Origin of the sequence: Bradyrhizobium sp., from assembly GCF_030654605.1 — a bacterium.
Classification (GTDB): Bacteria; Pseudomonadota; Alphaproteobacteria; order Rhizobiales; family Xanthobacteraceae; genus Bradyrhizobium.
In genome coordinates this window covers 1-55378 of record NZ_JAURXB010000282.1, presented here as the reverse complement: position 1 = coordinate 55378, position 55378 = coordinate 1, and the positions used below count along the sequence as shown (strand labels likewise).

Sequence of the window (55378 nt, the reverse complement as noted above, 5' to 3'; positions counted from 1 at the left end):
TTCGCGGTGGCACCGGCGACGAACGAGATGGTGCCCTGCACCAGCGTCAGCAACGAGGCGTTATTCGATCCGGCCGGGTTATAGATCATCTCGTTCAGCACCATCCTCGCATTGGAGGAGAGACCGAACACGGTGCCGTCGATGAAGGTGATGCCCAGCGCGGAATCGGATCCGGCCTGGACGACGTCGCCCTTGTGGACGTTGTCGCCCACGTTCAGGCTGATGGAAACGCCGTTGCGAGTAGCGGTCGCGCTGCCGGTGAGCTTGGTGACCTGGCCGATGACCTTTTCCGGCGCGATATTGCCGCCGGCCTGCGCGTAGTCGACCTGACCGGCGAGCGCCTCGACGGTCTTGCCGGACAGGTTTGCACCATCGGGGGAGGCCAGGGTGGCCCGGTTCTCGCCGCGGAAGTACTCGCGCGCCACGAATTCCTGGCCGTCTTTCGACAGCACCAGATCCAGGCCCGAGCGCTTGTAGTCGCCGGAAAACAGCAGATGGGCGTCCGGAACGACAATCGTGTCCGGCCCGAGGGTATTGCTTCGAGGATGGACATCGACGGAATAGGACTCGCCCGCCCCGGAGAACGCACCCAGGCCGCTGAACAATCCTGAATCGAATTTTTCGACGTAATTCAAATGGCCATCGCAAAGGTTAATAAGATCATGCCGTCAATATCGCAGCAAAGGAGTATTCTAGCACACGTAATGCAATGTTAACATTACCAAAAAAGAGGCGGTAATGCGGTAAGCACGCCGGAATTTACCCCATGTCTATGGTGTTGCGCCCGGAATGCTCGCAAAAGTCGCGAGCGGTGAGAAAAGCGGAGCGGAGCCAAGCATCAAGCATAATGAATGCCGGCCGCCGCCGGCGTGACGCCGGCCGGATCCGCCAATATCGTGCAGGAGGACCGCGGCGGCGAAGTCTGCAAGATAAATGTAAGTATACGCCGCAAATCCGGTGAGTCGGCGCCCACAACCGGCGCCGAACGGCATATCCGTTACCCCGCAGTAACAAGGTCAGCGTACACCGACAGCAACGCGAGTCAGGCCAGCGACACCAGCCGCGGGCGGTCGTCCTCGCATCGCGTTCGCTCAAGCGCCTGGCTGACCATCGATCGGAGATACGCATGAAAATTCTGGGTTACATCTACCGGGTGGTCTCCAATTTCGCGTTCCTGGCGCTGGTCTATTACAGCCTGAATTTCAAGGATTTGCAGTATCAGCATCGCGCCACCCTGGCGTTTCTGGTGTTGGTCTATGCCTCGATGCGCGCGGCCTCGGCGCTGCGTTCGTTCGGCTTCTTCCAGAAGATCGAGCGGCTCGAAATCGAGGCGCGCCGCCTCGCCGGGGTGGCCGGGGAGGCTGGAGCCGCCGCCGCGCGCAGGCACGTCGTCAGCGAGGTGGCGACACTCCGCCGCGACGGCGAGATCAAGTCCTATATCGACCTGTTCTTTCTCGCCATGGTCGTGCTGCTGTGCATCGCCAAGATCGTAACCTGAGCCGTCAAACGCTTCTTTTCTTGACCTGGACCAAACGCTTCAGCGCTCGCCGTGCGGGCTGCGCCGCATGCCTGCCGGCGGGGCCGGCTGCGTGAGACGCATTTGCCCGTCCGATCCGCGCGATCCGGGCTTTTCCGCCGGCCGCCCGCCGGGAGGCGCTGGTTTCCGCCGGCACCTGCATTGCGCCGTGCTTCGCATGGATCCTGGCATGCCCGGCTGAAGCCGCTGTTTCCGCTCGCCGCGAGGGCAGCGCGGTGAGGGCCCGGGCGGCCAGCCGCGGTCGGCCGCTGAACTCGAAAACGCTTTGCCCCGGCACCGGCAGGGCGTTGACGGCATCGAGCAGCGGCCGCGGCAATTGCCGGGGCCAGGGCGCGTGTTGCGGCAGCGGAGCGGCGCCTGTGGTTCGCCTGGCGCGATCGGACGGCGTCAGCCATTCGTCATTCCAGTATGAATCGGACAGCCAGGGGCCGGGCAGCATCGGGCTCCCGGCAAAGACGAAATTGGGAATTTTGGGCCAGTGCGAGGCCGCCACGTTTTCCGGGAGCGGACGCGACCGCCATTGCCGGGGGTCGGTTGATGTCGCGGCCAGTTCGGTCGTGGCCGGCACCACATGGACGATGCGGTAGCCACGCGCCTTCATCTCCTGCAGGATTTTCGGCAAGGCAGCGACCGTCCGGGCCTGGATATCGTGCAGCAGCAGGATGCCTTTGCCCTTGGCTTCCAGCCGTTGCATCGCGAGTTCGTAGACTCGTGCGGAGGACACGGGGCGCCAGTCGTCAGCCGGAAAATCGGCGCTCCAGACCTGGGCGCCCTTCGAGGCGGCATGTTGCTCGATCGCTTCGGAGCGTGCGAGGCCGGGCACGCGAAAGAACGGGGCCGGCGCGCTGCCGTCGCCCAGCGCCGCGGTCACCGACGCGATGCCCTGGTCGATTTCCTGCTGGACGCGTTCGGCAGGCAAATGGTGCATTCCGCTTGGATGATTCTGGCTGTGGGTGGCGACGGTGTGGCCGGCGTCGCGCACCTTGCGCACGCCTTCCGGATTGGCCTGGGCCTGGCGGCCGACCAGGAAGAAGGTCGCCTTCACGCATTGGGAGGCCAGGATTTCCAGAATCCGGTTGCTGTACTTCGGCAGCGGCCCGTCATCGAAGGTCAGCACCACCTCGCCATCCGCCAGCGGCAGCGTTTCGGCATATTGCATGGCGCCGATGCGGGGATGCTCGCGGGGGTCGACCACCAGGGTTCTGGAGGTGCCGAGCGCATCGGGATGGCCGGGACAACCGGCAGCCAGCGCTACCGGTGCGGTCATGACGCCGAATAGCCCCAGGCCAACGGCGATCCGGCGCCGGACTCCAAACAATACATTACCAGTCATGCAACACCGTATTCCCATTTACCCGAATAATTACCGCCACGCCGTGAACGGGGGCTTAATTGCCTTAATTGCCTTAATTGCCCGACTTTCGCAGATGATGCCAGTCTAGGGGACGCGGGCTATGCCGGCGCCGCGCGGCGCCGGCGCCAGATGGACCACACGATAGTGATTATCCCTGAGGTAGCGCAGGAAGGCCGGCAGCATGGCCGCGGTCTGCGCCTTGGGATCGTGCAGCAGGATGATGCCCTTGCCGGCAAGCTTGAGCCGGTCGGTCAGCAGCTTCAATTGTGCCTGAGGGGTCTTGGGCTCCCAGTCGCTGGCCCACAGGTCGGCGCCGAAAACCGCAATGCCCCGGGACTGCAGCCGATCGAGCAGGTGAGGCGTGCTTTCAAAGTAGGGAAACCGGAAAAACGGCGTGCCCGGGGTCGTGGTTGCGACCCCGTGAAGCGCCAATTCGTCCGCAGCAATGCCCTTGTCGATCTCGGCCTCTGCGGCCGCCGGCTTCAGGTATTTGAGGTTGGGATGCGCAAAGCTGTGATGGCCGATGGTATGGCCTTCGGCGGCCATCCGCCGAACCAGCGCCGGATGCGCCGATGCGTTCCGGCCGATCAGGAAGAACGTCGCGCGCACGCATTCCTGCGCCAGCGCCGCCAGCACCCGCGATGTCGTGGCCGGCCACGGGCCGTCGTCGAAGGTCAGCACGACCTCGTGATCTCCAAGCGGCAGGGTCTGCGGAAAGCTCTTCAGGCCCACGCGCGGCGTGGCGGCGGGATCGACGCCAAGAATGCGTGAAGTTCCGAGCGCTCCGGCGCGCGGACAGTCCGCCGCCTGCGCCGCCGCGGTCCACGCGACCGAAGCGACGAGGGCGGTTCGGAGCAATTTGATCACTTCCAAAGTCATTGGCGTCCGGGCGGATTTGTCATTGCGCTAGGTGTTGCCGATTGGCTAATGCGTCAAGCGAAAACTCAGACAAGTTCATCAACCCTGTCAAACGGCGAGGCGCGCTATGGCCGAAGCTACGGACGTTGCGAAGGCCGCCGATGCGTCGCTGCTCGACCGTCACCCGATGCGCGACGAGAATGGCGGGATTCGTCATGAGTTTGTCGGGGAAATAACGCGCGCGGTTCAAGCCGATGATGCCGCTTTTTTGCGCGCCATCGTCGGCGAACTGCATGAAGCCGACCTCGGCGACCTGATCGAGGCGCTCGAACCCGATGACCGCGTCAGCCTTGTCGAGTTGACCGGCGCCGATTTCGATTTCTCGGCGCTCAACGAGGTCGACGACTCCGTCCGCGAGGAAATCCTCGAGGAACTCGAACCGGAGACGGTGGCGGAGGGCGTTCGCGAACTGGAATCCGACGACGCCGTCGAATTGCTCGAAGGCCTCGACGAGAAGGACCAGGAAGAGATCCTCGAAAAACTGCCGCCGTCGGAGCGCGACGCGCTCGAGCGCAGCCTGGATTATCCGGAAAATTCCGCCGGCCGGCGCATGCAGACCGAGTTCATCGCGGTGCCGCCGGACTGGACCGTGGGGCAGGCGATAGACTACATGCGCGATACGCCCGATCTGCCCGACCGGTTCTATGAAATCTACGCGGTCGACGGCGCGCAGCACTGGCAGGGCGCGGTGTCGCTGGACGCACTTCTGCGCTCGCGCCGCCCGGTGCCGCTGGCCGACCTGATCGACGAAGACCGCCGCCGCGTTTCTGTCATGGACGATCAGGAGGAAGTGGCGCGGCTGTTCGGCAAGTACAATCTGGTGGCGGCGCCCGTCGTCGATACCGGGAACCGGCTGGTCGGCGTCATCACCATCGACGACGTGGTCGACGTGATCGAGGAAGAGGCCGACGAGGACCTGAAGGCGCTGGGTGGCGTCACCTCGGGCGAAGAATTGTCCGACAATGTCTGGACCATCGCCAAGGGCCGCTTCAACTGGTTGCTGGTCAATCTCGCCACCGCCTTTCTGGCGTCTTCGGTGCTCGGCCTGTTCGAGGGCCAGCTCGAACAGATGGTGGCGCTGGCGGTGCTGGCGCCGATCGTCGCCAGCCAGGGCGGCAATGCCGCGACCCAGACCATGACGGTGGCGGTGCGCGCGCTGGCGACCCGCGAACTCGGGTCCCACAACGCCCACCGCGTGGTCCTGCGCGAGGGCCTGGTCGGTCTCGTCAACGGCCTCGCCTTTGCCGTGATTACCGGTGTTGCCGCGGTGGCGTGGTTCAAGATGCCGGGGCTTGGCGTCGTGATCGGCCTTGCCATGCTGTGCAACCTGATTGCCGGCGCACTCGGCGGCATTCTGATTCCGATGGTGCTGGAGCGGGTGCGGGCCGATCCGGCGGTGGCGTCGGGCACCTTCGTCACCACCATCACCGACGTGGTCGGGTTCTTCTCGTTTCTCGGCATCGCCACGCTGTGGTTCGGGCTGAAATAAGCCGGTCCCAGCCGGTGCATTATCGTTAATCAAGGTTTAACGCGCATCGCCGACACTTGCCGGCCTGGAGTCGGACATGCAGCGCTTGCGGTTGAAGGCGGACGGACGGATCGTCGAACTGCGGGACGGGCAGGAGTTTCCGCTCGTACCGGCAACGCCCGCCGCGCCGGCTGAGGCGGCAGCACCTCCGGCGGTACGCGACCTGCGACGGCGCGCGCGGCTGACGCAGCTTGAATTCGCCGCCCGGCTGGGCGTGCCGGTCGAGACCATCCGAAACTGGGAGCAGGGCAAGCGGATGCCGCGCGGACCGGCGAGGGCGCTGCTCGCCGTCATCGCCCACGCGCCGGAGACTGTGTTTGCCGCCTTAGCCCGGGCCTAACCAAGATCTGGTTCGAACGCCCGTCCCAACCGGAACCCGCCGCGTCGATGTTGGCAGCGCGCTCCACACGGAACATAATGGGCTTCGATTGGCTTGAGTAAACGCGATGCAATTTTTCGAAGCCAACGGCGCCAGCATCCCCGCGATCGGGCTCGGCACCTGGGAACTGCGCGGGCGAGGCTGCGCGCGTCTGGTCGAGCAGGCGCTGCGGCTCGGTTATCGCCATATCGACACCGCGCAGGTCTATGAGAACGAGCGCGAGGTCGGCGAGGGCCTGCGCGCGTCCAGGGTCCGGCGCGACGACGTGTTCGTGACCACCAAGGTCTGGACCACCCATTTCGGTCCGAACGATCTGGAACGGTCCACCAAGGAGAGCCTGACGAAGCTGCGGCTTTTCGAGGTCGACCTGTTGCTGCTGCACTGGCCCAATCCGCAGGTGCCGCTGTCGGAGACGCTGGGCGCGCTGGCGCATGTCAAGAAGCTCGGCATGGCCAGGCATATCGGCGTATCGAACTTCACCGTCGCCTTGATCGACGAGGCCGTTGCCGCATGCCCGGAGCCCCTGGTCTGCAATCAGGTCGAATATCATCCCTATCTCGATCAGACCAAGGTGAAGGACGCCTGCGCGCGTCACGGCATGGCCGTCGTCGCCTATAGTCCGGTTGCCAGGGGCCGCATCAGGGGCGACGAGACCCTGACCAGGATCGGGCAGGCGCATGGCAAGACCGTTGCGCAGATTTGTCTGCGCTGGCTGGTGCAGCAGAATGTCGCCGCGATCCCGCGGACCTCGAAAATCGAGCGTCTGTCGGAAAACATCGATATCTTCGACTTCGTGCTGTCCGAAGAGGAAATGGGCGAGATCTCCGCAATGGGCAGCGCCCAGGGCCGGCTGACCGATTACGCCTTCGCGCCGAAATGGGATTGAGGCGGTTGCGGCAATCGCTATTCTGGCGCGCGAGACGTTCGCTTGGGCTAATCGGCAGGTTGATCCAATCAGGTGGAACCAGGTCAGGCCATACGCGCGGGCATTGCCGCATCGGCGATTGCGCATCTGTCGGTGCTGATCCTGGTGCTGCTGTTCAGCGAGGTGCATCCGTTCGGTTCGGCGACCGCCGATACCGTGGCGGTCAATATCGTGACGCCGGAAGAAGTCGCGGAGAAGAAGCCGGAGCCCGCCATGGCGCCGGAGATCAAGCCGACCTTCGATCTTCCCGCGCCACTCCCGCCTTCGAGTTCACCCGCACCGGCGCCAGCACACGCATCCGCACCAGCGCCGGCGCCAGCCTCGCGGGCGGCGGCACAAAAGGCACCGCCACCGCCCGCGGGCCAGAAAACGGCGGCGACGCAGCCGCCGTCGGCGCAGCCACCATCGACGCCGCCGCTGCCCGCCTACGCTGCTCCCCAGCCTGATCTGTCCATCAAGTACAATGTGATGCTTGGGCTGCCCCCGGCCATGTCCCCGGATCTGCCGCCCGCGAGATCAGGCGACCGGCCCGGCGAACCCTTCGATGGTCCCGCGTCGACATCGGCGGACATCGCGTCCGGCCTCGTTGCGGAATTTCGGCGTCATCTCAGGACATGTTTGAAATTGCCGCCATCGATCGCGCCGTCTGACAGGCTCAAGATCAAGTTGCGGGTTTTCATGGACCTCGAAGCCAGGCTCGCGGCCGAGCCGGTCCTGATCGAGGCCAGCGCGTCGCCCAAGGGGCCGGCCCTGATGCAAGCGGCAATGGCCGCATTGCAAGCCTGCCAGCCCTACGCGATGTTGCCGGCGGACCGGTACGGCGAATGGAAGGTGCTCGACCTCAGCTTCACGCCGCAGGATTTCGCGGGCTAGCTCCCCATCGCCCGCCACGCGTTGGAGGCGAATTGCCGGCGCCAGGTGACGATCACCACCGCCGCGGTGGTGAAGAACAGCACCCAGGGGCTGACGAACCAGCCGAGATAGCCGAGTGCAAAGAAGAACGCGCGCTGGCCGCGGTTGAAATGCCGGCCCGCGGCCTCGAACAGTCTCGTGGTGCGGATCACGTGGGCTTCCGCTTCCGCCGTGTCGCGTTGCTCCACCGGCGGCATCGCGCCGAGCAGGATCGAGACATAGTTGAACAACCGGTACGACCAGGCGAATTTGAAAAACGCGTAGACGAAAATCAGGATCAGCCCGACGCATTTGATCTCCCACAGCGCCGGCGAGGGCGTGAGGTCGATCGGCAAGGCCCCGAGCACGGCCAGCGCCTCGTTGGTCGCCCGCAGCAGCGCCAGCGCGCCGCCGACCGCGATCAGGCTGGTGGAGGCGAAAAATGCCGTACCGTTCTGCAGCGCGCCCATGATCTGCATGTCGACCATGCGGGCCTCGCGGTCGAGCATGCGCCGGACCCAGACCTCGCGGTAGACATTCATGCGGGCCGACAGGCTGTCGCGTCCGTAGGCGGTGTGCTCCAGCGTGAGGGCATACACCGTCCATTCCAGGACGAAGAAGCCGACAGCCAGAATATCGACCCAATAAGCAGCCATGTCTCATCCCCCGGATGGCTGCGAAGGCTGCCACGCATGATCCATCGCGGCAACCAGCACGATGGCGGATCGGCCGGTTGAACCGTCGCCGAGCGCTGTGGCAAGGTGACGTCTCAATAAGACCTGCCAACAAGACCTGCCAACAAGACTTGCCAACAAGACCTGCCAACAACAGGATTGCTTCGAGATGGCTTTGAAACTGGTGATCGGCAACAAGAACTATTCCTCGTGGTCGATGCGGCCCTGGCTGGCGCTACGCGCGAGCAATATCCCGTTCGAAGAGATTTTCATTCCGCTCTATACCAACGATGCGGCCGACAAGGACCGGCTCCTGAGTTTCTCGCGTTCCGGCAAGGTGCCGGCGCTAATCGACGGCGACATCACGATCTGGGATTCGCTGGCGATCATCGAATATCTGGCCGAACGGTTTCCGGAAGCCAGGCTGTGGCCCGAAGATCGCGCGCGCCGCGCGCATGCCCGCTCGATTTCGGCGGAGATGCATTCGGGTTTCATGGCGCTGCGCAACGAATGCGGCATGAACCTGCATCGTCCGGTCCGCGCCGTCGAACTGTCGGCCGACGCCCGCGCCAATGTCGCGCGGATTGAGGAGATCTGGATCGAATGCCGCGAACGCCGGGCAACGTCAGGGCCGTTTCTGTTCGGGGCCTTCGGCGCCGCGGACGCGATGTTTGCGCCTGTCGTGCACCGGTTTCGCACCTATGCGATCCCGGTGGCGCCGCAGGCGGCGGCCTATATGGAGACGATGATGGCATTGCCTGCCTTCGCGGAATGGACCCGCGCAGGCCTCGCCGAAACCCTCGTGATCGAGAAATTCGAGACGGTGTGAAGTTCCGGGTTTCGAAACTGGTGCGCCCGCCGGGATGGCAGGTTCCCGGGCGCGGTCGGGACCGTACCATAGCGGCTTCGGCAGGCAGTCGCGCAGATTAGTCCAGACCCGGCAAACTGGCAACTATCCTCCTGAAAAACCTGAAAAATATGCGCATTTGCCATGCCCAGATGTGGCTGGTTAATTCGGCCGGCCCTGTGCTATCTTGCCACAGTGTATTCAGTCGGCCGATGCCAGCGGGACCGGGGGCATGGCCGACGTTATTGCGTGATGGGAGAGGGCGTTGAAGCACAAATTCACCGTTGGAGAGACCGTCTATTTCACTGCCAGCAACGTTGCCCGTCCGGCCGCCAGCGGCACCTATGAGGTGATCCGGCTGCTCCCGACCGATGGCGATGACTACCAGTACCGGATCAAGAGTTCGACCGAGGCTTTCGAACGGGTGGCCAAGGAAAGCCAGCTCGACATCTCCTGAGAGAAGTCGCGTGCGTCATGGCCGGGTCGAGCCGTTCTCGCTCCGCTCGCCGTCAAAACGCCCCGTTCGCGGAAATATTCTGCGCAAGTTGAGTGCGTGAGGGATCAGCATTCAGCTTTCGCTGAATGCGCCTGCTGCTGCGTTGAGGGACACCGCGCATGAACTGGGACTGGGCTTCGTCGCTGGATCAATTCTGGCGTTCGCCAACCTTTCCGATGTGGCTGACACTGGCCGCGGCCGGATTTTTCGGACTCATCGTGCTCATCATGGTGTTGCGCGCCGAGAAATCGGTCGCCAACGGCATGCTGGCGGTCATCACGCTGCTGGCGATCGGCGTCACAAGCGCGGCGACCCTTCGCGCGTTCGGTCCGGACAGCCGCAGTGCGTCCGGCGAAACCCGGCCTCCGTCGTTGACCGCGGCGCTCCCGGCCTTGTCGTGTATCGACGATCTGGCCGGCGAAACCGTGCTGACGGCCTGCGAGAAGGCGCTGTTCGGTTCTGCCGAAGTCACCGCCGCGGCGCTGTCCTATGCGGCGGCCCAGATCACGCGGCTAACGGCCTTCGGCGACGCCGCGACCGCCAACCTGACACCCGAGCTGCTGGCGCTGCGCCGGGCGGTCGAGCGTGACCGCTACGGGTTGATGGCCTATGTGCTGCTGGCGCGCGACCGTTGCACGCAGTCGGATTGTGCGGTGTTTCGGTCGCTGACAAATCGCCAGCAACTGGTGTCCAACATGGATGAGCGGGTCTATGATGGCCTGGTGATGCGATACTCTGCGTCATGGAACGCACCGCCGCCGATGGCGGCAGCAGCACCGGTGGCGGCGCTGGCGCCAACGATGCCCACCGGCAAGCCCACCAATGCCGAATTTCCGTCCGCAGCCTCGACCCCGCCGGTCAACATCATGACACCCGAGCCGGGCCCGGCGCCGTCCGCGCCGCTTCCGTTAGCGCGCCCGACAACGACGATCACGGCGACGGCGCCGGCAGCACCAGCCGCTGCCAAAAAGCAGCCCGCGCCGAAATCCTCGCGCGCTGCTCCGGTTCAACTTGCGCCGGCCGCGGCGGCCCCCGCGGCCGACGACGAGTGATGCTTCCAAAATCCGCCGACGGGCGCTAAACGTCACGGCATGCCGCTTCATCTCCTCAAGCTCTGTGTCGGTTGCGAGTCCATCAAGGAACTCAAGGGCTGGATCGCCGAGCGCATGGCGACGGCCAGGAAAAAGGGCCTGCCGCTTCATCATGTTCACGTCACGCGGATGGTGCCGAAACGCGGCGACGAAATTGTCGCGGGCGGCTCGCTCTACTGGGTGATCAAAGGTGAAATCGCGGCGCGGGAAAAAATCATCGCGATCGAGCCGTTCCGCGACAAGGACGGCATCGGACGATGCCGCCTGGTGATGCAGCCCAAGGTGATCGCGGTATCGCCGCGACCGATGCGGCCGTTCCAGGGCTGGCGCTATTTCACGCCGGACGTGGCACCGCCTGATCTCGGCAAGGCCGCCGCCAGCGTCGCGGCGATGCCGGAGCCGCTGCGCCGCGAATTGCGCGATCTCGGGCTGCTTTAAACCCCGAGATTATCGATCAGCCGCGTCTTGCCGAGCCTGGCGGCGACCAGAATGCGGACCGGGCCATTCTTCACCGAAGCGATCGGCGCCAGCGTCACAGCATGCCGGGCTTCGAAATAGTCGAGGATGAAACCGGCGTTGGTAATCAGTTCGCGGCCGACGGCCATCGCGGCTTCAACATCGTCGCCGGCGCGCAGGCGTTTGGCGCTTTCCTTCATGGCGCGGTACAGCACCGGCGCCACTTGCCGTTCCCCCGGCGTGAGGTAGACGTTGCGCGAGGACATCGCGAGGCCGTCGCGCTCGCGCACGGTCCGCGATCCCATCACCTTGACGCCGAGGTCGAGATCGCCGGCCATTTGCGCCACCACCCGCAGCTGCTGGAAATCCTTTTCGCCGAAGATCGCGAAATCCGGCCTGACTTGCGTGAACAATTTGCCGACGACGGTGGCGACGCCGCCGAAGAAGTGCGGCCGGAAACGGTCTTCCAGCCCCGCGACGGCCGGTCCCTCCGGCACGATCCGGGTGGCGAAGCCCTCCGGGTACATGACCTTGACGTCCGGGTTCCAGATCAGGTCGACATCCTCGGCGGCGAGCCGCGCTACATCGGCCTTCCAGGTACGCGGGTACGAACCGAAATCTTCCGTCGGTGCGAATTGCGTGGGGTTCACGAAGATCGAGACGATGACTTTTTTGGCGCGGCGTTTCGCCAGCCGGACCAGCGACACATGTCCGTCATGGAGCGCTCCCATGGTTGGCACCAGCGCGATGGTGGCTTTTCTGGCGCGAAGGCCGTCGAGGGCGCGACGCAATGCAGGGACCGTGCGGACGATCATGGGGCTTCGCGACATCTGGGCTCGATCAGTCGGGGTCGGGGAGGCCGGAGCTTCCGACGAGGCGGCGGGAGGCAGATCATATCAAGGCGGAGGCTTCATCGCCAAGCGCTACGCCTGCCGCATGAGGTCGGACCGCCTAAAAGATATCCACCAAACGTGCGCTCGATCACAGACGCGTTCGATCCCGGCGTGAGATTCATGATTAAGGCAGACAGCCAACGATTTCGGGGTGTTATCGCGCATTTCACTTGACCGCGGTCGCGCGGAATTTGAAGATATCCACAGGGGCTGAAGCATGTTGGTGCAGACTAGTCAGGGGCAATCGGGCTCGGCGCATGTGGTGGTGCTGGGCAACGAGAAGGGCGGATCGGGAAAATCCACCACCGCCCTGCACATCGCTGTCGCCCTGATGAAAGCCGGCCAGCGCGTCGCCACCATCGATCTGGATTGCCGCCAGCAAAGCTTCACCCGCTACATCGGCAACCGCAGCGCATGGGCGCGTCGCACCGGCCTCGATCTCGAGATCCCGGTGCATCGATGCATCAAGCTCGGCGAGACCATGCAGATCGCCGACAATGAGACGTCCGAATTCCAGCAGTTCATGGATGCCGTCAGCGCGGTCGAGCGCTCCTTCGATTTTATCGTGATCGATACTCCGGGGTCGGACAGCTATCTGATGCGCCTCGCGCACTCGATGGCCGACACGCTGGTAACGCCGATCAATGACAGCTTCCTCGACTTCGACGTGCTGGGGACCGTCGACCCCGCCACTTATTCCGTGACCGGCGAGAGCCACTATGCGGAGATGGTGCGGGACACCAGACGCAAGCGCCGCCAGCTCGACGGCGCCACCACCGACTGGATCGTGGTCCGCAACCGGTTGTCGATGCTGGGATCGCGCAACAAGCAACTCGTCGCCGATGGTCTCAAGGAGTTGTCGTTCCGGCTCGGCTTCCGCTCGATCGACGGCTTTGCCGAACGCGTGGTGTATCGCGAGTTCTTTCCGCGCGGGCTGACCGCGCTCGACGACCTCGACGAGGCGACGCTCGGCACCCGGCCGAGTCTCGGCCATGTGACGGCGCGCGAGGAGGTGACGAGCCTGCTGCGGCAGTTGAAGCTGCCGCTGGATGAACGCGGCCGTCGCCGCGCCGCCAACCGGGCCGAATGGTTCACCCAGGTCGACAAGCCGCTCGAAGTCCACGACATCCTCGGCGCCTGAACCGCCTGCGGTGCTTAGTTACCGGTATTCTGGCGCTCGGCACCTTGCACGGCGCCGCCGCGATAGCTCGCCGGGGCGGAACCTATTGCCCCTCGGTCCGTTTTTTTTACTGGACCTTTACCGAAGACCTGAACCTGACGTTGAGTTGTGACGTCCGACAGTGTGGGAACGCGCTGTGGGTTCCCGACTGTGCATCTGCACAAAAAGAGGTTGCAACGCACAACGATCAGGCGGCGAATTCACAACATTTAGTCTTCCTGTCAACTCGCCGTGACATATATCATGGACAGGGGAACGCAGAGTCCCCAACATTGGAACACGGCCCGAAAGGGTGCGCCGAGGACGAACATGAAACGTGGAATTCTCGTTTTGCTTTCGCTTAGCGTTCTGGTTGCGGTCGGTTACTTCACCGCAAGCAAATGGGCTATCCGTCATGAGACGGTGATGTTCATCGATGCTTCGCGCGGCAACCGCCCTGTCCCGGTCCATGTCGCCATCCGGCGCGACAAGGAAATGCAGGCCGATGCCGGCATGATCAAGCTGCCGGTGGCGGTTCTCAACCACGGCAATACCGTCAAGAACACCGAGTATTCATTCCTGGCCAACGTGTTTGCCGCGCGCGGCTATATCGCGCTCAGCCCCCAGCATGATCTGCCGGGCGATCCACCGATGGTGACCAAGCCCGGCGAACTCTATGTCGGCCGCCTGCCGCAGATGCAGCGCGGCGTCGATAATATTCATTTTGCCCTCGGGGAGATGAAGAAGCTCCAGCCCAACGCCGACTACGCCAAGGTGACCATGGTGGGACATTCGCTGGGCGGCGATATCTCGATGCTTTTCGCCAAGGAGCATCCCGACCATATCAAGAAGGTCGTGACGCTCGACAATCTGCGCGTGCCGTTCATTACCGAAGGCAAGTTCAAGATCCTGTCGTTCCGCTCCAAGGATACGCAGTTCAAGCCGGATCCCGGGGTCGTTCCCGATGCCGAGCAGTGCGAGAAATCGGATATCACGGTCGTGAATACCGATATGCAGCACAACGACATGCGCGATACCGGTCCGGACACGGCGAAGGCCTCGATCCAGACCATGCTCGACAAGTTCCTGAACGATACCGATAGCGCGCTCGCGCCGGTCGACAACAAAGCGCCGAAGATCATCGACAAGGGCTCGGTGAAGGGACCGGTCTCGGCGTTGAGTCCGCCCGCGTCGAAATCGCCGCGCCCCGTGGCGAATTGATTGTTGCTGGAATCGAGACGACTTGGTCCGCCGTGACCTTTTGCGAACGGGCAGGCCGCGGGCATTGACCGCTTGCCAGTCGCGACCCACATAGAGCTCGCTGCAATTTGCGAGTGCTGATGTCCGGCGAACCCACCAAACCGAAACCGCCAAGCGAAATATCCGGAGCGCAAAAGGCTGCATCCGGCAAACCGCTGCCGGAAGCGAGGCCGTCCGCTTCGGACGAGATCGCCGCATTCGTCGCCAAAGCCCGCGCGATGTCGCCGCATGCGGCCGGAGCCCGGGGCAGGATGGTGTTCGCGCTCGATGCCACCATGAGCCGGCAGCCGACCTGGGACATGGCCTGCGCGCTGCAGGCCGACATGTTTCGCGAGGCTGCAGCGCTCGGCAGTCTCGACATTCGCCTCGTCTATTATCGCGGCCTCGGTGAATGCCGGGCCTCGGGATGGATTTCCGACAGTGCGCAACTGGCCAAATTGATGGGCAAGATCGACTGCCGCGGCGGCAACACCCAGATCGGCAAGGTGCTGTCGGAAGCGCGGCGGGAGGCGGTGGCTTCGGGGGTGCGCGCGGTGGTGTTCGTCGGCGACGCCATGGAAGAGGCGATCGACGATCTCTGCGTCAAGGCCGGCGAGCTCGGCCTGCTCAAGGTGCCGGTATTCATGTTCCAGGAAGGACACGACGACGTCGCTGAACGCGGGTTTCGCGAGATTGCGCGCCTCACCGGCGGCGCTTGGTGCCGTTTCGATCCGGGGGCCGCTGCCCAGTTGCGCGAGCTGTTGCGCGCGGCGGCGGCCTACGCCGCGGGCGGGCGCGAGGCGCTGCTGCGGCTGTCGAAAACCGGCAGCGGTGCCGCCAAATTGCTCGGCCAGATGAAGTGAGCGCGCTCCTCTGCTCCGAAAGGGGAAGGGCGGGTGACCGCATGCTTTTTGTTCCCGACCCCACTATACTGAAATCATGGCAACCCTGATCGCCGGCGTCGTCGCCGTTATCCTGCTCTACTCGCTGCTGCAGATGTTTCGCGCGGCCAATCCCGTCATTCTGGCCCGCGCCATCAAGATCGGCGGCGGCGTCGTGGCGCTTGCGGTTGCGGCCTTTACCGGCCTCAGGGGGGAGCTTGCGGTGGCCATCCCGCTCGGCATCTTCGGCGCGGGGCTGCTCGGCTGGTCGCCGTTCGGATCGTCGGGCTTCAGCAATATCGGCGGATTGTTCGGCGGCGGCGCCAGGCGCTCCGCGGGACAGACCTCGAAGGTCCGCTCGCAGTTTCTCGACATGACGCTGGATCACGACAGCGGCCAGCTCTCGGGCCAGATCGTGGCCGGGCCCTATGCCGGTCATGATCTCGGCGAATTCGATCTGCCGCAACTGACGGCGATGATATCCGGCTTCGACGCTGAAAGCGTGGCGCTATTTGAAAGCTATCTGGACCGCAGGTTTCCCGCCTGGCGTCAGGACGCGCAGGGAGACGCGGCAAGGGGGCAGGGCCGCGCGCCGTCGGGCGGCAAAATGTCGGACGAGGAGGCCTATCAGATCCTTGGCCTGCAGCCGGGGGCGAGCCACGACGAGATCGGGCGCGCGCACCGCGCGCTCATGAAGAAACTGCATCCCGATCAAGGGGGGTCGACGTACCTCGCCGCCCGCGTGAACCAGGCCAAGGATACTTTGCTTCGCACGCATTTAAGCTAACTCCGGCAACGCCACACAACGCTACAATCCGCGAGTTGCTTCCGTTCTTCTCTGCTTGATGCCCCGTGGCCGCCCGCCGTTGTCCGGCGTGGTCGATCCTTCGTCACACAGTATTAACTGCAAAATCTTGACGAGAAGTTTTCAGGGTGCGGATTTGCGGGGGTGATACGAAAATGCCGGCGCGTGGCGCCGGCATTCCGAACTTAAATTGGCGAGTGAGTCTTTTGGGGATCAGTTCCGAACGGTGATGCAGGAAATGTCGGAGCGCTTCAGGGTCTTGCACACCGCCTCGGCCTGATCGCGGTCGAGGCCGGCGAAGCGGGCCCGGTACAGCTTCCGCTCGCCCTTGGCGACTACCGGCTCGGTGAACGGCTCGGCCTTGGCGAGCAGGCCCTTGGCCTGGCCGCGGGCGGCTTCGATGCGCGCCCGTGCCTCGCTTTCGCTTTCGAGGGCGCCGACCTGAATGATCCAGCCGGTGTGGGCGCTCGCGGGCTTGATGGCGCCGTTCTGCTGAACGGTCTGCGGCGGGGCCCGGGGCGCCGGCTCCGCATAGGCCATCGCCTGCGTGGCGGGGGCGGGCGGGATGTTCGAGGCCGGCAAGACGCCGAGGATTCCGTTACCGGTGCCATGGTTGGCTGGCTGCGGCGGCATTTCTGTTCTGAAGATCTGGTTCTTGGCGGCTTGAGTCTTGGGGAAGTCGGATCTGGCGACGTTGCTTTCAGCCTTGTCGGCTTCAGCTTTGGCCACCACTGCGCCGGATGTCTCCGGCACGTCGCGCGGCGGCGCGATCGCATGGGTGATCGTTGTGGCCGGCTGGTCCGGAGCGGCCGAGGCCAGCTTGATCTGTCCGGCCTTGACCTGAACCGTCTTCACCCGGACCGGCTTCATCGGTTCGGACGAGCCGGGGATGGCGGCGAGCTGCTGGGTTTGAATGACGCCCGATGTCAGCGGCGCCGGCTCGGTCCTGGCGTGCTGCGGCACGGCTGCGGCCCTGGCCTGCGGCGGCACGGCCGCGGTGGCGGCAGCGAGCACGGATGGCTTGGCGATCGAACGCGTTGTCTGCGCGGCTGCGCCCGGCTCCTGTGCGGCGGAGGCGACCTGAATGGCGCCCTGGGCCTGAACCGTCTGCGTCGGCCGCGCGGCAGCTGCGACATCGGCATTGGCTTCCGAAACGCTGCGCTCGGCGATCGCGGCGACAGTGCGATTGGTGGCGCCCTTGGCCAGATTTTCCGCAAGCAGGTTGCGCATGATGGCATCGCGCGAACCGCCGCTGCGGCCTCCGAGCACGACGCCGACCAGGTGGCGGTTGCCGCGGCGCATCGAGGTCACGAGATTGAAGCCGGAGGCGCGGGTGTAGCCGGTCTTGATGCCGTCGACGCCTTCGACGTTGCCGAGCAGGCGGTTGTGATTGCGGATCGCGTGGCCACGATAGACGAAGCTCGAGGTGGCGAAGTAGCGGTAATAGCGCGGGAAGCGTTCCTGGATCGCACGGCCGAGCGTGGCCTGATCGCGCGCGGTGGTCACCTGTTCGCTGTTGGGCAGGCCGTTGGCATTGCGATACACCGTCTTGCTCATGCCGAGCGCGCGCGCCTTGCGCGTCATCAGCTTGGCGAAATCGTCTTCGTCGCCGGAAATGGCTTCCGCAATCACGACGGATGCGTCGTTGGCGGAGCGCGTGACCAGTCCCTTGATGGCGTCTTCGACCTTGATGGTCTGGCCCGGGCGCAGGCCGAGCTTGGTCGGCGCCTGTTCGGAGGCGTGCTCGGAAACTTCCAATTCGGAATCGAGCTTCAGCTTGCCGGATTCGAGGCGCTCGAACAGCAGATAGAGCGTCATGATCTTGGTGAGCGAGGCGGGAAAGCGGATCGCGTCGGGATTGCTGGCGGTCAGCGTCGCGCCGGAATTGGCGTCGACGATGATCGAGGAGAATGCCGGGCTATAGCTCGGTTTCGCCACGTGGCGCACATGGTGGCGGCCTCGGTGGCGGCGGGCGTCGGCGGTGTCGGTCGTGAAAATGACCGCGGTGATGAGTGTGGCCAGGCCGAGTACGCAAACTCGCAAATAACGCGAGGAAGCCAAGGTTGTGCGAAGCATAAACTTCCCCGTCCCAATTTCTGTCTTGATCACCGGTTCGTGAGGCTAAATTATGCCCAACGGTCGGTGAGGTTTCCCTGCTCAAAGTCCTTATCCGGGCAGGCTTTTTCGCCCGGATGGCCCCTCAGGCCGCTGTTCTAGCTAAGACGCTGTTCACAAACAATTTTTGAGGCTGCTGTTCGGAACGCAAACAAGTCCGAGAACCAGGTTAGGCGTGCCGAGTTTCCAAAAGATTAAGCAACCGTTGCGTAGTCCCCCGGTGTTTACGGCAAATTACGGGGATTTGTGCGTCGCACAAATATTCTTGACTTTATTGTGCGATGCACTATGGTGGCGGACGTTAGGGAGCCGGGACCTCCCGGCAGATCTAATACACATCAGTCTGGGAAGGACTCCACGATGGTCAAGGTTGAAGACATCCAGCAGTACGGCAAAGAGCAGCTCGAGACGGTCGTTGCCTCCGCAACCACCATGCAGCACGGAATTCAGGCGATCGCCAGCGCCTATGGCGACTACACCAAGAAGTCGTTCGAAGACACCAAGTCGATGGTCGAGAAGCTGTCCGGCGTGAAGTCGCTGGACAAGGCGATCGAACTGCAGACCGAATTCGCGAAGTCCGCCTATGAGACCTTCGTGGCCGAGTCGCAGAAGATTGCGGGTCTCTATGGCGATCTCGCCAAGCAGACCTTCAAGCCGTTCGAGGGACTGGTCGCCAAGTTCACTCCGGCCGCGCACTAAGCCCCAACGCCGTTTTCAGATATCAAAAAGCCCGGCCGTCATGGCCGGGCTTTTTTTGTGGCGGACTTGCTGTTGGTGGGCTTGCGAAGAATTATCGCGCGACACGCAGCTTCGACAGCGAGTTCCCGATGTTGTTGAAGGCTGCCATGATCTGGGTCGCGGACGTGACGGTGGAGAATTTGTCGGAGCCGCTGGCGCAGTATTGCAGGACGGCGGAGGTCGGATCGTTGTCGGTGTTCACATGCATCGTGTAGATGACGATGCCGGTTGCCTTGATGTTGTCGCACAGGATTCGCTGGCGGGCGTCGATCTGGCCATTGAATTGGGTGTGGCCGTTGCCGTAGGAAGGCCAGCGGTCCTGGGTGTTCAGGCCATCTGACATCACGATCAGCACCTTCTTGTAGGTGTAGTTCGCATCTTCGGCGGGCGCGTTGAGCGGCGCGCTCTGGGTGAGAGATTGCCATCCCCAGGCGATACCGATCGGCTGATTGGTTCCGCCATTGGGCGTAAGCGAGTCAACCTTGGCCTTGAGGGCGGCAAAGTCGGTGCTGAGCGGCATCAACTGTGCCGGGCACGCGTTGTATTGTTCGGCGTAGAACCGGGTGGAGGGCCCTCCGGTCGGCGCGGTGTTCAGCGTGTCGTAGTTCTGGTCGCGGTCGGTGACGCAGCCATTCCAGGTGTTGTGATTCTTCGCCGTGCAATTCTGACCCCAGCCGTTGCAGGTCTTGTTGTCGTTGTCCCAGTCGCTCCAGTTGATCCAGTTCGCATTATAATTGCTGGCGCCGACATTGACGTCCTTGGCGAAGGGAATGATCGAGACGTAGACATCGCCGGGATCCTTGGCCAGCGCGCTGAGCTGGTCGATCAGGCTTTTTGCAGCGGGCTTCAGCGCGTTCATCTTGCCGTCTTGGGCCATCGAGCCGGTGACGTCGAGCGCCAGCGCCACCCGCATCCGCACATTGCCCCAGACCGAGGTCGAACTGGTGTTGAAATCGAGTTTCGGGAAGCCGGCGACCTTCATGAATTCCGTGGTCACGTTGCCGGATCCGTTGACCAGGATGCTCGAGCCCTGGCTTGAACTGGGGGTGTACGTCGCGTTGATCGTCACCGACTTGGCGTCTTTATTGGTGTAGAGGGCGGTGAAATAGGCTGTCGCCTTCGCGTTGATCTCGCCGGCCGTGATCTTTCCGTCGGCCAGATCCTTCGCCAGCATCAACGCCGTCGAATCAAGGGCTGCCTGCATCGACGAGCGCGCGCTGTTGGCGCGGGTATAATCGATCGCCGCACCCATGAAGCCGAGGATGGGCAACAAAGCGATGCCAAACAGCACCGCGATATTGCCCTGATTGGCGCCGGGGAAGCGGCGGGCGGCGCGTCGCAGCTGACTGGCAATGGAGGTAACGGGCATGATTGTCACCGTAATTGGGTTTCCGTGCCCCATTTCGGGTCAGCGCGCTAAACAGCTGGTAAATCGGTCCGGAGAAAACTGGCTCAATAGCCATCTAAATGCGGACCGGCCGCCAGAAGCGCCCGCTATCGTCAATGCCCGCTAAATGACCGGTGGCCCGGCTTTGTCAAACCCGACGGAATTGATTAACCTTGCGGGGATCGCCGGGCTCGGGAATCGGCCCCGCGGCAGGTCGCGTCTGGCTTCGGATCAGTGCGCTTGCGGCGGGTCGAAGCCGGACCCATATTTGGAGCTATCGATCCAGCTGGTGGGGTCGAGCCGCCCGGGAGCGGCGATCCGGAAACGCGTCTGGGAACTCTTTGATTGGCTCCGCAGGGAGCGTGTCGCCTGAGGTGTCCCTGGTCGCGCGGTCCGGTTTCCCGTGGGGATTTCGAACGCCTGTGCCATGCCGCAATTAACTTCAAGATTTGACTGTTCCGCCGTGCCCGCCGTCGCCGCATCTGCTCCCCGAATGGGCAATGATGAGCGCAATGCCGGGGGGACGGGAGGTCCGACCACATCGGTTATCGCCAAGGTCAAGCCGAAGACCAAGCGCCCGAATCTCTATCGCGTGCTGATACTGAATGACGATTACACGCCGATGGAGTTTGTCGTTCACGTCCTGGAGAAGTTCTTCCAGAAGGATGTCGAAGCCGCGACCAAGATCATGCTCCACGTCCATCACCATGGAATCGGGGAGTGCGGGGTGTTCACCTACGAAATCGCCGAGACCAAGGTGACCCAGGTGATGGATTTTGCCCGCAAGCACCAGCATCCCCTGCAATGCGTGATGGAAAAGAAGTGACGCCCCGAGAAATCCGCTGAAAATGGGAACGGGTTTTGCTTTGAGCGGGAGGACCGGCGCTTTGTCGTTTGCCGGGCCGGCCTGGTCACCGAACTGGGCGGTTGAGTCGCGTGACTTTGGAGTGAATCCACTCTGGCGGAACCGACCTTTCGCCACGATCTGGCGTAACTATATGACAAAGGTTGTTGTTGCCTGACCGGGCAACGGCGATCATGATGGCGGGGGCCACAGAGGACGCGAATGCCAACTTTTTCCCAGAGCCTTGAACAATCCCTGCATCGTGCGCTGGCGATTGCAAACGAGCGTCATCATCAATATGCGACGCTGGAACACCTGCTGCTGTCGCTGATCGATGATTCCGACGCGGCCGCCGTGATGCGTGCCTGCAGCGTCGATCTCGACAAGCTGCGCACCAGCCTGGTCAATTATCTCGAGACCGAATTCGAAAATCTGGTTACCGATGGCGCCGACGACGCCAAGCCGACCGCGGGCTTCCAGCGCGTGATCCAGCGCGCGGTGATCCACGTGCAGTCGTCCGGCCGCGAGGAAGTGACCGGCGCCAACGTGCTGATCGCGATCTTCGCGGAGCGCGAGAGCCATGCCGCCTATTTCCTGCAGGAGCAGGACATGACCCGCTACGACGCGGTCAACTACATCAGCCACGGCATCGCCAAGCGGCCCGGGGTCTCGGAAGCGCGGCCGGTGCGCGGCGTCGATGAGGAGACCGAGACCAAGGGCAACGAGGATTCCAAGAAGAAGGGCGAGGCGCTCGATACCTACTGCGTCAACCTCAACAAGAAGGCGCGTGACGGCAAGATCGACCCGGTGATCGGCCGCAATGCCGAGATCAACCGCGCCATCCAGGTGCTGTGCCGGCGCCAGAAGAACAATCCGCTGTTCGTGGGCGAAGCCGGCGTCGGCAAGACCGCGATCGCCGAAGGATTGGCAAAACGCATCGTCGACAGCGAAGTGCCGGAAGTACTGGCGGCGGCCACGGTGTTCTCGCTCGACATGGGCACGCTGCTCGCGGGCACCCGTTATCGCGGCGACTTCGAGGAGCGCCTGAAGCAGGTACTGAAGGAACTGGAGGCCCATCCCAACGCCATCCTGTTCATCGATGAAATCCACACCGTGATCGGCGCCGGCGCTACGTCCGGCGGCGCGATGGATGCCTCCAATCTCTTAAAGCCCGCGCTGGCATCGGGCACCATCCGCTGCATGGGCTCGACCACCTACAAGGAATACCGCCAGCACTTCGAGAAAGATCGCGCGCTGGTGCGCCGGTTCCAGAAGATCGACGTCAACGAGCCGACGGTGGAAGACGCCATCGCGATCCTGAAGGGCCTGAAGCCCTATTTCGAGGATTATCACCGGCTGAAATACACCAACGAGGCGATCGAGGCCGCGGTGCAGCTGTCGTCGCGCTACATCCACGACCGCAAGCTGCCGGACAAGGCGATCGACGTGATCGACGAGTCGGGCGCGGCGCAGATGCTGGTCGCCGAGAACAAGCGCAAGAAGACCATCGGCATCAAGGAAATCGAGACCACGATCGCGACCATGGCGCGGATTCCGCCCAAGAGCGTGTCGAAGGACGACGCCGAGGTGCTCAAGCACCTGGAGCAGACCTTGAAGCGCGTGGTGTTCGGCCAGGACAAGGCGATCGAGGCGCTTTCCGCATCGATCAAGCTGTCGCGCGCCGGCTTGCGCGAGCCGGAAAAGCCGATCGGCTCCTATCTGTTCTCGGGTCCGACCGGCGTTGGCAAGACCGAAGTGGCAAAACAGCTCGCGGCCTCGCTCGGCGTCGAGCTGATCCGCTTCGACATGTCGGAATATATGGAGCGGCACACGGTCTCGCGCCTGATCGGCGCGCCTCCGGGCTATGTCGGCTTCGACCAGGGCGGCCTTTTGACCGACGGCGTCGACCAGCACCCGCACTGCGTGGTGCTGCTCGACGAAATCGAGAAGGCGCATCCTGATCTCTACAACGTGCTGCTGCAGATCATGGATCACGGCCGGCTCACCGACCACAACGGCAAGCAGGTCAATTTCCGCAACGTGATCCTGATCATGACCACCAATGCCGGCGCCGCCGATCTGGCGCGTCAGGCGTTCGGCTTCACGCGCAACAAGCGGGAAGGCGACGATCACGAGGCGATCAATCGCCAGTTCGCGCCCGAATTCCGCAACCGGCTCGACGCCATCGTCTCGTTCGCGCATCTCAATCCCGATGTGATCGGCATGGTGGTGGAGAAGTTCGTGCTGCAGCTCGAGGCGCAGCTTGCCGACCGTGACGTCACCATCGAATTGTCGGAGCCGGCCAAGGCGTGGCTGATCAAGCATGGTTACGACGAGCAGATGGGTGCGCGGCCGATGGCGCGCGTGATCCAGGAACACATCAAGAAGCCGCTGGCGGACGAGGTGCTGTTCGGCAAGCTCAAGGGCGGCGGCCATGTTCGCGTCGTGCTGGTCGCGGACGAAGCCGGCGCGGAGGCGGGCGGCGAGAAAATCGGATTCGAATATGTCGAGGGACCGGTGACGCCGAAGCCGGAAAAACTGCCCGGCGCGCGCAAGCGCAAGCCGAAACCCAGCGGCCCCGGCGGCGGGTCGAGCGGCCCGGCCTCGCGAGGGCCGCTCGTCAAGGTGTAAGCTGCCAGGACCAGAATCAGAAAGCCGGCGTGTCGCGAGACCGCCGGCTTTTTTGATGGATAAAGTGCGTGGCGCGCGGACGGATCAGCCTTCGCCGATCAACTCCTTGATGCGGCGCTGCAGCTGGCGCTTTTTCTTTTCGCTCTTGCGCAGCCGCTCCTCCAGATCGGAGACCGGCAGTTCGACAGGAGCTTCTGCGCGGAAGGCGACGCCGACAAAATTATCGCGCCACCAGATCACTTTGGCCAGGAAGGATTGGCCCTTTCGGGCGATCTTCAGCGACATCTGTTCCCTTGGCAGCTTGATGACGTTGCTGAACTCCAGGCTGGCGCCGTTTTCGGAGATATTGCGTACCACGCAGTCACGCGTCGCACCGTCGCTCTCGGCGACGCCGCCGTAAATCACCTTGTCGCGTGCGTTCTGGCGTCGGTCCAGCATGGAAAAGTCTCCCCTTAAAGAAAGGGACCATACCCGGCTTCGCATCCGGCGAAAGACCACGGCCGGCAAAATGCGCCGTTAACGTAAATTGAAGATGCCCGGAGAAGCCGCGATTTCAGGGCTTTCTCCAGCCAAACGAGGTTACTTCGATCGACCGCAAGCCCTCAGGCCGCGCTCTCGCGCAATCCGCGGGCGATTTCCTTCTGGGCGTCGAATTCGCGCCGCAGCCGCGCCAGCTCGTCGGCGCTGAGGGCGCCGGCGTTGCTGTAGTCGCGCTTCCACGCCGCGTCCGCGCTCCAGCGCAGCGGCGATTGCACCGTGGTCTGCGGACCCGGGGCGGTTTCCAGCACCCGCAGGGCCAGCTCCAGGGTAAAGGCCTGCGACGCGGGATCGTGCGGCTTGCCCGCTGAATTGCCGAGCGGAAAATCCGAGAACAGGAACCGTGGCACCGCGGCGTGTTCGACGATGTCCTTGGCGCAGCCCATCACGACGGTGGAAATGCCGTTGGCCTCGAGATGCCGGGCCACCAGGCTGATGGTCTGGTGGCAGACCGGGCAGTTTGGAACCAGCACGGCGGCGTCGACGTTGTCGGCCTTGCAGCGCGCCAGGATTTCGGGGGCGTCGGTTTCGATGGTGACGCGATGGCTGCGGTTGGTCGGCGCGCCGAAGAAGCGGGGCGCCAGTTCGCCGATCCGCCGCGTGCTCGCCAGCCGCCTCAGCTGCGGAAGCGGAAACCAGGTGCCGCTGTCGTCGGCACTGGTGTGCACGCGGTCATAGGCGATGTGCGAGATCCGCAGATCGTGATCTCGGGAGGTATCGCCGTCATAGACCGTATAGAATTTGGCGCCGCCATTGTATTTGGCACCCGGGCCCTGATCGCCCTTGGCAGGGTCGAACGGGGCTGCGGTGGTGATCAGCGCGACGCGGGATTGCGCCAGCGGCTTTTTCAGCGGCTGGAACGGCGCATCGACAAAATGCGCCCAGCGATAGGGCGTGGTGTAGCCGATGGCCGCATAATACTCGCGGGTCCGCGCCATGTATTGAATTGGCGTGTCGTCGTCGGGCGCGAAGCCGAGCTGGTCGTCCGAAGTTGCCGTCATGCCTTGCGCTCCCACATCCGCGCCATCATTCTTCCGAATAGCTTGACTTGGATAGCTAGACGGTCGGTTCCCCGTGTCAAGCACGGCTAGCGGATAGCAGAGCTCCCATGCGAACGGTCATTGGTCTGCGAGCAGCACTTTGCGTTGTCGTCGTGACACTCTCGCAGCCCGCGGCGCGGGCGATGGCCGAGGATGCCACGCCCGCGGCGGCCGGCGGCGAACTCGCAAAGCCCGGCGTCGAAGAATCCGCCACCGGCAATGAAAGCAAGGACAGGGCGGAGAAGCCCGCGGACAATGCACGGGAGACCGACACCCGCGAGGCGATGTGCCTGATGATCGAATCCGCGGCGAAGGCCAACGACCTGCCGCTGGAGTTTTACGCCCGCGTGATTTGGCAGGAGAGCCGCTTTCAATCCGATGCGGTGGGACCGGTGACGCGCAGCGGCCAGCGTGCGCAGGGCATCGCGCAATTCATGCCGGGAACCGCCAGCGAGCGCCGGCTGCTCGATCCCTTCGATCCGGTACAGGCATTGCCGAAATCCGCGGAATTCCTGCGCGAGTTGCGCGGCCAGTTCGGCAATCTCGGGCTTGCGGCGGCGGCCTACAATGCCGGGCCGCGGCGGGTACGGGAATGGCTTGATGGCTCCGGCTATATGCCGCAGGAGACTCGCAATTACGTGTCAGCGATCACGGGTGCTACGGTCGATGAATGGGCGAGGCCTGGCACGAAAGACAAGCTGCCCGACCGCGCACCGAGTTCGTCCTGCCGCGAATTGATGGCCCTGCTCAGGCGCGCCCCTAATCCCTTCGTCACCGAACTGGAGCAGCATGTGAAACTGGGCGCCGACAAGCTCTGGGGCGTGCAGCTCGCCGCCGGCTTCAATCGCGACCGGGCGCTGGCGATGTATTCACGTGCGATGAAGCGCCTGAGCGCCGTGATCGGCGATCAGGATCCGAGCCTCTCGGGCAGGATCTGGCGCAGCCGCGGCACGCGAACGTTCTACCAGGTACGGATCGGCGCCGACACGCGCCCCGCCGCCGACGAACTCTGCACCCGCATCCGCCGCGCCGGCGGGGCTTGCCTGGTGCTGCGTAATATGAATGTGAGGCGCTGAACGTGTTGACTCGCTTCGCGTCGAAGCGATCCACTGGATGCTATCCGGCCTATGGATTGCTTCGCTCCGCTCGCAATGACGGTCTGCTCTGCCTGCCGCTCGCTTGACGCTGGTCCGTTTCGCCATCGTTATGCCCCGACACGACTCACATGGTCAGGTTGCCCTTGGCCCTTCCTCCGCTCGACACGACCCGTTGGCACAGTCCCTTGCGCGCCTTTGCATGGGGCATGCGCTCGGTCGCCTCGACGGTGCTGACGCTGGTGCTGTTTGCGACCTATCTCGGCATCGGCGCGCTGGCGCATGACACCCATTTCAGCCTCGGATGGGTGCTGGCGAGCACGGCTTTGGTCTGGGCGGGGCCGGCGCAGATCATCCTGATTTCGACGCTGGGATCGGGCGCGACGGTGGTGCAGGCGGCGATTGCCGTCACCGTCAGCGCTATCAGGCTGTTTCCGATGGTGGTCTCCGTATTGCCGATGATGCGGACGCCTCAGACCAAACGGCGCCATCTGGTGCTGGTCACCCATTTCATCGCGGTCACCCTGTGGGTCGAATGCGTCCGCCTGCTGCCGCATGTGCCGCGCGAGCGGCGGATCGCGTTCACGCATGGGCTCGGCACCGGGCTCTGCCTGGTCTGCCTCTTCGCGACCACGCTGGGCTATGGTCTGGCCGCCAACCTGCCGCCGCTGCTGGGCGCTGCCATCCTGCTGTTGACGCCGCTGGCATTTTTGCTATCGACCGCGCGCAACTGCCGGCAGCTCTCCGACGTCCTGGCGCTGGTGCTGGGGCTTGCTTTGTTTCCGCTGGTATCCCTGCTGCACACCGGCGTCGATATCCTGATCAGCGGCATCTCGGCCGGCACGATTGCCTACGGCGTTCACTGGTGGCGGGAACGCAAATGAGCGATTTTATCGGCGACTGGCAGGCGTTGCTGGTGCTCGTGGTGGCGGGCTTCCTGCCCAATGAAGTCTGGCGCATGCTCGGCCTCTGGTTCGGCGGCGGCGTCGACGAGGGCTCCGAGCTGCTGGTGTGGGTGAGGGCGGTCGCAACCGCGATTCTCGCCGGCGTCATCGCGCAAATCCTGGTGCTGCCGCCGGGCGCGTTGGCCAGCGTGCCGGACTGGTTGCGCTATGGTGCGGTGGCGGCGGGATTCGCGGTCTTTTTGCTGACGCGGCGGTCGATTTTTGCCGGCGTGGTCGGCGGCGAGGCCGTCATGCTGGCTGGCAAATGGTGGCTGGGCTGATACTGTCGGCCAACTCAAACGCATCACGGGGAATCGGGAATGAATTCGCGCGCAAGGTCGGCTCTGGCTGGCTGTCTTTTGACTGTTGCAGCCTTTGCCGCGACGCCGGCCGCCATCGCGGCGGAATATCCGACGCGCCCGATCAAGCTGGTCGTGCCCTATGCGGCGGGCGGCCCCACCGATGTTCTCGGCCGGCTGGTCGGCGAGTTTCTCAGCCGCGACCTGAAGCAGCCTGTCGTCGTCGAGAACAAGGCCGGCGCGCAAGGCGCGATCGGCGCCGAGATCGTGGCCCGATCCGAGCCCGACGGCTACACGCTGTTCGTCACGGCGGCGTCCATCATCGTGCTCAACCCGATGCTCTACAAGAAGCTGCCCTACGATCCGGTGAAGGACCTTCGGGTGCTGTCGCTGATGACCGATTTGCCCGTGGTGATGGAAGTCCACCCCTCGGTGCCGGCCAAGACGGTGGCGGAGTTCGTCGCCTACGCCAAGGCGAATCCCGGCAAGGTCAATTTCGGATCGGCCGGCACCGGCGGCACCATCCATCTGGCCGGCGAAATGTTCAAGCAGATCGCGGGCGTCGACATGGTTCACGTGCCCTATCGGGGGGCGGGTCCGGCGCTGACCGATCTGATATCCGGTAACATCCAGGTGATGTTCGATACGTTGAGCACGGCGCTGCCGCCGGTGAAATCGGGCTTGCTGCGTCCGCTGGGCGTCAGTTCGGAGAAGCGAAGCCCGGATCTGCCTGACGTGCCGACCATCGCCGAGAGCGGCTATCCCGATTACCGCGTCAGCGTCTGGTTTGGCGTCGCAGCACCCGCCAAGCTGCCGGACGATATCGCGCAGAAGGTCAGCGCCAGCCTCGACCGGGCCCTGAACGACGACGCCTTCCGGGCCTCGCTGGAGAAGATCGGCTTCCCGGCGCTTCGTCCGCGCAGTGCCGCCGCGATCAACGAGTTCATCGATGCCGACAGGGCGCGGTGGTCAGCCGTGATCAAGAAGCTGAACATCTCACTGGACTGACGACATGACTGCCAAAACCAAAGTCCGCGAGGGCGAACTCGCCGTCGATCTGCCGAAAGCAGGCAACGCTTCGCTCTACTTCATCGGCCGCATCCGCACGCCATGGACCTCGCGCGAAATGACGCCGCGGCAGGGCCGCCACGACGGCCCGGTCTGCCGGCTCGAGATTTTCGAGCCATGGCTGCCGGCGCTGAAGGGCGTCGACTTCTACAGCAATCTCGAGGTGATCTACTGGCTGCACCAGTCGCGGCGCGATCTGGTGCTGCAGAGCCCGAAGGACAACGGCAACACCCGCGGCGCGTTCTCGCTGCGCTCGCCGGTGCGGCCGAACCCGATCGGCACCTCGATCGTCAAACTGGTCGGCATCGAGGGCAATGTCGTGCTGGTGCGCGGCCTCGACTGCCTCGACGAGACGCCGCTGCTGGACATCAAGCCCGACCGCTGCGAATTCACCCCCCTGGCGCAGCCGCATCCCGGGGATTTCGAGACGGAGTGAGGCGAGGCGCTGTTTGGTTATCTCCGACCTCATCCTGAGGAGCCGCGCGCACTTTCGCGCGGCGTCTCGAAGGATGGCGTCAGGCCGTGTGCCCGATGGTTCGAGACGCATGTCGGCAGCGCCAGGGCGCTGCCGAGATGCTCCTCACCATGAGGGAGCGGACTTATCGCTTCCACGCCATTGCATCAACCGCCCTTAAGCGCCGCGATCAGCTTGGTCGCATTGTCCTCCAGCACCTTGACGTCTTCCTTGCGGCTGGCCGGCGGCAAGAGCGCGATGCCGTCGTGGCGCGGCATCACATGCATGTGCAGGTGAAACACCACCTGTCCGCCGGCGGCCTCGTTGAATTGCTGCACGGTGATGCCGTCGGCCTTGAAGGCGGTCATCGCCGCGGCTGCGATCCTGTGGGCGCCGCGCGCGACGTGGGCGTAATCATCGGGCGTGATGTCGAGGATGTTGCGGGCAGGGGCCTTCGGAATCACCAGGGTGTGGCCCGGCGCGCGCGGCATGATGTCGAGAAACGCCAGCACATGGTCGTCCTCATACACTTTGTGGCAGGGAAACTCGCCGCGCAGGATTTTGGCGAAGATGTTGTTGGTGTCATAGGCGGGCATGGCAGTCTCCTCGAAATTCGGTTGTACTCTCGCTTCTGGGGGCTGGAACCGTCAAGACGGCTCGTCGGCCACTTTGCGAAACGGTCCGGCGTCGGTGAGTTCGCGCGCGGCCTCGGCGACGTAGGCGCGCTCGCGCTTCAGGTACTCGTCGATGGCGCGGGCGAGGCCGGGGTCGGCGATGTAATGCGCGGAGTAAGTGGTCTGCGGCAGATATCCGCGCGCGATCTTGTGTTCGCCCTGCGCGCCGGCCTCGACGGTTTTCAGGCCGCGCGCAATGGCAAAATCGATCGCCTGATAGTAGCAGACCTCGAAATGCAGGAACGGGTGATGTTCGATCGCGCCCCAGTGGCGGCCGAACAGGGTGTCGGAGCCGATGAAATTGATGGCGCCGGCGATCCAGCGGCCATGGCGCTTGACCATCACCAGCAGCACGTCATCGGCCATGGTTTCGCCGATCAGCGAATAGAACTCCCGCGTGAGGTAGGGGCGGCCCCATTTGCGGGAGCCGGTCTCCATGTAGAAGTCGAAGAAGGCGTCCCAGGCGTCTTCGGTGATGTCCCGGCCGGTCAGCGCGTGGACCGTGATCCCCTCGACGGAAAGCGCCTCGCGCCGTTCGCGCTTGATCGCCTTGCGATGGCGCGAATTGAGGGTGGCGAGGAAATCGTCGAACGAAGCGTACCCCTGATTGTGCCAGTGGAACTGCTGGTCGGTGCGCTGCAGGAAGCCGTATTCGGCGAGGAACTTCCATTCGGATTCGCGGGCAAAGGTGACGTGCACCGATGACGCCCTGGTCGCCTCGCACAGCGCGATCAGGCCGCTCGCCAGCGTGGTGCCGATACGTTCGCGATCGACGCCGTCGCGGATCAGCAGGCGCTGTCCGGCGGCCGGAGTAAAGGGCACCGAGGCCTGCAGTTTCGGATAGTAGCGGCCACCGGCGCGCTCATAGGCATCGGCCCAGCCGCGGTCGAACACGTATTCGCCCTGCGAGTGCGATTTCAGATAGCACGGCACGATGCCGACGATGGCGCCGCCGAGTTTGGCGACGAGGTGGCGCGGACCCCAGCCGGTTCGCGCGCAGGCCGAGCCGGAGGCTTCCAGCGCCGAGAAAAATGCGTGTGAAACGAACGGGTTATAGGGGCGTCTTGATGCGGCGCTCGACTCGGCTGCGGGCTCACGTGAGGCCAGAGTGTCGAGCCTGTCGAGGCTATCCGGGCCGCAAGCCGGATTGGCGCAGGCATCCCAATCGGCAGCCGGAATCTGGCTGACGGAGGGCAGCGATTCCAAGGTGATTTCGGATGACGCCATCAGCAAAAAGACCAGTCACGCGTTGCGATCAGCCATCGCATGTGGTGACCAACGCCGTCAAAGATCGGGCATTGCGCCCGCGACTTCAAGAGTGCGCGGCGCGCATCAGCCCCCCGGTACGAAACCTTCGAAAATCATCTGGTCGGCATAGCGCGCCGCGCGCTCGCGCTGCTCCGGAGTACGCACGGTCCAGGTCAGGAGCGGCAGGCCGAACACATGGCGGGCGATCCAGGGGGCCGGGGCCGGCAACTGGTTGACCCAGAACGCTACAAAATGCGGCCTTGTGCGGAAGGCGTGGCGCAGATGCAGCATGCCGCGGCGCTGTTCCGGCGTCAGCTTGTACCAGTAGGCGTCATCATAGTTGGCCTGGGCAATGATGCCGCGCGGACGATCCGGGATGGTTTGGCGCAACGCCAGCACCTGGTCGGGGTCGAACGACATCACCGCCGCCGGCCCCGAATAGCCCGACAGCACCTCGGCCATCCGCGCCACCAGCCTGCGGTCGCCGTCGAAATGGCTCTTCACCTCGATCACCAGCGGCACGCGGCCGGCAACCAGCGCGCAGAGATCGCCGAGCGACATCATCCGCTCGGAGGTGTCCCGGAAATTGACTGCTTTGAGTTCGGCCGCGGTCTTGCCGAGCAGGGTGCCCGAGCCTTCGGTGAGGCGGCCGAGCGCGTCGTCATGGTGCACCATCGCCTCGCCATCGGCGGTGAGTTGCAGATCGACCTCGATGGCGAAATTGCCCGCGATCGCGGCGGTAACCGCCGCGGGCATATTTTCGATAATGCCGCGCGCAAAATCGTGCAGCCCGCGATGGGCCACGGGCCGCGCGGTCAGCCAGTCAGGCGCGCGCACCTTGGCGTCTCCCTTACGAGACCTCGAACACGCCTTCGACCTCGACCGCCGCGTCCGAGGGCAGCGAGGAGACGCCGACGGTGGTGCGGGCATGGCGGCCCTTGTCGCCGAAGGCCGCGACCATCAGGTCGGAAGCGCCGTTCAGCACTTTTGGGCCATCGAGAAAATCCGGCGCCGAATTGACGAAACCGCCGAGCCGGACCACGCGGACCACCTTGTCGAGATCGCCGAGCGCGGCCTTGATCTGCGCCAGCAGGTTGATCGCGCACCCCTTGGCCGCGGCGTTGCCCTGCTCGACGGTGACGCCGGCGCCGAGCTTGCCCTTGGCGATCAGCTTGCCGTCAGGATTGACGCAAACCTGCCCCGACACGAACAGCAGGTTGCCGGTGCGGACGAAGCCGACGTAATTCGCCACCGGGGTCGGGGCCTCATGCAACACCACGCCCAGCGCCGCAAGTTTGTGCTCGACCGTACCCGCCATGTTTCGTCCCCGTTTGCATTGACGTTCAAGTTGTTCTGCACCCGGTCTCGACGCGGCCGGGCCGCTTTGTTTCGCGCATCGTGCCATCACATGCAAGCGAGCCGCCGATTGGCCGGGAACCGGCCGAAAACGCCGGCAATCCCGCCGGCAATTGGTGCTTTTTTGCGAAGCGGCCCTAGTTGCGGCGCAATAGGGCGGTCAGTAATGTGATGATTCACGACGCAAGGAAGACAATGCATGGCTCGCTGGTTCCGGATTTTGCCGCATGACGTCAGCCCGGTTTTGCTGACGGCTGCCGCCGTCGTGGTCGTCGGTTTTGCCGGCGGCAGGGCGGAGGCCGCGGCCAGCGGCCCGTTTCTGGCGCATCAGGCGCTGTATGAACTGAAGCTGCTGAAGTCGCGCGGCTCGAATTCGATCAACAGCGCGCGTGGCCGCATCCTCTACAATTTTTCCGGCAGCGCCTGCGAGGGCTACACCTCGGAATTCCGCCAGGTCTCGGAGCTGGACAGCGGCGAGGGCAAGCGGACGCTGAGCGACCTGCGCTCGACCTCCTGGGAGGACGGCGACGGCAAGAGCTATCGTTTCAAGATCGCGACCCGGATGAACGACGCCGATTCCAGCCCCGTCGACGGCATGGCGGAACGCAGCGGCAACCAGATCACGGTCAAACTGAAACAGCCCGAAGCCAAGACCTTCACGCTGGATGGCACCACGGTATTTCCGACCGAGCAGATCCAGCGCATCATCACCGCCGCGCGCGAGGGCAAATCGGTGCTGGAGCTGATGGTCTATGACGGATCCGACAATGGCGAAAAAGTCTACAATACCTTATCGGTGATCGGCCAGCCGATCCCGGGCGACCGCAGCATCGAAACGCCCGATCCGTCCACCGCCAACGACGTCATGAAATCGCTGAAGCGCTGGCCGGTCACGGTGAGCTATTACGACCGCGACGCCAAGGCCAAGGACGGCGAGCAGACCCCGGTCTATGCAATGTCGTTCGAATTGTTCGAGAACGGCGTCTCGCGGGCGCTGGTGCTGGACTACAACGATTTCGTCATCTCCGGCGCGCTCGGAAAATTCGACGTCAAGGATTCCAAGCCGTGCAAGTGACGGTTGAGGTGTTGCGCACCATTCCGCAACGTCGTCCCTGCCTAGTGCGCAATTGCGCACGGGGCGCAGGGACCCATAGCCACCGGCACCCATTGTTACAGAAGATATCTAACACCGGATTCTCACCGTAAAGCCGCAGCGTGTGGGTCCCTGCGTTCGCAGGGACGACGGATGAGAGATTCCGCTTCAATTCAGCAAACATGCCTTCGCGATCTCGCGGCGCCTTTCGCCCAGCTGTGCCTCATCCTCGCTACCGCATGGCGAAGAACTCCTGATGGAAACGGTCCTTGACGGGAAAGCCGTGCGCGGCGAAATCTCGTTTCAGCGCTTCGCCGAACCCCGCCGGGCCGCAAAACCAGATGCTCGCCTCGCGCCATTGCGTTACCGCCTCGCGCACGCGTTCGCCGGTCAGGCGTCCGTCACGGGCATCGACCAGCACATGCAGACGTACATTGGCGGATCTGGCATCAGCCGTCAGTTTGCCGAATGCCTCCTCGTCAACGTCGGCGGTGGGATGGAACAGATCGACCGTTCGGGCTTCAGGCCGATCGCGCGCCCGCTTCTGCATGGCCAGGTGTTTCATGCGCGCGACAAAAGGCGTGATGCCGATGCCGCCGCCAATCCAGATCTGGTGCGGGCAGGCGTCATCGAAAGTGAAGCAGCCATACGGCCCCTCGATCGTCACCTGCTGGCCGACCCGGAGCTTCTCGCGCAGGCGGCTCGTGTGATCACCCAGTTCCTTGGTGATGAAGGTGATCCTGGGGCTTTCGGCATGCCAGCCCGAAGCAATGGTGTAGGGATGAGCTCCTTCCGACGCGTCAGACGTGGCGAAGGCGAACTGGCCCGGCTTGTGGCCTGGCCAGCCGTGCGGCACCTCGATTTCGCTCTCGAGTGCCCTGACGCCGGGATAGTATTGCAAGGACGTGATCGCGCCTTTGACCTGACGCCCGGCTCCCACCCGGCGCAGAAGGACAACGCCAGCCGCCCATGTGCCGCCGGCAAGCAGCAGCGCCATCACGCCTCCGACGGGCGACGTCCAGTAGCTGAACTTGAGCAGCACGACGGCGTGAAAGACCAGCACCAGGTAAGCGACGGCGAGAAGGCGATGCGTCTTGTAGAAGAGCCGGTAGGGGAAATACTGAATGAGCGCCAGCGCGATCAGGACCACGGTGGCATAGAAAGCCCATTCGCCCAGGCCTTCAGCCGGTTCGCGCAGGTTCGCAAGGAACGCCTCGACTGGATTTTCGATAGCGGGCCTGGGTCCGCGCACCGGCCGCTCCAGCACGCCCCAGCCGACCGCCCATTTCGGTCCCTTGGACCAGAGCCAATGGATGATGGCAATGACCAGAGCCGCGATGCCGAGCCATTTGTGCAGGCGATACATCTTGTCCAGACCGCCGAGCCACCGCTCTGGCCAACGTGGCCGCAGCGCCAGCATCATCGCCACGCTCATGCAGCCGATCGCAACGATGCCGCTCAGCTGTACCATCGCTCCGCGAAGAGCAAAGAACGTGGCGGACTGAAATACGGTGGGTTCCGCAACCAACCATAGCAAGACCAGAACGGCGAGCGCGGTCCAAAATGCCCGTTTGAAGTTCTGCATGCCAGCCTTCCTTCCGGACGATTTCGGCGCGGTTATTGGATGAAGCAGACATAGTTGGAATCGATCGGCGTCGCATTGAGCTGGGTCAACCCAATCCGTCTTGCGGGCTGCAGAACCCGGTCGTTTCGACTGGCCGCCATCTGCAAGAATTTCGTAGCCTGGATGGAGCCAGCGGGTCGCTCGTATGCGCGCCCGTTGGCGCAGTCCGGGCGACGGTTACCTCTATTGCACCATCACCTTCGCGGTGCCGCCCATCCCGATGGCATTGGCAGCGGCGTGCGACAGGTCGATGCATCGGCCTCGGACGAAGGGACCGCGATCCGTGATGCGAACAGACACGCTTCGGCCGTTTGCCTGGTTGGTGACGGTAACGTGGGAGCCAAAACCCTTCGTCTTGTGCGCGGCGGTCAGGGCGTGAGTGTTGAACCGCTCTCCTGACGCCGTGCGCTTGCCGTGATAACCATCACCGACGCCATACTGAGAGGCGGTGCATGTTTCGGCATGAACGATCGATGACGCGCAGCAAAGCGCTGCGGCAATAAGGGTAGTTCTCAGCATTAAGTTTCCTTGATTTTCGTCGACGCCAAAAGCGTCAATTGGCGTCTTGCTCGATGAGCAAGGCCATGGCGCGCGCAACAGACATTGATGTCGGGTTTGCGATCTGGACGGACGACATCGGTGTCAGTCACGTCGGATGCGGCGGTAGTGACCGGCGATGGTGGCCATACATGGGCGACAATGCCGCGACGATCGGGCGAGCGCGATTGGAACCGCGCCAACGAAACTTGACAATGCAGATCTGACAGAGCAGGGCGCGGACAATAATCCCGTCAGAATGCAAGGAAATAGACGACGCAGATTGTAGGGTGGGCAAAGGCGCGCTCTTCGCGCCGTGCCCACCATTTGTTCGCGAAGAAGACGGTGGGCACGCTTTCGCCCTCGCTCTGCGAGCGACGGCGACAGCTTTGCCCACCCTACGATTCCTCTTCTTCCTTTTCTGGCCCGTTATACGCAATGCCCCGGATCACGGCGGCATCGCCGAACTTCTTGCGCAGGCCGTCGATGGCGCGTTCGGCGTGGGCGGAGCGGCGGTCCAGCATGTCGGTGTCGTCGGCCAGCGATCCCGGGCGCAGCGCGCTGACGCCGGCGCCCATCAGGCGGAACGCGGTGCCGTCGATTTCCTTCGCCAGCATTTCGCGGGTGACGGCAAAGATCTTCGCCGCGAGCTGGGTCGGCGCATGGATCGATTGCGAGCGGGTGCGTTGCCTGAAATCGGCGGTCTTCAGTTTCAAGGTAATCGTCAAACCCGCGAGGTCGCTGCTTTTCAGCCGCGACGAAACCTTCTCGCAGAGCCGCCACAGCGTCTTCTCCAGCGTGGCAAAGTCGCGGATGTCGGCTTCAAACGTGGTCTCGTTGGAAATGGTCTTGGCGCCGCGTTCGGGCTCCACGCTGCGGTCGTCGATGCCGCGCGCCAGCCGCCACAGCCGGCGGCCTTCGGCCGCGAACTGCTTCATCAGATCGATCTCGTCGGCGCGCTGCAGATCGGCGATGGTGCGAAAGCCGCGCTGCAGCAGCCTTTCCTGGGTCGCCGGTCCAACGCCGTAAATGAAACCGACCGGCTTGTCCGCCATCATGGCGCGCGCCTGTTCCTGATCGAGCGTGGCAAAGCCGCGCGGCTTGTCCAGGTCGGAGGCGATCTTGGCGAGAAACTTGTTGCAGGACAGGCCGACCGAAACGGTGATGCCGATCTCGCGTTCGATCTCGCGGGCAAACCGCGCCAGCACTTTTGCGGGGATCATGCCGTGAACGCGCTGGGTGCCGGCGAGATCGAGAAACGCCTCGTCGATCGACAGCGGCTCGACCAGCGGGGTCAGCGCCTGCATGGCATGGCGCACCTCGCGGCCGACCCGGACATACTTCGCCATGTCGGGGCGGATCACCGCGGCATGCGGACACAGCTCCAGCGCCTTGAACATCGGCATCGCCGAGCGCACGCCGAAGGTGCGGGCGATGTAGCAGGCCGCCGAGACCACGCCGCGCTTGCCGCCGCCGATGATGACCGGCCGGTCGGCGATGTCAGGATTGTCCCGCTTTTCGACGGTGGCGTAGAACGCGTCGCAATCGATGTGGGCCAGCGTCAGGGCTGGTAGTGTGTGGTGCCGGACCAGGCGAGGGGAGCCGCAGGCGCCGCATCGCCTGGCCTTGAAGTCGAGATCGCCGAGGCAATCCCGGCAAAAACAGGTCGGCCCGCTCACCGCTGGCGCGGCTGACGTCACGGCACGTCGCGTTCCCATTGGGGGTCGTTCAGCGCCTGGTGCGCCGCGGCGATGTTGGTGGGGTGGAGTTGCGAGACGCTCGCAAAGGCCTTCACGGTTGCGTCATCGCGCATGATGAAATCCAGCACGCTGGCGAGGAATCGCGGGTCGGCCGCGGCGGTGCGCAGGGTCTCCGGGCCGATTCCCGATTCGGCCAGGAACAGGCCCAGCCGCTCAGGGTCGGAGGCGATGAAGGACAGCGCCTGAACCGCAACGATTTCAGCTACTTCCCGGGGGTTGTGAACAGGCTTTTTCAACTGGTCCGTTTGCCTTTCGCTAACTTATGGTCTCTATTTTGTAAGCATCATGCCCGAGTCTGCGGAACGTGTTCAAGCAAGTGGAAACCACTTCGCATAAAGACGGCATGTGAGCTTAACGGGTTAGAGCGAATCTGGCGCTAGTTTGAATCAGATATCGACACCCGGCCGCAGTGCCTGATGCACCGCAGCCGGATCTGTTTCCTTAGAGGGATTGGGAGGGACGGGATGGCCAAAACCGTCCTGATCGTGGAGGACAACGAGCTCAATATGAAGCTCTTTCGCGATCTGCTGGAGGCGCACGGCTATCAGACCTCAGGCACGTCAAACGGCTTCGAGGCGCTCGATCTCGTGCGCAAGCTCCGTCCCGATCTGATTCTGATGGACATTCAGCTGCCGCAGGTGTCCGGCCTCGAGGTCACGCGCTGGATCAAGGACGATCCGGAGCTGCGAGCGATTCCGGTGGTCGCGGTCACCGCCTTCGCGATGAAGGGCGACGAGGAACGCATCCGCGAGGGCGGCTGCGAGGCTTATTTGTCGAAGCCGATTTCGGTCGGCAAATTTATTGAGACCGTCCGGCGTTTTATCGGATAGGAGTAATTTCGATGTCTGCGCGTATTCTGGTCGTCGACGACGTGCCCGCCAACGTCAAGCTGTTGGAAGCGCGGCTGTCGGCCGAATATTTCGATGTGCTGACCGCCGCCAACGGCACCGAGGCGCTCGAGGTCTGTTCGCGCGCCGAATGCGACATCATCCTGCTCGACGTCATGATGCCGGATATGGACGGCTTTGAAGTCTGCCGCCGGCTGAAATCCAATCCGGCCACGCATTTCATTCCGGTGGTGATGGTGACCGCCCTCGACAGCCCGGCGGACCGCGTCCGTGGCCTGGAGGCCGGCGCCGACGATTTCCTGACCAAGCCGGTGTCCGACGTCGTGCTGATCGCGCGGGTGCGGTCGCTGACCCGTCTGAAGATGATGACCGATGAGCTGCGCATGCGCGCCATCACCTCGCTGGAGATCGGCGTGCAGGCGCCGGAGCGCAGCGCGGTCGCCGACACCGGCAAGGGCGGCCGCATCCTGCTGGTCGACGACCGTCCGTCATCCTATGAGCGGCTGGCGCCGGTGCTCTCGACCGAGCACACGGTCGATGTCGAAGCCAACCCGGCCGACGCGCTGTTTCACGCCGCCGAGGGCAATTACGACCTGCTGATCGTCTCGCTCGGCCTGGATAATTTCGATGGGCTGCGGCTGTGCAGCCAGGCGCGCTCGCTGGAGCGCACCCGGTCGGTGCCGATCCTGGCGATCGCCGATGCCGACAACAATGCGCGGCTGCTGCGCGGGCTCGAGATCGGCGTCAACGACTATCTGCTGCGTCCGGTCGACAAGAACGAATTGCTGGCGCGGGCGCGAACGCAAATTCGCAAGCGGCGCTACACCGACCATCTGCGCGACAACATGCAGAACTCGATCGAGGCGGCGATCACCGACGCGCTGACCGGCCTGCATAACCGCCGCTACATGGAAAGCCATCTCGGCGCGCTGGCCGAACAGGCCTCGAGCCGCGGCAAGCCGCTGGCGCTGATGATGCTCGACATCGACTTCTTCAAATCCATCAACGACAATTACGGCCACGACGCCGGCGACGACGTGCTGCGCGAATTCGCGGTGCGAATCCGCAAGTCGATCCGCGGCATCGATCTCGCCTGCCGCTACGGCGGCGAGGAATTCGTCATCGTGATGCCGGAAACCGATCTGCATGTCGCGGGCATGGTGGCCGAACGGCTGCGCCGTTCGATCGCCGGCGAACCCTTCGCGGTCAACAAGGGCGCAAACCGCATCGAGGTCACGATCTCGATCGGGCTGTCGACGCTGGAGAACAAGGGCGAACCGGTCGCCGATGTGCTCAAGCGCGCGGACACGGCGCTGTACCGGGCCAAGCATGACGGGCGCAACCGCGTGGTTTCGGCGGCGGCCTGAGTTCTCACCTCCGTCGTCCCTGCGAAAGCAGGGACCCATAACCACCAGCGGTTATAGTTGAAGCGAAATCTCGCGACTGCCACCGAGTTTAAGCCGCACCGCCGCGGCGTATGGGTCCCCGCGTTCGCGGGGACGACGATGGATTGGTGGTGGTAGCAGTTGCGGCACTTTCCTGTCCGCTCACCTCCACCCCCGCATTTTTCAGCAGCACCTTCGCCGCTTCCTTCGCTGCGCGCGCCATCGAGGGATCGTTGCGCACGAGGTCCTGCGCGATCGATCCGTCGACCAGCAGCGTCAGCTGGGTCGCGAGACCTTCGGCGTCGGCGACGCCGAGCTGCTTCAACAGATCGCGAAACCAGAGGCGGCGGCTTTCCTTGAACGCGACCGCGATCTTCCGGACGGACTGATCCTCGGTGCCGAGCTCGGCGACCGCGTTGACGAACGGACAACCGCGAAAGCCTTTGCTGGCAAACCCGCGCTCGAGCCGGTCGAAGGTGCCGAGGATCTGTTCGACCGGCGGTTTGTCGGATGGAGGGGCCTTGGTGAAACGGCCCGCCAGATAGGCCGCGATCAATTCGTCCTTGGAGGGAAAGTGATTGTACAGCGTGCGCTTGCTGATGCCGATTTCGGCCGCGATGGTGTCGACGCCGACCGCGCGAATGCCGCGCTGATAGAACAACAGGTCAGCGGTTTCGAGAATCCGCGCCTTCATGGTCGGTTTTTCGTGTGGCGGCATATCGCGAAGAAAACCTTTCTCCGGCTGCCTTGACAGCAGCCCGGCTCGCACATTAATTACACAGATCGGTGTAATCAAGTCCGATGCGACGGCGGGGCGGCAAATTGCGGCCGCGACCCAACGGAAGAAAAACAAAAATGTCCCTGCTGCAGATACTGCGTCCCACGCTTCCCATCCTGATCGGCGCTTCCATCATGCTCACCCTGAGCATGGGCCTGCGGCAGAGCCTCGGCATTTTCCTGCAGCCGCTGACGCAGGACATCAAGATTTCGGTGTCCGATTTCACGCTGGCGCTGGCCGTGCAAAACCTCGCCTGGGGCTTCCTGCAGCCGCTGGCGGGCGCCATGACCGTTCGCTACGGCTTTCGCCCGATCATGATGGTCGGCTCGCTGTTCTACATCGTCGGCCTCGCGCTGCTGGCGAGCGCGCAGGGCATGCTCTTTGTGATGATCGGCGGCGGCCTGCTGATCGGCACGTCGCTGGCGTGCACGGCGGCCGCGATCGCGATGTCGGTGGCGGCGCGCTCGGTGCCCGCGGCGGTACGCAGCACGGTGATGGGGATCGTCTCCGCGGCGGGCTCGCTCGGCGCCCTGCTGTCGGCGCCGATCGGGCAGCTCCTGAACGAGGGTTTTGGCTGGCGCACCGGCATGATGGGTTTTGTCATTCTGTCGCTGTTCATGCTGCCGGCGGCCTGGTACGCGGGCCGGGTGGACAAGGTGCCGCTGCCGGCGAAGGGACCCGATGACATCGCCGATACCTCGGCCGCGGTCGCGGTGAAAATCGCGTTCGGCAATGCGTCGTTCGTGGTGATGACGCTGGCCTATTTCGTCTGCGGCATGCAACTGGTGTTTCTCACCACGCATCTGCCGTCATATCTCGCGATCTGCGGTATGGATCCGATGCTGAGTGCGCAGACGCTCGGCATGATCGGCGGCTTCAACGTGCTGGGCAGCCTGTTCTTCGGCTGGGCCGGCGAGCGCTGGAACAAGCTGGCGCTGCTCGGCGCCATCTACATCGCGCGCTCGCTGATCCTGGCCTGGTACTTCACGCTGCCGCCGTCGCCGGCATCGACCTTGTTGTTCGGCGCTCTCATGGGCTTCCTGTGGATGGGCGTCGGTCCGCTGGTCGCCGGCGCCGTCGCCGAGATGTTCGGGCTGCAATGGCAGGCGATGGTCCAGGGGCTCGCCTTCATGAGCCATCAGCTCGGCAGCTTCCTCGGCGCCTATGGCGGCGGCCTGCTGTACGATCAGCTCGGCTCCTACACCATGGCGTGGCGAATCGGCGTGGCGCTGGGGCTGGCCGGCGGCATCATCCAGGTGGGGTTCGCGCTGATACGGCCAAGTGCGCCACCGATGCTGAAGACGGCGTAGGGCTGGCGTTCCCCGGATGCAGCGCAGCGCGCTTGCGGTGCGCTGCTGCTCCGGGGTCCATCGGGTGGGTCCCGGCTCTGCGGAGCAGCGCAAGCGCGCTGCACCGCGTCCGGGACACGAGGCGGACGCAAGCAGTGCTATCGCCCACCCGGCACGAAATGGTCGCGCACCGACGCCGACAGGCCGGTTTTGACATCGACAGCCCTGAACTCGATGTCGGTGGCTTCCTTCGGCAGCTTCGCCACCGGCACCTGTACGGACACCCTGACTTCCCTTGTCTGGTCCGGTCCGACCTCGACGATCAGTTTGCCGTCCGCGCCGCGCTCGATCCCCGAGGTGCGGATTTCCGCGGCGGGAAGACCTGTCAGTTCCAGCGCGAAGGCGCGGGAAACGCCGGCCTTGTTGAGGAAGCGCACGGTATAATCGTTGCGGACGCTGCCGTCGGCGAGCGTGACGAACAGCGGGCTGCGCTCGTGCAGCGCGCTGATGCCGAGCGAACTGCGGGTCGCCAGCGTGTACAGCATGATGCCGCCGACCACGGCAATGATGGCGGCGTAGAGAATGGTGCGAGCCCGGATCAGGCGATAGACCGGCGGCTTGCCGGCGAGGCGGCGCTCGGCGTTGATGTCGGTATCGTAGGCGATCAGTCCGGGCGGCCGGTCGGTCTGCAGCATGATCGCGTCGCAGGCATCGATGCACAGCCCGCACTGAATGCAGCCGAGCTGGATGCCGTCGCGGATATCGACGCCGGTCGGGCAGACGTTGATGCACTGGTGGCAGTCGATACAGTCGCCGGCGGGTTGGCCGGCAAGGCGCAACTGCTCGGCCTTCTTGACGGAGGTGCGGGGCTCGCCGCGGTCGCGCCGGTAGGTGACGTTGAGCGCCCATTCATCGGTCAGCGCCGCCTGGATGCGCGGCCATGGGCACATGTAGATGCAGACCTGCTCGCGGGCATGGCCGGCGAAGACATAGGTGGTCGCCGTCAGGATTCCGATCCAGAGATAGGCGGCAAACGGCGCCTGCAGCGTGGCGAGTTCCTTCACCAGCGTCGGCGCATCGGCGAAATACAGCACCCAGGCGCCGCCGGTCCACCAGGCGATCATCAGCCACAGGAAATGCTTGGTGGCGACCTCGCGGATATGTCTGAAGTTCCAGCCGCGCTTGTCCTTGAGGATGCGGTCGCGGCGGTCGCCCTCGACCCAGCGCTCGACGGCGTAGAACAGGTCGGTCCAGATGGTCTGCGGACAGAGATAGCCGCACCAGATCCGGCCGGCGACCGCGTTCATCAGGAACAGCACCATTGCCGCGATGATCAGCAGGCCGGTGAAATAGTAGACTTCCTGCGGCCACAGCTCGATGAAGAAGAAATAGAAGCGGCGATGCGGAAGGTCGAGCAGCACCGCCTGGTTGGGCAGGCCCGGCCCGCGGTCCCAGCGTACGAACGGGAGCAGGTAATAGACCGCCAGTCCGACGATGAGCAGCGTCCATTTGATCCGGCGAAACCGGCCATGGACGGCCTGCGGATAGACTTTCTTGCGGGGCGCGTAGAGCGGCCCTTCGATGATGGTTTCGCCCATAACGCGATGCCTTCGGACCTGAGTCAATTCGCCGTCGCAGCGTCATCAGATCTATTCGCGGCGTCCGGGCGCGAGATTGATTCAAATCAATCCGGCGGTGCTTCAGATCGATATATTATGAAATACTAATATAACAATCGAGGAGATTGCCGATGTCGCCCTTTGACAAGGCCTGGTCGCCTTACGCTGCGGGTATCCTGATAGGCCTGCTGCAGATCCCCGCATTCCTGCTGATCGAGACCGCGCTCGGCGCCTCGTCCTCCTATGTCACGGTGGGGGCGGCGATAGCCGGACTGGTCGATCCCTCGCTGCTCAAGATCGATTACGCGGCGAAGCATATTGTGGCCAACGCCAAGAACCTCTGGCAGGTCGCGCTGGTCATCGGTATCGCGCTCGGCGCCTTTGTATCGATGAAGCTGTCGGGCGCGGTCCGCGCGCCGATTTCGCCGATCTGGGCGAAAGCGCTCGGCTCATCCTCCTCCAGCCTGCGCTACGCGGTGGCGTTCGCCGCCGGCTTCCTGATGCTGTTCGGGGCCCGGATCGCCGACGGTTGCACCAGCGGCCACGGCCTGTCGGGGATGGCGCAATTATCGGTCGGCTCGACGGTTGCGGTCGCGGCGATGTTTGCCGGCGGCATTGTCACCGCCTTGCTGCTGCTGCGTCGAATTTAACAAGGGAGGGATGATCATGTCGTCCGTTGCAGTCGGAATTCTGAGCGGTGCGCTGATGGGGATCGTGTTCGGCTTCGCGCTGGAAAAATCGCGGGTGTTCGAGCCCGGAATGATCGTCGGCCAGATGCAGTTGCGCAACTGGATCATGCTCAAGGTGTTTCTGACGGCGGTCGCGACCGGTGCCGTGGTGCTGGCGTTCCTGCATGGCTTCGGTTTCGTCAAGCTGCAGCCCAAGGCCGCGCTTTACGCCGCCGACATCGTCGGCGGGCTGATCCTGGGCGCCGGTATCGCGCTGGCGGGCGCATGCCCCGGCACCACGCTGGCGCAGATCGGCGTCGGCTATCGCGACGCCATCTTCACGCTGTTCGGCGGCCTGGCCGGCGCGGTGGCGTTCTCCTACGCGCAGCCTTGGCTGGCCAAGTCGCTGATCGGCACCGGGCCCAAGCTATTGTTCACCGATCTGGCCGGCATCCCCTATTGGCAGGGCGCGCTGGGGCTGGCCGCGGTCATCGCCGTCATCCTGGCGCTGATCGAGAGGGCGCGGCCCTGGCGCGACGACCTCGGCGCTGATGTCGATGGCGACGCGTCGGAGCAGGCGGCGCGGCCGCGCAATCGCCTGGCGCCGGCCGAATGACCCGCCGGCTTTTCACCAAATCTTCCTCAACCACGAAAGATCAAAACCATGAGCAATGTTGGATCGATTGATCGCGTCGCGCGCATTATCGTTGGAATTCTGCTGCTGGCGTTTGCCATTCCGCTGGGCTTTCCCCAGACCGGCTGGAATTGGGTCGGCTGGATCGGGATCGTGCCGATAGCGACTGCCGTGTTCGGCTTTTGCCCGGCGTATTCCCTGTTCGGTTTTTCGAGTTGCCCGGTCCGGCAGGGAAAATGAAGCGGGATCGTGGGTATCGCTTCGCCAAATGAAAACGGGGCCGCGAGGCCCCGTTCGAAGTCAGTAGCGTCCCGCGATCTTACTTGATCTTGGATTCGCGGAATTCGACGTGCTTGCGCGCGACCGGGTCGTACTTCTTCTTGACCAGCTTGTCGGTCATGGTGCGCGAGTTCTTCTTGGCGACGTAATAAAAGCCGGTATCCGCCGAGGAAACGAGCTTGACCTTGATGGTGACCGCTTTGGCCATGATTGGAACCCTTGATGTCTGGAATCGGACGCCGGCCCATCAGGCCCGCATTTGCCGCGCAACCTAGCTTCTGACAGCCCAAAGTCAAGGTTTTGCGGGCGAAAACCGGCCCGATTCCGGCCCTTTAGGCCTCGAAGAACCTGTTTTTCGGCCGTGGCAGGCCCAAATTCTCCCGCAGTGTCTTGCCCTCATACTCCCGCCGGAAGATTTCGCGCTTCTGCAGCTCCGGCACGACCTTGTCGACGAAGTCATCGAGCCCGGCGGGCAGGAACGGGAACATGATGTTGAAACCGTCACAACCTTCCGTGGTCAGCCATTGCTCCATCTGGTCGGCGATGGTTTGCGGCGTGCCTACGAACGACAGCCCGCCATAGCCGCCGACCCGCTGCGCCAGTTGGCGCACCGTGAGCCTGTCGCGCGCGGCGGCATCGACCAGGCGCTGACGGCCGCTCTTGCTGGCGTTGGTTTCGGGGATCTCGGGCAGTTGTCCATCGGGATCGAAGCCGGATGCGTCGGTGCCGAGCTGGACCGACAGCGAGGCGATGGCGCTGTCGTAATGCACCATGCTGTCGAGCAAAGCGCGTTTCTCCGTTGCCTCGTCGACGCTGTCGCCGACCACGACGAAGGCGCCGGGCAGGATCTTCAGGCTGTTTCGGTCGCGGCCAAGCCTGTCCATGCGGCCCTTGATGTCGGCATAGAGTTTTTGCGCATCGGCGAGCGGGCCGCCGCCGGTGAACACCGCTTCCGCCGTTTCGGCGGCGAGCTGCTTGCCGTCCTCCGAGGCGCCGGCCTGCACGATCACGGGCCAGCCCTGCACCGGGCGGGCGATGTTGAGCGGGCCGCGTACTTTCAGGTATTTGCCCTTGTGATCCAGCACATGCATTTTGTCGGGATCGAAATACAGCCCGCGCTCGACATCGCGCACGAACGCGTCGTCGGCGAAGGAGTCCCACAGGCCGGTCACCACATCGTAGAATTCGCGCGCCCGCTTGTAGCGCTCGGCATGCTCCATGTGGTCGTCGAGCCCGAAATTCAGCGCCGCATCCGGATTGGAAGTGGTGACGATGTTCCACCCGGCGCGCCCATTGCTGATGTGATCGAGCGAGGCGAAGCGGCGGGCGACATGGTAGGGCTCATCGAAGGTGGTCGATCCCGTCGCGATCAGCCCGATGTGTTCGGTCACGGCCGACAGTGCCGACAACAGCGTGAACGGCTCGAACGAGGTGACGGTGTGGCTGCGCTTCAGCGCATTGACCGGCATGTTCAGCACCGCGAGGTGGTCGGCCATGAAGAAGGCGTCGAACTTGCCGGCCTCCAGCTTCCGGATCAGTTTCTTGAGGTGCGAAAAATTGAAATTGGCGTCCGGCCAGGCGCCGGGATAACGCCACGCGCCGGTGTGAATAGAAACCGGCCGCATGAACGCGCCAAGCCGCAACTGACGTTTTGCCATTGGCCCATTCCGTGTTGGTTGTCGTTGGGGAAGAGATAGGAATGCCGTTTCGCAAAGGCATCAGGGGCGTGCGAGAACAATCTTGCGAATTGAGGGACGGTTAGAGAACCATGACGGTGTCGGATCCTCATGGTGAGGAGGCGCTTCTTCAGCGCCGTCTCGAACCATGAGAGCCCGTGTCCATCCTTCGAGACGCCGCGCGAAGACGCGCGGCTCCTCAGGATGAGGAATCGAGCTCACGCCCCCAGCACATCCTTCTGCATCCTGTTGCCGTAGAAATGGAAGAACGGCACGGGCGCGTCGTGGCTGAGCGGGCCGGTGGCGAGGCGCTTTTCCAATTCGTTGAGGACATTTTTCGTCATCGGATGGGCGTCGGCCAGATGCCTGGAGCCGAGGTCGACCCATACCAGCTCGACCAGTTCGGCCTCGGCATGGACCACGCCTTCGACGCGATGGGCGATCGATGATGCATCGGCGGTAAAGAAGCGGGTATCGAAGCGGCGGACGCGGCCGGGCGGGGTGATGGCGCGGGCGATCAGGAACAGTCCTGAGGGATCAGGCAGAAGACCTGCTTCGGTGAACGCCTGCCAGGCGCCTTCCAGCTTCGGCGCCTTGCCATCGTTCCTGCGGCCGAGGCAAAGCCCGGTTTCCTCGCAGGCCTCGCGGATCGCGGCGATCGCCAGCGAGCGCGCCCGCGATGGCGTGATCTTCGGGCTGCCTTTCATCAGATTATCTTCGAGCGCCTTCGGTATCGGCGCCGCCACCGGCACGCGGTTGTCCGACTTGTCGACCCGGCCGCCGGGAAATACGAACTTGCCGGGCATGAACACCACCTTGTCGTGGCGCTTGCCGACCAGCACTTTCGGGGTGGCTGAGGTGCGATCGACCAGGATCAGCGTGGCGGCGTCTTTCGGCCGGAAATAGGGGTGATGGTCGGCTTCTTTTCCCTGATCCACGGCAGCGGCAGCTTCAGTCATTCCATCCCCACTTGTTCTTGATTTTTCTTGGTTTTTGTCGGCTAGCCGGGCGATATCTCATCCGGCGCATTGTCGTCGAACCCGTGCATGCGCAGCGCCCACTGCAATCCGACCACGGCACCCTTCACCGGTTGCAGCAGCAACAGCGATGCAATCAACGTGAACGGCAGATAGATCGCGAGCTGCAGCCAGACCGCAGGCGCATAATCGGTTTCGATCCACAGGATCCCCGGCACCACGATGTGGCCGACGATGACGATGACGAGATAGGCCGGAAGATCGTCGGCGCGGTGCGGCGTGAAATCCAGCCCGCAAGCCGAACAGTGATCGTCGACCTTCAGGAAGGCGCGAAACAGTTTTCCCTCGCCGCAACGCGGGCAGCGGCAACGAAAGCCGCGCTTCAGGGCGGTCCACACGTCGCGCTTGGCGGCCGGCGACTGCTCCGGCGTCCAGGTCTTGAGAGCCAGGGTTCTGGCATGTGCGGTGACGGATTCCATGGTCTATCCTTTGAAGGGCTTGCCCTTCTTCGATTTGCCCGACTTACCCTTGTCTTTGCCCTTGCGCGGGCTGCGGCCGGGATGCGTCTTCGCCTTCGCTCTCATGCTGTCGCCGGCGCCGGGGCGCCTGCTGCGTCCGTGCGGGGCGACGGTGCCTTCCGACAGCAACTCGAAACGCAACGCGCCTGCCACTGGGGCTGCTTCTACCAGACGAACGTCGACGACGTCCCCCAGCCGGTGCATGGCACCGCTGCGCGTGCCGACCAGCGCGTGGCGGGTCTCGTCATAATTGAAGTATTCGGTGCCCAGCGTGCGAATCGGAATCAGGCCGTCGGCACCGGTATCCGAGAGCTTGACGAACAGGCCGGAGCGGGTAACGCCGGAAATGCGGCCCTGGAACGTGGACCCGATGCGGTCGGCGAGAAAATGCGCGATCAGCCGGTCGGCGGTTTCGCGTTCCGCCTTCATGGCGCGGCGTTCGGTAACGGAAATTTGCGCGGCGACCTCGCTCAGCGTTTCGACCGTCTCGGTGTCCGGCAAGGCGCCTTCGCCGAGCCCGAGCCCGCGGATCAAGGCGCGGTGCACCACCAGGTCGGCATAGCGGCGGATCGGCGAGGTGAAATGCGCATAGCGCCGCAGGTTGAGGCCGAAATGGCCGTAATTCTCGGCGGCGTATTCGGCCTGGGATTGCGAGCGCAGCACCACTTCGTTCACCAGCACTTCGGCATCGTGCCCCTTGACCTGAGCCAGCACGTAATTGAACAGCGAGGGGCGCAACGCGCCGCTCTTCGCGAACGGCAGATCGAGCGTCTTGAGGAACTCCTGGAGATTGTGAACCTTCTCCAGCGTCGGTTCGTCGTGCACCCGGTAGATAAGCGGCAGCGCCTTCTTTTCAAGCATTTCCGCCGCCGCGACATTGGCGAGGATCATGAACTCTTCGATCAGTTTGTGGGCGTCGAGCCGTTCGGGCACGATCACGCGATCCACCGTGCCGTCGGGCTTCAGCAGGATCTTGCGCTCGGGAATGTCGAGATCGAGCGGCTCGCGTTCGTCGCGCGCCTTCTTCACCGTGGCATAGGCGTCGTAGAGCGGTTTCAGGATGGGATCGAGCAGCGAACCCGTGGTGTCGTCGGGCCGTCCGTCGATCGCGGCCTGTGCCTGCGCGTAATTCAGTTTCGCCGCCGAGCGCATCAGGATGCGGTGAAAACTGTGCGAGCGCTTGCGGCCGTCGGCGCCGATCACCATACGCACCGCCAGCGCACCGCGCGGCTCGCCCGGCACCAGCGAGCAGAGATCGTTGGAGATCCGCTCCGGCAGCATCGGCACCACGCGATCCGGGAAATATACCGAATTGCCTCGCGTCAGCGCGTCGCGATCCAGCGCCGATCCCGGCCGCACATAGAACGCGACGTCGGCGATCGCGACATGGACGATGTAGCCGCCCTTGTTGTTGGGATCGGGATCGAGTTCGGCGTGAACGGCGTCGTCGTGATCCTTGGCGTCGGGCGGATCGATGGTGACCAGCGGCAGCTCGCGCCAGTCCTCGCGGCCCGCCAGCGTCGCGGGCTTTGCCGCTTCGGCGTCGCGCAATGCCGCGGGCGAAAACGCCTGCGGAATTTCGTGGGAGTGAATCGCGATCAGGCTGACCGCTTTCTCGGAAGCGAGCGAACCGAGCCGCTCCTTGACCTTGCCGGAGGCGAGGCCAAAGCCGCGCGAACGAATGAGATCGACGCTGACGAGATCGCCGTCCTCGGCGCCGCCGGTGTCGGCCCTGGCGATGTTGAGTTCCCGCCCGACCTGCTTCTTGTCGACCGGGATCAGCCGTCCGCCGCCATCGGGCAGCGCGCGAAAAATGCCGAGCACGCGCGATTTGGCGTGATCGACCACCTTGATGATTCGGGCTCGATAGACCGCGCCTTCGGCATCGTCGAGTTTTTCGATCCGCAGCATCGCGCGGTCGCCGACACCGGCGGCGGTGCCGGGCTGCGGACGCCGGGGAATATGGATGCGAATTTTCGGCGGCTCGCCGCTTTCGACCTCGTCCCATGCGGTCGGCGTCGCGATCAGTTCGCCGTCGGCATCGCGACCGCTGATGTCGGCCATCAGGGTGGCGGGCAGGGCAGCCGGCTCGGCGATCTTCCTGCCGCGCTTTTCGATCGCGCCCTGATCGGCCAGTTCGCGCAGGATGCGCTTCAGCTCGACTCGGTCGGCATTTTTCAGGCCGAATTCCCGCGCGATCTCGCGGGTGCCTATCTTACCCGTGGACGCGCGGATGAAGGCGACGATGGCGTCCCGCTCTGGAAAACCCTTGTCGCGTTGCTTCGCCACTTACCCGCGGGCCTTGGCGGCGCTTTTCTTCGCCGGCGTCTTCGGCGCCGGCTTGGCGGCGGAGGTCTTGGCGGCCGGGGTCACCGGCGCACGGGCCTTGCTGACGGAATCGGACTTCGGCTTGGCTGCGGCTTTCTTCGCGACTGCCTTCTTGGCCGGTTTTGGGGCCTTCGGATCGGCTTCCGTCTTCGCCGCCGCTTTCTTGGGCGCCGCCTTTTTCTTGGCGCCACGCTTCGGCTTGCCGCCGCCCTTGGCGACGCGCTCGTCGATCAGCGCGATGGCTTCTTCCAGCGTGATGGTTTCCTGGGTCTTGTCGCTCGGGATCGTGGCGTTGACGCCGCCCGAGGTGACATAGGCGCCGTAGCGACCGCTCTTGACCGCGACGCCGCCGAGCGTCGGATGATCGCCCAGCGGTTTGCCCGGATCGGCGCCGAAACGGCGACCGCTCGGGCCCTTCAAAATCTTCTCCGCAATCAGCGTCACCGCGCGGTTGAGTCCGATATCAAAAACCTCGTCGCCGGCCTCGAGGCTGGCATAGGTCTTCTCGTGCTTGACGAACGGACCGAAGCGGCCGAGCCCCGCGGTGATCGGCTCGCCGGTCTCCGGGTGCTTGCCGATCTCGCGCGGCAGCGACAGCAGCTTGAGCGCCAGATCCAGATCGACGTCGCTGGGCGAGGTGTTCTTCGGGATGCCGGCGCGCTTCGGCTTCTCGCCTTCGGCATAATCCTTGGGCTCGCCGAGCTGGATGTAGGGGCCGAACCGGCCGGCCTTCACCCATACGTCGCGATCGGTCTCGGGATCCTTGCCGAGCAGGCGGTCGGCGCTGGCCTCGGAGTCGGCCGCGAGCGGGCGGGTATAGCGGCACTCCGGATAATTGGTGCAGCCGACGAAGGCGCCGAACTTGCCGGCCTTCAGGTTGAGCTTGCCGGTGCCGCAGGTCGGACATTGCCTGATATCGCCGCCATCGGCGCGCGCCGGATAGATGTGCGGTCCCAGCATGTCGTCGAGCGCGTCCAGCACCTGCGTCACCCGCAGATCCTTGATCTCGTTGACGGCGCCGATGAAGCCGGTCCAGAAATCCTGCAGCACCTGCTGCCAGGAAATCTCGTTGTTGGAGATGCGGTCGAGCTGCTCTTCGAGCGCTGCGGTGAAATCATACTCGACGTAACGCGCGAAGAAGTTTTCCAGGAACGCGACCACGACGCGGCCCTTGTCCTCGCCGTGCAGGCGCTTCTTCTCGAGCTTGACGTAGCCGCGGTCCCGCAGCACCTGCAGGATCGAGGCATAGGTCGAGGGACGGCCGATGCCGAGCTCTTCCATGCGTTTGACCAGCGACGCTTCGGAGAAGCGCGGCGGCGGCTCGGTAAAATGCTGGGTGACGGCGAGGTCCTGCTTCTTCAGCGCGTCGCCCTCGCTCATGGCGGGGAGGCGGCGCGAATCCTCGTCGTCGCCGTCGTCGTCCTTGCCTTCCTGGTAGAGCGCCAGAAAGCCGTCGAATTTTATCACCTGCCCGGTGGCGCGCAGCTCCAGCACGCGCGAGCCCGCCCTGGCCGCGATATCGACGGTGGTGCGCTCCATCTCCGCCGATTCCATCTGGCTGGCAATGGTGCGGGTCCAGATCAGCTCGTAAAGCCTTGCCTGGTCGGTATCGAGGCGGCGGCGCATCTCGGCCGGCCGCCGCGACAGATCGGTGGGGCGGATGGCTTCGTGCGCTTCCTGGGCGTTCTTGGCCTTGGTCTGGTACAGCCGCGGCGTCTCCGGCACATAGGCCTTGCCGTAATCCTCGCCGATCACCGTGCGCGCCTGCGTGATCGCGGAGCCGTCGATCTGCACGCCGTCGGTACGCATATAGGTGATGAGGCCTGTGGTCTCGCCGCCGATGTCGATGCCCTCATAGAGCCGCTGCGCGATCCGCATCGTATGTGCCGGCGCAAAGCCCATCTTGCGGCTGGCTTCCTGCTGCAGCGTCGAGGTGGTGAAGGGCGCCTGCGGATTGCGCCGCGCCGGCTTTGCCTCGACGGTGGAAACCGAGAAAGCGGCGGCCTCGATCGCCTTCTTCAAATCCTCGGCTTCCGCGCCGGTGCCGATGTCGAGCCTTTGGATCTTCTTGCCATCGGCGCCGATCAGCCGGGCCTCGAACGCTTCGCCGCGCGGCGTCGTCAGGGTCGCGACCAGCGACCAGTATTCGCGCGGAATGAATTTTTCGATTTCGAGTTCGCGGTCGCAGACCAGCCGCAGCGCCACCGATTGCACGCGGCCCGCCGAGCGCGCGCCTGGCAATTTGCGCCACAGCACCGGCGAAAGCGTAAAACCGACCAGATAGTCCAGCGCGCGGCGCGCCATGTAGGCGTCGACCAGCGCGCCATCGATCTGGCGCGGATTCTTCATCGCTTCCGTCACCGCCTGCTTGGTGATGGCGTTGAAAACCACGCGTTCGATCTTGTGATCCTTGAGCGCGCGCTTCTCCTTCAGTACTTCGAGCACGTGCCAGGAGATCGCTTCGCCCTCGCGATCGGGGTCGGTTGCGAGGATCAGCTTGTCGGCGCCCTTCAGCGCCTTGGCGATGTCGTTGAGCCGGCCGGCGGCCTTGGGGTCGATCTCCCAGATCATCTGGAAGTTGGCGTCCGGATCGACCGATCCGTTCTTGGCCGGAAGATCGCGGACATGGCCGAACGAGGCCAGAACCTCGTAGGAGGCGCCCAAATATTTGTTGATCGTCTTGGCTTTCGCCGGCGACTCGACAATGACGATATTCATGTCATTCCAATGGCTTACGGGAAAAATAAAGGCCGGTTCCGCGAGACTCGCGTCGGCCGTTTCGAAAGCGAACATGGGTGGTGAGGCCGCCCCTGTCAAATGGCGTGATGTGAAAAGGGCGCGAAAAGGACCAGCTAAAGTATCATGGGAGTTGCAATATGCGTCCTGTAGTTGCGCTCACGGAGGGTGTAGATTGCAGTGATACACGGGTTGGATGTGATTTTTTGACCAAGACAGGACACCGGCGGATGCGCTTGCCCCCGGGCGGGGGCGAGGACCCGCTATCAGATGATCCGCCGGGGGATGGCGGGCCGGATGAAGCCGCGAGCTTCATCGCGGAGAGCGTCGCCGATCTGGCCATGCTGGCGCGGCGCCACAGGCTCGGCGTTCTCGTGCGTCTGCTCGACATGGCGCAACTGGAAGCCGAGGAACGCGTGCGGTTGCGCAGCAAGCGCATGCTGTCGTGAGGGGATGCGGCTAAATCATCGACACCAGCCCGCCGCCGTGGCGCTCCAGGCGGCCGGCGAGTTCGAGTTCGAGCAGCACGGCGCGCACCACCGCCGGCGAGGCGCCGGCCATCCGGACCAAATCGTCCAGCAGCACCGGCGTAGGCCCGAGCAGACCAACAATGCGCGCGCGGTCGCCCGCCTCGGGTTCGACATCAATCGGCTCGTCGCCCGGCTCGCGCAATTGCAGCGGACGTCCCATGATCGGCTCGATGGCGCTGATGACGTCGGACGCTTCGGTGGTCAGCGTCGCGCCCTGCTTGATCAGATCGTTGGTGCCGGCGGCGCGTGGATCGAGCGGCGAGCCCGGCACCGCGAACACCTCGCGGCCCTGTTCGGCCGCGATCCTTGCCGTGATCAGCGATCCCGAGCGAAGCGCGGCCTCGACCACGACGACGCCAAGCGCCGCGCCCGAGATCAGCCGGTTGCGCCGTGGAAAATCGCGGGCGCGCGGCACATGCCCGAGCGGCATTTCGGAAATCGCCGCGCCGCCGGTATCGAGGATCTGTGCCAGCAGATCCTCATGCTCGGGTGGATAGATCCGGTCATGGCCGCCGGCCAGCACCGCCACGGTGCCGTTCGCAAGGCTGGCGCGATGCGCCGCCTGATCGATGCCGCGCGCCAGTCCCGACACGATGACGAACCCTGCGTCCGACAGATCGCGCGCCAGGGTGCCGGCGAATTTCAATCCGGCACCGGAGGCGTTGCGCGAGCCGACGATCGCGAGCATCGGCCGCATCAGCGCATCCAGCGCGCCGCGCACGCCGAGGAGGGGCGGCGCATCGTCCAGCGTGGCGAGCCGCGGTGGGTAACCGGCTTCATCGGGCGACAGCAGATGGACGCCGATCCGTTGGCTCGCCGCCAGTTCGGCGCGCGCATCTTCCTCGCTGCAGATCCGCCCCGGACGATCGGCGCCGCCGCGTCGCGCCAGGTCGGGCAGCCGCTGCAACGCGACGCGGGCGCTGCCGAAATGATGGATCAATGAACGAAAGGTGCGCGGCCCGACATTGTCGGAACGGATCAGCCGCAGCCGGTCGACCCGCTCGGCGTCGGTGAGACGAGTTGTGTTAGGTGTGCGCTTGTCCATGTTGGTATAGATTCGCCCAACCGGAGGGTGTGTCAACCCGATTTAAACGTGTGGCAGACCTCTCCGCGTCATGGCCGGGCTTGTCCCGGCCATCCGCGTCTTTCTTGTGTAGGATTGCATGAGACGTGCATGCCCGGCACAAGGGCGGGCCTGACGAAAAACTACTGCAGGGAACCACGCCCATGATTTCGCTCGCCGATCTCCAGCGCCGTATCGAATCCGGCGAGCTTTCCGCCGATGCCGCGATGGCGCAGTCGATCGAAGCGATCAAAACGCATGAAAAAGCCATCGGCGCCTTCGTTTGTCGCGCCGAAAACATTCGCGCCCAAAGCGCCGGGCCGCTGCGCGGCATCGCGGTCGGGATCAAGGACATCATCGATACCGCGGATATGCCGACCGAAATGGGCTCGCCGATCTACCGGGGCTTTCGGCCGCGCGCGGATGCGCCCGTCGTCATGATGCTGAAGCAGGCGGGCGCGACTGTCGCCGGCAAGACCACGACGACGGCGTTCGCAGCGACCGATCCGACCGCCACGCTCAATCCGCGCAACA

The 55378-nt window shown here is 64.0% G+C and carries 57 protein-coding genes (1 of these 57 cut by a window edge); 30 read left to right on the top strand and 27 right to left on the bottom strand.

What is annotated here, in order from left to right; genetic code table 11:
• Positions 1–635 carry the beginning of a VCBS domain-containing protein gene (locus Q7U29_RS26120; protein ID WP_304746264.1) on the bottom strand. 8950 nt of this gene lie to the left of the window's left edge, so the window shows 635 of its 9585 coding nt (coding positions 1–635); its start codon is at positions 633–635; its stop codon lies off the left edge, out of view.
• A 491-nt stretch (positions 636–1126) separates the two neighbouring features.
• Here Q7U29_RS26120 and Q7U29_RS26115 point away from each other — a divergent pair, with 491 nt between their 5' ends.
• Positions 1127–1498, top strand: coding sequence for a hypothetical protein (locus Q7U29_RS26115; RefSeq protein WP_304746262.1), 372 nt, complete (start codon positions 1127–1129; stop codon positions 1496–1498).
• Between the two features lie 4 nt (positions 1499–1502).
• Here Q7U29_RS26115 and Q7U29_RS26110 read toward each other — a convergent pair whose 3' ends face one another.
• The 3 genes from Q7U29_RS26110 to Q7U29_RS26100 form a co-directional block, all read right to left on the bottom strand.
• Positions 1503–2804, bottom strand: a complete 1302-nt coding sequence (locus tag Q7U29_RS26110; protein ID WP_370691834.1) for a polysaccharide deacetylase family protein — start codon at positions 2802–2804, stop codon at positions 1503–1505.
• A 171-nt stretch (positions 2805–2975) separates the two neighbouring features.
• Positions 2976–3758, bottom strand: a complete 783-nt coding sequence (locus Q7U29_RS26105; protein WP_370691833.1) for a polysaccharide deacetylase family protein — start codon at positions 3756–3758, stop codon at positions 2976–2978.
• 31 nt (positions 3759–3789) lie between these two features.
• Positions 3790–4044 carry a hypothetical protein gene (locus Q7U29_RS26100; protein ID WP_304746276.1) on the bottom strand — a complete coding sequence of 85 codons (255 nt, stop codon included), beginning with the start codon at positions 4042–4044 and terminating at the stop codon, positions 3790–3792.
• On the opposite strand from Q7U29_RS26100, the gene mgtE reads away from it, so the two are divergent.
• From mgtE to Q7U29_RS26080, 4 genes are all read left to right on the top strand, one after another.
• Positions 3937–5298: a magnesium transporter gene (gene mgtE / locus Q7U29_RS26095; RefSeq protein WP_304746272.1), complete on the top strand. Its 1362-nt coding sequence runs from the start codon at positions 3937–3939 to the stop codon at positions 5296–5298. The genes Q7U29_RS26100 and mgtE overlap by 108 nt on opposite strands.
• A gap of 76 nt (positions 5299–5374) precedes the next feature.
• On the top strand, positions 5375–5677 hold the full coding sequence (locus Q7U29_RS26090) for a DNA-binding transcriptional regulator (RefSeq protein WP_304746259.1): 303 nt from the start codon (positions 5375–5377) through the stop codon (positions 5675–5677).
• A gap of 106 nt (positions 5678–5783) precedes the next feature.
• Positions 5784–6602, top strand: a complete 819-nt coding sequence (locus Q7U29_RS26085; protein ID WP_304746257.1) for an aldo/keto reductase — start codon at positions 5784–5786, stop codon at positions 6600–6602.
• Positions 6603–6674: 72 nt separating this feature from the next.
• On the top strand, positions 6675–7514 hold the full coding sequence (locus tag Q7U29_RS26080; RefSeq protein WP_304746256.1) for a hypothetical protein: 840 nt from the start codon (positions 6675–6677) through the stop codon (positions 7512–7514).
• Here the strand turns inward: Q7U29_RS26080 and Q7U29_RS26075 are convergent.
• Entirely contained in the window at positions 7511–8188 is a 678-nt protein-coding gene (locus Q7U29_RS26075; protein WP_304746254.1) for a DUF599 domain-containing protein, read from the bottom strand. The genes Q7U29_RS26080 and Q7U29_RS26075 overlap by 4 nt on opposite strands.
• Positions 8189–8375: 187 nt before the next feature.
• Between Q7U29_RS26075 and Q7U29_RS26070 the strand changes: the two genes are divergently transcribed.
• From Q7U29_RS26070 to Q7U29_RS26055, 4 genes are all read left to right on the top strand, one after another.
• Complete coding sequence (locus Q7U29_RS26070; RefSeq protein ID WP_304746252.1) at positions 8376–9035, top strand: glutathione S-transferase family protein; 660 nt, start codon at positions 8376–8378, stop codon at positions 9033–9035.
• A 283-nt stretch (positions 9036–9318) separates the two neighbouring features.
• The gene (locus Q7U29_RS26065; RefSeq protein WP_304746250.1) at positions 9319–9510 is read left to right on the top strand and encodes a hypothetical protein; all 192 of its coding nucleotides are present in this window, start codon (positions 9319–9321) and stop codon (positions 9508–9510) included.
• Between the two features lie 158 nt (positions 9511–9668).
• Positions 9669–10601: a hypothetical protein gene (locus tag Q7U29_RS26060; protein WP_304746248.1), complete on the top strand. Its 933-nt coding sequence runs from the start codon at positions 9669–9671 to the stop codon at positions 10599–10601.
• Positions 10602–10640: 39 nt separating this feature from the next.
• Positions 10641–11078, top strand: a complete 438-nt coding sequence (locus Q7U29_RS26055; RefSeq protein WP_304746246.1) for a DUF1489 family protein — start codon at positions 10641–10643, stop codon at positions 11076–11078.
• Here Q7U29_RS26055 and panC read toward each other — a convergent pair.
• Entirely contained in the window at positions 11075–11926 is an 852-nt protein-coding gene (panC, locus tag Q7U29_RS26050) for a pantoate--beta-alanine ligase (protein ID WP_304746244.1), read from the bottom strand. The two genes, Q7U29_RS26055 and panC, sit on opposite strands and share 4 nt — an antisense overlap.
• A 280-nt stretch (positions 11927–12206) precedes the next feature.
• Here panC and Q7U29_RS26045 point away from each other — a divergent pair, with 280 nt between their 5' ends.
• The 4 genes from Q7U29_RS26045 (at position 12207) to Q7U29_RS26030 (ending at position 16055) form a co-directional block, all read left to right on the top strand.
• Entirely contained in the window at positions 12207–13130 is a 924-nt protein-coding gene (locus tag Q7U29_RS26045; RefSeq protein ID WP_304746242.1) for a division plane positioning ATPase MipZ, read from the top strand.
• 348 nt (positions 13131–13478) lie between these two features.
• Entirely contained in the window at positions 13479–14369 is an 891-nt protein-coding gene (locus Q7U29_RS26040; RefSeq protein WP_304746240.1) for an alpha/beta fold hydrolase, read from the top strand.
• Between the two features lie 119 nt (positions 14370–14488).
• Entirely contained in the window at positions 14489–15250 is a 762-nt protein-coding gene (locus tag Q7U29_RS26035; RefSeq protein WP_304746238.1) for a VWA domain-containing protein, read from the top strand.
• A gap of 76 nt (positions 15251–15326) precedes the next feature.
• Positions 15327–16055 carry a DnaJ domain-containing protein gene (locus Q7U29_RS26030; protein ID WP_304746236.1) on the top strand — a complete coding sequence of 243 codons (729 nt, stop codon included), beginning with the start codon at positions 15327–15329 and terminating at the stop codon, positions 16053–16055.
• 231 nt (positions 16056–16286) lie between these two features.
• Here the strand turns inward: Q7U29_RS26030 and Q7U29_RS26025 are convergent, their stop codons facing one another.
• Positions 16287–18149, bottom strand: a complete 1863-nt coding sequence (locus tag Q7U29_RS26025) for a serine hydrolase (RefSeq protein ID WP_304746234.1) — start codon at positions 18147–18149, stop codon at positions 16287–16289.
• 399 nt (positions 18150–18548) lie between these two features.
• Here Q7U29_RS26025 and Q7U29_RS26020 point away from each other — a divergent pair, with 399 nt between their 5' ends.
• Positions 18549–18887, top strand: a complete 339-nt coding sequence (locus Q7U29_RS26020; RefSeq protein ID WP_304746232.1) for a phasin family protein — start codon at positions 18549–18551, stop codon at positions 18885–18887.
• A gap of 91 nt (positions 18888–18978) precedes the next feature.
• On the opposite strand, the gene Q7U29_RS26015 is transcribed toward Q7U29_RS26020, so the two are convergent.
• Entirely contained in the window at positions 18979–20295 is a 1317-nt protein-coding gene (locus Q7U29_RS26015) for a TadE/TadG family type IV pilus assembly protein (RefSeq protein ID WP_304746230.1), read from the bottom strand.
• Positions 20296–20806: 511 nt separating this feature from the next.
• Here Q7U29_RS26015 and clpS point away from each other — a divergent pair.
• A complete protein-coding gene (clpS, locus tag Q7U29_RS26010; RefSeq protein ID WP_304746270.1) occupies positions 20807–21139 on the top strand; it encodes an ATP-dependent Clp protease adapter ClpS in 333 nt (110 codons plus the stop codon).
• 240 nt (positions 21140–21379) lie between these two features.
• Positions 21380–23788, top strand: a complete 2409-nt coding sequence (gene clpA, locus Q7U29_RS26005) for an ATP-dependent Clp protease ATP-binding subunit ClpA (RefSeq protein ID WP_304746228.1) — start codon at positions 21380–21382, stop codon at positions 23786–23788.
• An 84-nt stretch (positions 23789–23872) separates the two neighbouring features.
• On the opposite strand, the gene Q7U29_RS26000 is transcribed toward clpA, so the two are convergent.
• Both Q7U29_RS26000 and Q7U29_RS25995 read right to left on the bottom strand, forming a co-directional pair.
• Positions 23873–24226 (bottom strand): PilZ domain-containing protein, encoded by a 354-nt coding sequence (locus tag Q7U29_RS26000; protein WP_304746226.1) that lies wholly within the window; start codon positions 24224–24226, stop codon positions 23873–23875.
• 164 nt (positions 24227–24390) lie between these two features.
• Positions 24391–25326: a glycine/sarcosine/betaine reductase selenoprotein B family protein gene (locus tag Q7U29_RS25995; RefSeq protein ID WP_304746224.1), complete on the bottom strand. Its 936-nt coding sequence runs from the start codon at positions 25324–25326 to the stop codon at positions 24391–24393.
• 107 nt (positions 25327–25433) lie between these two features.
• Here Q7U29_RS25995 and Q7U29_RS25990 point away from each other — a divergent pair, with 107 nt between their 5' ends.
• The 5 genes from Q7U29_RS25990 to tsaA all read left to right on the top strand — a co-directional run bounded on the left by Q7U29_RS25990 (position 25434) and on the right by tsaA (position 29206).
• Entirely contained in the window at positions 25434–26441 is a 1008-nt protein-coding gene (locus Q7U29_RS25990) for a lytic transglycosylase domain-containing protein (protein ID WP_304746222.1), read from the top strand.
• A 164-nt stretch (positions 26442–26605) separates the two neighbouring features.
• Positions 26606–27343, top strand: coding sequence for an AzlC family ABC transporter permease (locus Q7U29_RS25985; protein ID WP_304746268.1), 738 nt, complete (start codon positions 26606–26608; stop codon positions 27341–27343).
• Positions 27340–27684 (top strand): AzlD domain-containing protein, encoded by a 345-nt coding sequence (locus Q7U29_RS25980; RefSeq protein ID WP_304746220.1) that lies wholly within the window; start codon positions 27340–27342, stop codon positions 27682–27684. The genes Q7U29_RS25985 and Q7U29_RS25980 overlap by 4 nt, the downstream gene beginning before the upstream one ends.
• Before the next feature lie 39 nt (positions 27685–27723).
• The gene (locus tag Q7U29_RS25975) at positions 27724–28710 is read left to right on the top strand and encodes a tripartite tricarboxylate transporter substrate binding protein (protein ID WP_304746218.1); all 987 of its coding nucleotides are present in this window, start codon (positions 27724–27726) and stop codon (positions 28708–28710) included.
• A gap of 4 nt (positions 28711–28714) precedes the next feature.
• Complete coding sequence (tsaA, locus tag Q7U29_RS25970; RefSeq protein ID WP_304746216.1) at positions 28715–29206, top strand: tRNA (N6-threonylcarbamoyladenosine(37)-N6)-methyltransferase TrmO; 492 nt, start codon at positions 28715–28717, stop codon at positions 29204–29206.
• A 185-nt stretch (positions 29207–29391) separates the two neighbouring features.
• Here tsaA and Q7U29_RS25965 read toward each other — a convergent pair whose 3' ends face one another.
• The 4 genes from Q7U29_RS25965 to Q7U29_RS25950 all read right to left on the bottom strand — a co-directional run bounded on the left by Q7U29_RS25965 (position 29392) and on the right by Q7U29_RS25950 (position 32464).
• Complete coding sequence (locus Q7U29_RS25965; RefSeq protein ID WP_304746214.1) at positions 29392–29820, bottom strand: HIT family protein; 429 nt, start codon at positions 29818–29820, stop codon at positions 29392–29394.
• 51 nt (positions 29821–29871) lie between these two features.
• On the bottom strand, positions 29872–31125 hold the full coding sequence (locus Q7U29_RS25960; RefSeq protein WP_304746213.1) for a GNAT family N-acetyltransferase: 1254 nt from the start codon (positions 31123–31125) through the stop codon (positions 29872–29874).
• 105 nt (positions 31126–31230) lie between these two features.
• Positions 31231–31983: a glycerophosphodiester phosphodiesterase gene (locus Q7U29_RS25955; RefSeq protein WP_304746211.1), complete on the bottom strand. Its 753-nt coding sequence runs from the start codon at positions 31981–31983 to the stop codon at positions 31231–31233.
• Positions 31984–31996: 13 nt separating this feature from the next.
• A complete protein-coding gene (locus tag Q7U29_RS25950) occupies positions 31997–32464 on the bottom strand; it encodes a RidA family protein (protein WP_304746209.1) in 468 nt (155 codons plus the stop codon).
• A 237-nt stretch (positions 32465–32701) separates the two neighbouring features.
• Between Q7U29_RS25950 and Q7U29_RS25945 the strand changes: the two genes are divergently transcribed.
• Complete coding sequence (locus tag Q7U29_RS25945; RefSeq protein ID WP_304746207.1) at positions 32702–33577, top strand: cell envelope integrity EipB family protein; 876 nt, start codon at positions 32702–32704, stop codon at positions 33575–33577.
• 250 nt (positions 33578–33827) lie between these two features.
• On the opposite strand, the gene Q7U29_RS25940 is transcribed toward Q7U29_RS25945, so the two are convergent.
• The 4 genes from Q7U29_RS25940 to Q7U29_RS25925 form a co-directional block, all read right to left on the bottom strand.
• Positions 33828–35180 (bottom strand): ferric reductase-like transmembrane domain-containing protein, encoded by a 1353-nt coding sequence (locus Q7U29_RS25940; protein ID WP_304746205.1) that lies wholly within the window; start codon positions 35178–35180, stop codon positions 33828–33830.
• A 222-nt stretch (positions 35181–35402) separates the two neighbouring features.
• Positions 35403–35738, bottom strand: a complete 336-nt coding sequence (locus Q7U29_RS25935; protein WP_304746203.1) for a septal ring lytic transglycosylase RlpA family protein — start codon at positions 35736–35738, stop codon at positions 35403–35405.
• Between the two features lie 416 nt (positions 35739–36154).
• The gene (locus tag Q7U29_RS25930; RefSeq protein ID WP_304746201.1) at positions 36155–37474 is read right to left on the bottom strand and encodes a DNA polymerase IV; all 1320 of its coding nucleotides are present in this window, start codon (positions 37472–37474) and stop codon (positions 36155–36157) included.
• The gene (locus tag Q7U29_RS25925; RefSeq protein WP_304746199.1) at positions 37453–37752 is read right to left on the bottom strand and encodes a DUF3572 domain-containing protein; all 300 of its coding nucleotides are present in this window, start codon (positions 37750–37752) and stop codon (positions 37453–37455) included. The genes Q7U29_RS25930 and Q7U29_RS25925 overlap by 22 nt, the downstream gene beginning before the upstream one ends.
• 228 nt (positions 37753–37980) lie before the next feature.
• Between Q7U29_RS25925 and Q7U29_RS25920 the strand changes: the two genes are divergently transcribed.
• Together Q7U29_RS25920 and Q7U29_RS25915 are read left to right on the top strand one after the other, a co-directional pair.
• Complete coding sequence (locus Q7U29_RS25920) at positions 37981–38346, top strand: response regulator (RefSeq protein WP_027538546.1); 366 nt, start codon at positions 37981–37983, stop codon at positions 38344–38346.
• 11 nt (positions 38347–38357) lie between these two features.
• Complete coding sequence (locus tag Q7U29_RS25915; protein WP_304746197.1) at positions 38358–39731, top strand: PleD family two-component system response regulator; 1374 nt, start codon at positions 38358–38360, stop codon at positions 39729–39731.
• An 88-nt stretch (positions 39732–39819) separates the two neighbouring features.
• Here Q7U29_RS25915 and Q7U29_RS25910 read toward each other — a convergent pair whose 3' ends face one another.
• Positions 39820–40443 (bottom strand): TetR/AcrR family transcriptional regulator, encoded by a 624-nt coding sequence (locus tag Q7U29_RS25910; protein WP_304746195.1) that lies wholly within the window; start codon positions 40441–40443, stop codon positions 39820–39822.
• Between the two features lie 161 nt (positions 40444–40604).
• Between Q7U29_RS25910 and Q7U29_RS25905 the strand changes: the two genes are divergently transcribed.
• On the top strand, positions 40605–41837 hold the full coding sequence (locus tag Q7U29_RS25905) for an MFS transporter (protein ID WP_304746193.1): 1233 nt from the start codon (positions 40605–40607) through the stop codon (positions 41835–41837).
• A gap of 137 nt (positions 41838–41974) precedes the next feature.
• On the opposite strand, the gene ccoG is transcribed toward Q7U29_RS25905, so the two are convergent.
• Positions 41975–43414 carry a cytochrome c oxidase accessory protein CcoG gene (gene ccoG, locus Q7U29_RS25900; protein WP_304746191.1) on the bottom strand — a complete coding sequence of 480 codons (1440 nt, stop codon included), beginning with the start codon at positions 43412–43414 and terminating at the stop codon, positions 41975–41977.
• A 152-nt stretch (positions 43415–43566) separates the two neighbouring features.
• On the opposite strand from ccoG, the gene Q7U29_RS25895 reads away from it, so the two are divergent.
• The 3 genes from Q7U29_RS25895 to Q7U29_RS25885 are packed head-to-tail and all read left to right on the top strand — an operon-like array spanning position 43567 to position 44977.
• Positions 43567–44085, top strand: coding sequence for a YeeE/YedE thiosulfate transporter family protein (locus Q7U29_RS25895; RefSeq protein ID WP_304746189.1), 519 nt, complete (start codon positions 43567–43569; stop codon positions 44083–44085).
• 16 nt (positions 44086–44101) lie between these two features.
• Entirely contained in the window at positions 44102–44719 is a 618-nt protein-coding gene (locus tag Q7U29_RS25890; RefSeq protein WP_304746187.1) for a YeeE/YedE thiosulfate transporter family protein, read from the top strand.
• A 48-nt stretch (positions 44720–44767) separates the two neighbouring features.
• Positions 44768–44977 carry a DUF2892 domain-containing protein gene (locus Q7U29_RS25885; protein ID WP_304746185.1) on the top strand — a complete coding sequence of 70 codons (210 nt, stop codon included), beginning with the start codon at positions 44768–44770 and terminating at the stop codon, positions 44975–44977.
• 79 nt (positions 44978–45056) lie between these two features.
• Here the strand turns inward: Q7U29_RS25885 and rpmG are convergent, their stop codons facing one another.
• The 6 genes from rpmG to topA all read right to left on the bottom strand — a co-directional run bounded on the left by rpmG (position 45057) and on the right by topA (position 53233).
• Complete coding sequence (gene rpmG, locus Q7U29_RS25880) at positions 45057–45224, bottom strand: 50S ribosomal protein L33 (protein ID WP_045008041.1); 168 nt, start codon at positions 45222–45224, stop codon at positions 45057–45059.
• A gap of 124 nt (positions 45225–45348) precedes the next feature.
• Positions 45349–46674: an LLM class flavin-dependent oxidoreductase gene (locus tag Q7U29_RS25875; RefSeq protein ID WP_304746184.1), complete on the bottom strand. Its 1326-nt coding sequence runs from the start codon at positions 46672–46674 to the stop codon at positions 45349–45351.
• 236 nt (positions 46675–46910) lie between these two features.
• Complete coding sequence (locus Q7U29_RS25870; RefSeq protein WP_304746182.1) at positions 46911–47651, bottom strand: NUDIX hydrolase; 741 nt, start codon at positions 47649–47651, stop codon at positions 46911–46913.
• Positions 47652–47692: 41 nt separating this feature from the next.
• Positions 47693–48148, bottom strand: coding sequence for a DUF983 domain-containing protein (locus tag Q7U29_RS25865; protein ID WP_304746180.1), 456 nt, complete (start codon positions 48146–48148; stop codon positions 47693–47695).
• 3 nt (positions 48149–48151) lie between these two features.
• Positions 48152–50476 (bottom strand): ribonuclease R, encoded by a 2325-nt coding sequence (rnr, locus tag Q7U29_RS25860; RefSeq protein WP_304746178.1) that lies wholly within the window; start codon positions 50474–50476, stop codon positions 48152–48154.
• Positions 50477–53233 carry a type I DNA topoisomerase gene (gene topA / locus Q7U29_RS25855; RefSeq protein ID WP_304746176.1) on the bottom strand — a complete coding sequence of 919 codons (2757 nt, stop codon included), beginning with the start codon at positions 53231–53233 and terminating at the stop codon, positions 50477–50479.
• A gap of 248 nt (positions 53234–53481) precedes the next feature.
• On the opposite strand from topA, the gene Q7U29_RS25850 reads away from it, so the two are divergent.
• Positions 53482–53700: a hypothetical protein gene (locus tag Q7U29_RS25850; RefSeq protein WP_304746174.1), complete on the top strand. Its 219-nt coding sequence runs from the start codon at positions 53482–53484 to the stop codon at positions 53698–53700.
• A 10-nt stretch (positions 53701–53710) separates the two neighbouring features.
• Here Q7U29_RS25850 and dprA read toward each other — a convergent pair whose 3' ends face one another.
• Positions 53711–54826 (bottom strand): DNA-processing protein DprA, encoded by a 1116-nt coding sequence (dprA, locus tag Q7U29_RS25845; protein WP_304746172.1) that lies wholly within the window; start codon positions 54824–54826, stop codon positions 53711–53713.
• Positions 54827–55008: 182 nt separating this feature from the next.
• On the opposite strand from dprA, the gene Q7U29_RS25840 reads away from it, so the two are divergent.
• The coding region (locus Q7U29_RS25840; protein WP_304746170.1) for an amidase family protein at positions 55009–55378 on the top strand (370 nt) is incomplete at its 3' end.

Excerpts from the sequence above, each read along its gene's own strand:
- Q7U29_RS26115 (WP_304746262.1), top strand. The coding sequence starts at position 1,127 with ATGAAAATTCTGGGTTACATCTACCGGGTGGTCTCCAATTTCGCGTTC.
- Q7U29_RS26110 (WP_370691834.1), bottom strand. The coding sequence starts at position 2,804 with ATGACCGCACCGGTAGCGCTGGCTGCCGGTTGTCCCGGCCATCCCGAT.
- mgtE (WP_304746272.1), top strand. The coding sequence starts at position 3,937 with ATGCGCGACGAGAATGGCGGGATTCGTCATGAGTTTGTCGGGGAAATA.
- Q7U29_RS26100 (WP_304746276.1), bottom strand. The coding sequence starts at position 4,044 with ATGCAGTTCGCCGACGATGGCGCGCAAAAAAGCGGCATCATCGGCTTG.
- Q7U29_RS26090 (WP_304746259.1), top strand. The coding sequence starts at position 5,375 with ATGCAGCGCTTGCGGTTGAAGGCGGACGGACGGATCGTCGAACTGCGG.
- Q7U29_RS26085 (WP_304746257.1), top strand. The coding sequence starts at position 5,784 with ATGCAATTTTTCGAAGCCAACGGCGCCAGCATCCCCGCGATCGGGCTC.
- Q7U29_RS26075 (WP_304746254.1), bottom strand. The coding sequence starts at position 8,188 with ATGGCTGCTTATTGGGTCGATATTCTGGCTGTCGGCTTCTTCGTCCTG.
- Q7U29_RS26070 (WP_304746252.1), top strand. The coding sequence starts at position 8,376 with ATGGCTTTGAAACTGGTGATCGGCAACAAGAACTATTCCTCGTGGTCG.
- Q7U29_RS26060 (WP_304746248.1), top strand. The coding sequence starts at position 9,669 with ATGAACTGGGACTGGGCTTCGTCGCTGGATCAATTCTGGCGTTCGCCA.
- Q7U29_RS26055 (WP_304746246.1), top strand. The coding sequence starts at position 10,641 with ATGCCGCTTCATCTCCTCAAGCTCTGTGTCGGTTGCGAGTCCATCAAG.
- panC (WP_304746244.1), bottom strand. The coding sequence starts at position 11,926 with ATGTCGCGAAGCCCCATGATCGTCCGCACGGTCCCTGCATTGCGTCGC.
- Q7U29_RS26045 (WP_304746242.1), top strand. The coding sequence starts at position 12,207 with ATGTTGGTGCAGACTAGTCAGGGGCAATCGGGCTCGGCGCATGTGGTG.
- Q7U29_RS26040 (WP_304746240.1), top strand. The coding sequence starts at position 13,479 with ATGAAACGTGGAATTCTCGTTTTGCTTTCGCTTAGCGTTCTGGTTGCG.
- Q7U29_RS26035 (WP_304746238.1), top strand. The coding sequence starts at position 14,489 with ATGTCCGGCGAACCCACCAAACCGAAACCGCCAAGCGAAATATCCGGA.
- Q7U29_RS26030 (WP_304746236.1), top strand. The coding sequence starts at position 15,327 with ATGGCAACCCTGATCGCCGGCGTCGTCGCCGTTATCCTGCTCTACTCG.
- Q7U29_RS26025 (WP_304746234.1), bottom strand. The coding sequence starts at position 18,149 with ATGCTTCGCACAACCTTGGCTTCCTCGCGTTATTTGCGAGTTTGCGTA.
- Q7U29_RS26020 (WP_304746232.1), top strand. The coding sequence starts at position 18,549 with ATGGTCAAGGTTGAAGACATCCAGCAGTACGGCAAAGAGCAGCTCGAG.
- Q7U29_RS26015 (WP_304746230.1), bottom strand. The coding sequence starts at position 20,295 with ATGCCCGTTACCTCCATTGCCAGTCAGCTGCGACGCGCCGCCCGCCGC.
- clpS (WP_304746270.1), top strand. The coding sequence starts at position 20,807 with ATGGGCAATGATGAGCGCAATGCCGGGGGGACGGGAGGTCCGACCACA.
- clpA (WP_304746228.1), top strand. The coding sequence starts at position 21,380 with ATGCCAACTTTTTCCCAGAGCCTTGAACAATCCCTGCATCGTGCGCTG.
- Q7U29_RS26000 (WP_304746226.1), bottom strand. The coding sequence starts at position 24,226 with ATGCTGGACCGACGCCAGAACGCACGCGACAAGGTGATTTACGGCGGC.
- Q7U29_RS25995 (WP_304746224.1), bottom strand. The coding sequence starts at position 25,326 with ATGACGGCAACTTCGGACGACCAGCTCGGCTTCGCGCCCGACGACGAC.
- Q7U29_RS25990 (WP_304746222.1), top strand. The coding sequence starts at position 25,434 with ATGCGAACGGTCATTGGTCTGCGAGCAGCACTTTGCGTTGTCGTCGTG.
- Q7U29_RS25980 (WP_304746220.1), top strand. The coding sequence starts at position 27,340 with ATGAGCGATTTTATCGGCGACTGGCAGGCGTTGCTGGTGCTCGTGGTG.
- Q7U29_RS25975 (WP_304746218.1), top strand. The coding sequence starts at position 27,724 with ATGAATTCGCGCGCAAGGTCGGCTCTGGCTGGCTGTCTTTTGACTGTT.
- tsaA (WP_304746216.1), top strand. The coding sequence starts at position 28,715 with ATGACTGCCAAAACCAAAGTCCGCGAGGGCGAACTCGCCGTCGATCTG.
- Q7U29_RS25965 (WP_304746214.1), bottom strand. The coding sequence starts at position 29,820 with ATGCCCGCCTATGACACCAACAACATCTTCGCCAAAATCCTGCGCGGC.
- Q7U29_RS25960 (WP_304746213.1), bottom strand. The coding sequence starts at position 31,125 with ATGGCGTCATCCGAAATCACCTTGGAATCGCTGCCCTCCGTCAGCCAG.
- Q7U29_RS25950 (WP_304746209.1), bottom strand. The coding sequence starts at position 32,464 with ATGGCGGGTACGGTCGAGCACAAACTTGCGGCGCTGGGCGTGGTGTTG.
- Q7U29_RS25945 (WP_304746207.1), top strand. The coding sequence starts at position 32,702 with ATGGCTCGCTGGTTCCGGATTTTGCCGCATGACGTCAGCCCGGTTTTG.
- Q7U29_RS25940 (WP_304746205.1), bottom strand. The coding sequence starts at position 35,180 with ATGCAGAACTTCAAACGGGCATTTTGGACCGCGCTCGCCGTTCTGGTC.
- Q7U29_RS25935 (WP_304746203.1), bottom strand. The coding sequence starts at position 35,738 with ATGCTGAGAACTACCCTTATTGCCGCAGCGCTTTGCTGCGCGTCATCG.
- Q7U29_RS25930 (WP_304746201.1), bottom strand. The coding sequence starts at position 37,474 with ATGGGAACGCGACGTGCCGTGACGTCAGCCGCGCCAGCGGTGAGCGGG.
- Q7U29_RS25920 (WP_027538546.1), top strand. The coding sequence starts at position 37,981 with ATGGCCAAAACCGTCCTGATCGTGGAGGACAACGAGCTCAATATGAAG.
- Q7U29_RS25915 (WP_304746197.1), top strand. The coding sequence starts at position 38,358 with ATGTCTGCGCGTATTCTGGTCGTCGACGACGTGCCCGCCAACGTCAAG.
- Q7U29_RS25910 (WP_304746195.1), bottom strand. The coding sequence starts at position 40,443 with ATGAAGGCGCGGATTCTCGAAACCGCTGACCTGTTGTTCTATCAGCGC.
- Q7U29_RS25905 (WP_304746193.1), top strand. The coding sequence starts at position 40,605 with ATGTCCCTGCTGCAGATACTGCGTCCCACGCTTCCCATCCTGATCGGC.
- ccoG (WP_304746191.1), bottom strand. The coding sequence starts at position 43,414 with ATGGGCGAAACCATCATCGAAGGGCCGCTCTACGCGCCCCGCAAGAAA.
- Q7U29_RS25895 (WP_304746189.1), top strand. The coding sequence starts at position 43,567 with ATGTCGCCCTTTGACAAGGCCTGGTCGCCTTACGCTGCGGGTATCCTG.
- Q7U29_RS25890 (WP_304746187.1), top strand. The coding sequence starts at position 44,102 with ATGTCGTCCGTTGCAGTCGGAATTCTGAGCGGTGCGCTGATGGGGATC.
- Q7U29_RS25885 (WP_304746185.1), top strand. The coding sequence starts at position 44,768 with ATGAGCAATGTTGGATCGATTGATCGCGTCGCGCGCATTATCGTTGGA.
- rpmG (WP_045008041.1), bottom strand. The coding sequence starts at position 45,224 with ATGGCCAAAGCGGTCACCATCAAGGTCAAGCTCGTTTCCTCGGCGGAT.
- Q7U29_RS25875 (WP_304746184.1), bottom strand. The coding sequence starts at position 46,674 with ATGGCAAAACGTCAGTTGCGGCTTGGCGCGTTCATGCGGCCGGTTTCT.
- Q7U29_RS25870 (WP_304746182.1), bottom strand. The coding sequence starts at position 47,651 with ATGACTGAAGCTGCCGCTGCCGTGGATCAGGGAAAAGAAGCCGACCAT.
- Q7U29_RS25865 (WP_304746180.1), bottom strand. The coding sequence starts at position 48,148 with ATGGAATCCGTCACCGCACATGCCAGAACCCTGGCTCTCAAGACCTGG.
- topA (WP_304746176.1), bottom strand. The coding sequence starts at position 53,233 with ATGAATATCGTCATTGTCGAGTCGCCGGCGAAAGCCAAGACGATCAAC.
- Q7U29_RS25850 (WP_304746174.1), top strand. The coding sequence starts at position 53,482 with ATGCGCTTGCCCCCGGGCGGGGGCGAGGACCCGCTATCAGATGATCCG.
- dprA (WP_304746172.1), bottom strand. The coding sequence starts at position 54,826 with ATGGACAAGCGCACACCTAACACAACTCGTCTCACCGACGCCGAGCGG.